Annotated in this window: 50 protein-coding genes and 1 tRNA gene (1 of these 51 cut by a window edge); 22 read left to right on the forward strand and 29 right to left on the reverse strand. The window is 65.1% G+C overall.

The window, feature by feature from the left end:
• Window positions 1-62: 62 nt before the first annotated feature.
• The 6 genes from QMZ05_RS17895 to QMZ05_RS17920 all read right to left on the reverse strand — a co-directional run bounded on the left by QMZ05_RS17895 (window position 63) and on the right by QMZ05_RS17920 (window position 5756).
• A complete protein-coding gene (locus QMZ05_RS17895) occupies window positions 63-521 on the reverse strand; it encodes a hypothetical protein (protein WP_353701948.1) in 459 nt (152 codons plus the stop codon).
• Window positions 518-787: a hypothetical protein gene (locus tag QMZ05_RS17900; protein ID WP_353701949.1), complete on the reverse strand. Its 270-nt coding sequence runs from the start codon at window positions 785-787 to the stop codon at window positions 518-520. Before QMZ05_RS17900 ends, QMZ05_RS17895 begins: the two co-directional genes overlap by 4 nt.
• An 83-nt stretch (window positions 788-870) precedes the next feature.
• Window positions 871-1428: a hypothetical protein gene (locus QMZ05_RS17905; RefSeq protein ID WP_353701950.1), complete on the reverse strand. Its 558-nt coding sequence runs from the start codon at window positions 1426-1428 to the stop codon at window positions 871-873.
• A 444-nt stretch (window positions 1429-1872) separates the two neighbouring features.
• Window positions 1873-1948: transfer RNA gene (locus QMZ05_RS17910), tRNA-Lys, on the reverse strand.
• A 177-nt stretch (window positions 1949-2125) separates the two neighbouring features.
• Window positions 2126-4954, reverse strand: a complete 2829-nt coding sequence (locus QMZ05_RS17915; protein WP_353701951.1) for a glycosyltransferase — start codon at window positions 4952-4954, stop codon at window positions 2126-2128.
• 193 nt (window positions 4955-5147) lie between these two features.
• Complete coding sequence (locus QMZ05_RS17920; protein WP_353701952.1) at window positions 5148-5756, reverse strand: beta-1-3, beta-1-6-glucan biosynthesis protein; 609 nt, start codon at window positions 5754-5756, stop codon at window positions 5148-5150.
• A gap of 245 nt (window positions 5757-6001) precedes the next feature.
• Here QMZ05_RS17920 and QMZ05_RS17925 point away from each other — a divergent pair, with 245 nt between their 5' ends.
• On the forward strand, window positions 6002-7630 hold the full coding sequence (locus QMZ05_RS17925; RefSeq protein ID WP_353701953.1) for a beta-(1-6) glucans synthase: 1629 nt from the start codon (window positions 6002-6004) through the stop codon (window positions 7628-7630).
• On the opposite strand, the gene QMZ05_RS17930 is transcribed toward QMZ05_RS17925, so the two are convergent.
• Window positions 7590-7970, reverse strand: a complete 381-nt coding sequence (locus QMZ05_RS17930) for a hypothetical protein (RefSeq protein WP_353701954.1) — start codon at window positions 7968-7970, stop codon at window positions 7590-7592. The two genes, QMZ05_RS17925 and QMZ05_RS17930, sit on opposite strands and share 41 nt — an antisense overlap.
• Before the next feature lie 97 nt (window positions 7971-8067).
• A complete protein-coding gene (locus tag QMZ05_RS17935) occupies window positions 8068-9438 on the reverse strand; it encodes a hypothetical protein (protein WP_353701955.1) in 1371 nt (456 codons plus the stop codon).
• A gap of 210 nt (window positions 9439-9648) precedes the next feature.
• Between QMZ05_RS17935 and glmU the strand changes: the two genes are divergently transcribed.
• Window positions 9649-11007 carry a bifunctional UDP-N-acetylglucosamine diphosphorylase/glucosamine-1-phosphate N-acetyltransferase GlmU gene (gene glmU / locus QMZ05_RS17940; protein WP_353701956.1) on the forward strand — a complete coding sequence of 453 codons (1359 nt, stop codon included), beginning with the start codon at window positions 9649-9651 and terminating at the stop codon, window positions 11005-11007.
• Window positions 11008-11199: 192 nt separating this feature from the next.
• Here the strand turns inward: glmU and QMZ05_RS17945 are convergent, their stop codons facing one another.
• The 3 genes from QMZ05_RS17945 to QMZ05_RS17955 form a co-directional block, all read right to left on the reverse strand.
• Window positions 11200-12783 carry a cation acetate symporter gene (locus tag QMZ05_RS17945; protein ID WP_353701957.1) on the reverse strand — a complete coding sequence of 528 codons (1584 nt, stop codon included), beginning with the start codon at window positions 12781-12783 and terminating at the stop codon, window positions 11200-11202.
• A 14-nt stretch (window positions 12784-12797) separates the two neighbouring features.
• Entirely contained in the window at window positions 12798-13100 is a 303-nt protein-coding gene (locus QMZ05_RS17950; protein ID WP_353701958.1) for a DUF485 domain-containing protein, read from the reverse strand.
• Window positions 13101-13177: 77 nt separating this feature from the next.
• Entirely contained in the window at window positions 13178-14128 is a 951-nt protein-coding gene (locus tag QMZ05_RS17955) for a LysR family transcriptional regulator (RefSeq protein WP_353701959.1), read from the reverse strand.
• Between the two features lie 160 nt (window positions 14129-14288).
• Between QMZ05_RS17955 and QMZ05_RS17960 the strand changes: the two genes are divergently transcribed.
• Window positions 14289-15338, forward strand: a complete 1050-nt coding sequence (locus QMZ05_RS17960; protein ID WP_353701960.1) for a carbon-nitrogen hydrolase family protein — start codon at window positions 14289-14291, stop codon at window positions 15336-15338.
• An 87-nt stretch (window positions 15339-15425) separates the two neighbouring features.
• The gene (locus QMZ05_RS17965) at window positions 15426-16220 is read left to right on the forward strand and encodes an adenylate/guanylate cyclase domain-containing protein (protein ID WP_353701961.1); all 795 of its coding nucleotides are present in this window, start codon (window positions 15426-15428) and stop codon (window positions 16218-16220) included.
• Here the strand turns inward: QMZ05_RS17965 and QMZ05_RS17970 are convergent.
• On the reverse strand, window positions 16174-16494 hold the full coding sequence (locus QMZ05_RS17970) for a hypothetical protein (protein WP_353701962.1): 321 nt from the start codon (window positions 16492-16494) through the stop codon (window positions 16174-16176). The genes QMZ05_RS17965 and QMZ05_RS17970 overlap by 47 nt on opposite strands.
• A gap of 229 nt (window positions 16495-16723) precedes the next feature.
• On the opposite strand from QMZ05_RS17970, the gene glmS reads away from it, so the two are divergent.
• The 3 genes from glmS to QMZ05_RS17985 all read left to right on the forward strand — a co-directional run bounded on the left by glmS (window position 16724) and on the right by QMZ05_RS17985 (window position 19818).
• Complete coding sequence (glmS, locus tag QMZ05_RS17975) at window positions 16724-18550, forward strand: glutamine--fructose-6-phosphate transaminase (isomerizing) (RefSeq protein WP_353701963.1); 1827 nt, start codon at window positions 16724-16726, stop codon at window positions 18548-18550.
• Window positions 18551-18646: 96 nt separating this feature from the next.
• Window positions 18647-19423, forward strand: a complete 777-nt coding sequence (locus QMZ05_RS17980) for a DUF502 domain-containing protein (RefSeq protein ID WP_353701964.1) — start codon at window positions 18647-18649, stop codon at window positions 19421-19423.
• Window positions 19423-19818 carry a rhodanese-like domain-containing protein gene (locus tag QMZ05_RS17985; protein WP_353701965.1) on the forward strand — a complete coding sequence of 132 codons (396 nt, stop codon included), beginning with the start codon at window positions 19423-19425 and terminating at the stop codon, window positions 19816-19818. The genes QMZ05_RS17980 and QMZ05_RS17985 overlap by 1 nt, the downstream gene beginning before the upstream one ends.
• A gap of 126 nt (window positions 19819-19944) precedes the next feature.
• Here QMZ05_RS17985 and QMZ05_RS17990 read toward each other — a convergent pair whose 3' ends face one another.
• Both QMZ05_RS17990 and recG read right to left on the reverse strand, forming a co-directional pair.
• Window positions 19945-20232 (reverse strand): GIY-YIG nuclease family protein, encoded by a 288-nt coding sequence (locus QMZ05_RS17990; protein ID WP_353701966.1) that lies wholly within the window; start codon window positions 20230-20232, stop codon window positions 19945-19947.
• 151 nt (window positions 20233-20383) lie between these two features.
• Complete coding sequence (gene recG, locus QMZ05_RS17995; protein ID WP_353701967.1) at window positions 20384-22492, reverse strand: ATP-dependent DNA helicase RecG; 2109 nt, start codon at window positions 22490-22492, stop codon at window positions 20384-20386.
• Between the two features lie 143 nt (window positions 22493-22635).
• On the opposite strand from recG, the gene QMZ05_RS18000 reads away from it, so the two are divergent.
• From QMZ05_RS18000 to QMZ05_RS18010, 3 genes are all read left to right on the forward strand, one after another.
• The gene (locus QMZ05_RS18000; protein ID WP_353701968.1) at window positions 22636-22926 is read left to right on the forward strand and encodes a succinate dehydrogenase assembly factor 2; all 291 of its coding nucleotides are present in this window, start codon (window positions 22636-22638) and stop codon (window positions 22924-22926) included.
• Entirely contained in the window at window positions 22923-26441 is a 3519-nt protein-coding gene (mfd, locus tag QMZ05_RS18005) for a transcription-repair coupling factor (RefSeq protein ID WP_353701969.1), read from the forward strand. The genes QMZ05_RS18000 and mfd overlap by 4 nt, the downstream gene beginning before the upstream one ends.
• A gap of 326 nt (window positions 26442-26767) precedes the next feature.
• Window positions 26768-28450: a caspase family protein gene (locus tag QMZ05_RS18010; RefSeq protein ID WP_353701970.1), complete on the forward strand. Its 1683-nt coding sequence runs from the start codon at window positions 26768-26770 to the stop codon at window positions 28448-28450.
• Between the two features lie 911 nt (window positions 28451-29361).
• Here QMZ05_RS18010 and QMZ05_RS18015 read toward each other — a convergent pair.
• From QMZ05_RS18015 to QMZ05_RS18025, 3 genes are all read right to left on the reverse strand, one after another.
• Window positions 29362-30588: a GGDEF domain-containing protein gene (locus QMZ05_RS18015; RefSeq protein WP_353701971.1), complete on the reverse strand. Its 1227-nt coding sequence runs from the start codon at window positions 30586-30588 to the stop codon at window positions 29362-29364.
• A gap of 106 nt (window positions 30589-30694) precedes the next feature.
• The gene (locus tag QMZ05_RS18020) at window positions 30695-32248 is read right to left on the reverse strand and encodes an AMP-binding protein (RefSeq protein WP_353701972.1); all 1554 of its coding nucleotides are present in this window, start codon (window positions 32246-32248) and stop codon (window positions 30695-30697) included.
• Between the two features lie 38 nt (window positions 32249-32286).
• Window positions 32287-34023, reverse strand: a complete 1737-nt coding sequence (locus tag QMZ05_RS18025) for an extracellular solute-binding protein (RefSeq protein ID WP_353701998.1) — start codon at window positions 34021-34023, stop codon at window positions 32287-32289.
• 383 nt (window positions 34024-34406) lie between these two features.
• Between QMZ05_RS18025 and QMZ05_RS18030 the strand changes: the two genes are divergently transcribed.
• Complete coding sequence (locus tag QMZ05_RS18030; protein ID WP_353701973.1) at window positions 34407-35243, forward strand: invasion associated locus B family protein; 837 nt, start codon at window positions 34407-34409, stop codon at window positions 35241-35243.
• Window positions 35244-35577: 334 nt separating this feature from the next.
• Complete coding sequence (locus QMZ05_RS18035) at window positions 35578-36864, forward strand: MFS transporter (protein WP_353701974.1); 1287 nt, start codon at window positions 35578-35580, stop codon at window positions 36862-36864.
• Window positions 36865-36879: 15 nt separating this feature from the next.
• Here the strand turns inward: QMZ05_RS18035 and hspQ are convergent, their stop codons facing one another.
• Window positions 36880-37212 carry a heat shock protein HspQ gene (gene hspQ, locus QMZ05_RS18040; protein WP_050406639.1) on the reverse strand — a complete coding sequence of 111 codons (333 nt, stop codon included), beginning with the start codon at window positions 37210-37212 and terminating at the stop codon, window positions 36880-36882.
• A gap of 121 nt (window positions 37213-37333) precedes the next feature.
• On the opposite strand from hspQ, the gene QMZ05_RS18045 reads away from it, so the two are divergent.
• Window positions 37334-38287 carry an AEC family transporter gene (locus QMZ05_RS18045; RefSeq protein WP_353701975.1) on the forward strand — a complete coding sequence of 318 codons (954 nt, stop codon included), beginning with the start codon at window positions 37334-37336 and terminating at the stop codon, window positions 38285-38287.
• A 12-nt stretch (window positions 38288-38299) separates the two neighbouring features.
• On the opposite strand, the gene QMZ05_RS18050 is transcribed toward QMZ05_RS18045, so the two are convergent.
• Window positions 38300-39484 carry a UbiH/UbiF family hydroxylase gene (locus tag QMZ05_RS18050; RefSeq protein WP_353701976.1) on the reverse strand — a complete coding sequence of 395 codons (1185 nt, stop codon included), beginning with the start codon at window positions 39482-39484 and terminating at the stop codon, window positions 38300-38302.
• A 133-nt stretch (window positions 39485-39617) separates the two neighbouring features.
• Between QMZ05_RS18050 and pcsA the strand changes: the two genes are divergently transcribed.
• The 3 genes from pcsA to QMZ05_RS18065 all read left to right on the forward strand — a co-directional run bounded on the left by pcsA (window position 39618) and on the right by QMZ05_RS18065 (window position 42126).
• Window positions 39618-40346, forward strand: a complete 729-nt coding sequence (pcsA, locus tag QMZ05_RS18055) for a phosphatidylcholine synthase (RefSeq protein ID WP_353701977.1) — start codon at window positions 39618-39620, stop codon at window positions 40344-40346.
• Window positions 40343-41068, forward strand: coding sequence for a TerC family protein (locus tag QMZ05_RS18060; RefSeq protein ID WP_353701978.1), 726 nt, complete (start codon window positions 40343-40345; stop codon window positions 41066-41068). The genes pcsA and QMZ05_RS18060 overlap by 4 nt, the downstream gene beginning before the upstream one ends.
• Window positions 41069-41151: 83 nt before the next feature.
• Window positions 41152-42126: a quinone oxidoreductase gene (locus tag QMZ05_RS18065; protein ID WP_353701979.1), complete on the forward strand. Its 975-nt coding sequence runs from the start codon at window positions 41152-41154 to the stop codon at window positions 42124-42126.
• Window positions 42127-42227: 101 nt separating this feature from the next.
• Here the strand turns inward: QMZ05_RS18065 and QMZ05_RS18070 are convergent, their stop codons facing one another.
• The 3 genes from QMZ05_RS18070 to rimO all read right to left on the reverse strand — a co-directional run bounded on the left by QMZ05_RS18070 (window position 42228) and on the right by rimO (window position 46629).
• Entirely contained in the window at window positions 42228-43424 is a 1197-nt protein-coding gene (locus tag QMZ05_RS18070; protein WP_353701980.1) for an acetylornithine transaminase, read from the reverse strand.
• Between the two features lie 249 nt (window positions 43425-43673).
• Window positions 43674-44948, reverse strand: coding sequence for a tetratricopeptide repeat protein (locus tag QMZ05_RS18075; RefSeq protein WP_353701981.1), 1275 nt, complete (start codon window positions 44946-44948; stop codon window positions 43674-43676).
• Window positions 44949-45303: 355 nt separating this feature from the next.
• Entirely contained in the window at window positions 45304-46629 is a 1326-nt protein-coding gene (gene rimO / locus QMZ05_RS18080) for a 30S ribosomal protein S12 methylthiotransferase RimO (protein ID WP_353701982.1), read from the reverse strand.
• Window positions 46630-46749: 120 nt separating this feature from the next.
• Here rimO and QMZ05_RS18085 point away from each other — a divergent pair, with 120 nt between their 5' ends.
• The 3 genes from QMZ05_RS18085 (at window position 46750) to QMZ05_RS18095 (ending at window position 48891) form a co-directional block, all read left to right on the forward strand.
• Window positions 46750-47340 (forward strand): ANTAR domain-containing protein, encoded by a 591-nt coding sequence (locus QMZ05_RS18085; protein WP_074130515.1) that lies wholly within the window; start codon window positions 46750-46752, stop codon window positions 47338-47340.
• Window positions 47337-48494 (forward strand): CmpA/NrtA family ABC transporter substrate-binding protein, encoded by a 1158-nt coding sequence (locus QMZ05_RS18090; protein WP_353701983.1) that lies wholly within the window; start codon window positions 47337-47339, stop codon window positions 48492-48494. The genes QMZ05_RS18085 and QMZ05_RS18090 overlap by 4 nt, the downstream gene beginning before the upstream one ends.
• A 244-nt stretch (window positions 48495-48738) precedes the next feature.
• On the forward strand, window positions 48739-48891 hold the full coding sequence (locus QMZ05_RS18095; RefSeq protein ID WP_353701984.1) for a hypothetical protein: 153 nt from the start codon (window positions 48739-48741) through the stop codon (window positions 48889-48891).
• 73 nt (window positions 48892-48964) lie between these two features.
• On the opposite strand, the gene QMZ05_RS18100 is transcribed toward QMZ05_RS18095, so the two are convergent.
• From QMZ05_RS18100 to pxpB, 4 genes are all read right to left on the reverse strand, one after another.
• A complete protein-coding gene (locus QMZ05_RS18100; protein ID WP_353701985.1) occupies window positions 48965-49378 on the reverse strand; it encodes a hypothetical protein in 414 nt (137 codons plus the stop codon).
• A 150-nt stretch (window positions 49379-49528) separates the two neighbouring features.
• Window positions 49529-50302 carry a LamB/YcsF family protein gene (locus QMZ05_RS18105; protein WP_279705805.1) on the reverse strand — a complete coding sequence of 258 codons (774 nt, stop codon included), beginning with the start codon at window positions 50300-50302 and terminating at the stop codon, window positions 49529-49531.
• 86 nt (window positions 50303-50388) lie between these two features.
• On the reverse strand, window positions 50389-51423 hold the full coding sequence (locus tag QMZ05_RS18110; RefSeq protein ID WP_353701986.1) for a biotin-dependent carboxyltransferase family protein: 1035 nt from the start codon (window positions 51421-51423) through the stop codon (window positions 50389-50391).
• Window positions 51420-52151, reverse strand: coding sequence for a 5-oxoprolinase subunit PxpB (gene pxpB, locus QMZ05_RS18115; protein ID WP_353701999.1), 732 nt, complete (start codon window positions 52149-52151; stop codon window positions 51420-51422). The genes QMZ05_RS18110 and pxpB overlap by 4 nt, the downstream gene beginning before the upstream one ends.
• A 214-nt stretch (window positions 52152-52365) precedes the next feature.
• On the opposite strand from pxpB, the gene QMZ05_RS18120 reads away from it, so the two are divergent.
• Both QMZ05_RS18120 and QMZ05_RS18125 read left to right on the forward strand, forming a co-directional pair.
• Entirely contained in the window at window positions 52366-53064 is a 699-nt protein-coding gene (locus QMZ05_RS18120; RefSeq protein ID WP_074130519.1) for a ribonuclease activity regulator RraA, read from the forward strand.
• Window positions 53065-53087: 23 nt separating this feature from the next.
• On the forward strand, window positions 53088-53492 hold the full coding sequence (locus tag QMZ05_RS18125) for a cupin domain-containing protein (RefSeq protein WP_353701987.1): 405 nt from the start codon (window positions 53088-53090) through the stop codon (window positions 53490-53492).
• 72 nt (window positions 53493-53564) lie between these two features.
• On the opposite strand, the gene QMZ05_RS18130 is transcribed toward QMZ05_RS18125, so the two are convergent.
• Together QMZ05_RS18130 and QMZ05_RS18135 are read right to left on the reverse strand one after the other, a co-directional pair.
• Window positions 53565-54371: a DUF2147 domain-containing protein gene (locus QMZ05_RS18130; protein WP_353701988.1), complete on the reverse strand. Its 807-nt coding sequence runs from the start codon at window positions 54369-54371 to the stop codon at window positions 53565-53567.
• Between the two features lie 183 nt (window positions 54372-54554).
• Entirely contained in the window at window positions 54555-55328 is a 774-nt protein-coding gene (locus QMZ05_RS18135) for a transporter substrate-binding domain-containing protein (protein WP_353701989.1), read from the reverse strand.
• Between the two features lie 86 nt (window positions 55329-55414).
• On the opposite strand from QMZ05_RS18135, the gene QMZ05_RS18140 reads away from it, so the two are divergent.
• Complete coding sequence (locus QMZ05_RS18140) at window positions 55415-55939, forward strand: DUF1993 domain-containing protein (RefSeq protein WP_353701990.1); 525 nt, start codon at window positions 55415-55417, stop codon at window positions 55937-55939.
• On the opposite strand, the gene QMZ05_RS18145 is transcribed toward QMZ05_RS18140, so the two are convergent.
• Window positions 55936-56260, reverse strand: the end of a protein-coding gene (locus tag QMZ05_RS18145) for a hypothetical protein (RefSeq protein WP_353701991.1). The gene runs 335 nt beyond the window's last position; only the last 325 of its 660 coding nucleotides appear in the window; the start codon falls outside the window, past its right edge; it ends in the stop codon at window positions 55936-55938. The genes QMZ05_RS18140 and QMZ05_RS18145 overlap by 4 nt on opposite strands.

Here is a 56260-nt window from a genome sequence, read left to right on the forward strand (position 1 = left end):
GGGAGATCTGCCTCCTCAACGGCGACAACATCCCATTCATCGCGCGCCGCTCAAAGACTTCTTCAACAGCCTGCTAGATCAACTTCCTTGTTTGGCAGAACAACGATTACGCGCTTGCCGATGTTGACGATTACTTGCGAGTTCACGGTCGCACCAAATTGAGCCCAACCCTTGATTTGGGAATAGTAGGGCTCTTCACGCCATTTGGTCGGAAATGAAGGATCGACAGAGACAGCAATCCGATTGCCTTGTTGCTCTGCCGCGACCACAAACTTTGCTGTTGCCGGATACCATTCAGCTCCGAGTTCTTCCGTGTAGAGCCACATGTATAGAAAGTGTTGGCACTCCTCTGGGCGGCTTTCGTAGATCTTGCAGCCGCCTTTTCCAGGGGCGCAGTCCTTGCACCATACGCCGGGTGGCTTGGCCAGTTTGTCGACGCGCACGACCTTGCAACAAAGGGAGCACTTTCCGCATGCTCGGCCCGCTGCGATCTGGGCTGCTTCGCCGCTCGCGAATGTCATTGGCCATCCAGTTTCGCGATAGCTTCATCGAAAGCCATCTCGATCGCTTCGATAGAGGGCCTGACCAGGCTTGCATGTTTCATCTCAAATTCTGCAGGGATATCTGAATTCTTCATATCTGAGATTGCACGGTCACGAAGCGCCTCAAGCAGTTGGCGAGCATCTTGACCGTGATCGTTTGCGATGGTCTCCAGCGCGATGCCGAGTGCACGCTGAAGGCCACCTATGCCCGAAATGAGATGCTGAATGCGATCTTCTGGTGTCATGAATTATCCAACCGTGACCGAAAGGGAGACGGGCTCAATTGCAGAGAAAGGGGGCCCCGCAGGCTTTGCGAGGCCCGATGCTCTCAAGGCATTAGCGTAAGGAAACAATCTGCATTGTATTGATTCCACGAAAGGAGGCCGAAATCCTTGGTGGTGTCGCCCTTGTCCTGCCAATTCTGATATTGACCATCGGTGAAGTAGCATGCCCAAGCTTGGAAAACGTGCTCGGTCACGTTGTTGTTGTTCGTCCCTTCCGCATCGCCCGCCTCGGCGCGCCACGCGCCGGTGTCCTTGTTGTAGAAAAATAAGAAGTGGCGCGATGCCACGCGCCCCTTGTCGTCCCAATTGTGCATTCCAATACGAACGATGCAGCCGCTCTTGTCACTGCAGTATTGGATGATGTCGGCTTCAGGAATGGCAACAGTGTTGCCGCGGTTGGTGCGATCCACGGTGTACGTTTTGCCTCCCTTGCCAACGGGGTTCGGATAAGCGATCGCTGGTGACGCCGTGCTTGGCTTCATCGTTGCCGGATCGACATTTGGAAGCACGATATCCTTGCCGGCTTTGATAGCTTCCTCTGCATAGGAGGTTGTCGAGAGACAGATGAGCAGCGCGGTTGCGCAAGCAACAATTCTAAGCATTGAAATTCTCCAAAAAAATTAGACGGTTTAAGGAACGATCAAAAGCTATCTCTAGTTGCGCTGCAACCGCAAGTACTTGCGTGACAATCGCTCGCCTCAACCGCTCGGCCGGCGAAAAGGGAAACGCAAATCAGTTGATGCTGTCCGTTGGGCCGTAGAACCCGGACGGAAAACGAATTGGCTTCGGTGAGCATGGCGGCCTCGGTTGAAGAGGCCTCCCATTCGTGGCACGTCCCAAATTTCAGCAACGCACCATCGCTAAGCCGGATCTCCGAAACTGTTGACCTCGGCGATGAGCGCGACCGCAGCGAGGAAAGGCGTGAGCAACACCCGCGCGGCGATCCCGAACAGCACGAAAGCGATCGTCATTGCCGCACCTGTGCAAGACGAAATTTCGAGGTCGGTCTAGCTGCTCTATTTTTGGCTTAAGTACTTGATTTTAATTGGTGAGCGCGGAGGGACTCGAACCCTCGACCCCATGATTAAAAGTCACGTGCTCTACCGCCTGAGCTACGCGCTCACTCACCTGAACATCCGATCCGGGCCGAGCGGTGAAACCGCTCCGGATCATGCTCCAGCCCGCGCTGTGTAGGGGGCAGGGCCCATCGGGTCAATAGCCGAGGGGCGGTCAATTGTGCACCGTTTGGGCGGATTTGCCGTTCCGATGCCTGTGTTTAGGGCCGTTTCTTGAAGTAGCTCAGTTGTCGCGGCCGATTTCCGAGCCGACCGGCTGCGAGGGGGCGGTGACCGAGGGCAGGCTGACCGGGCGCAACCCGATCAGTTCCGCGGTGCGGATCGCGCTGTTGCGCCAGAATGCGAACTCGTTGATCGGCGAATTCTCCAGGATCGCGATCGAGACCGCCGCCAGGAATGGCAGACTCTGCAACACCAGGACGCCGGCGAAGATGTAGATCTCCCGCACCTGCTTGTAGCCATTGGTGACGACCAGCACGATGGCTCCGATCAACAGCAGCACGCCGATCACGGCTTCCCAGAACGCCTGGAATTCGATCGACATCCGCGACAAGCCGCCCTTGGAGGTGCGGGCGAAGGCGAGGTGCTCGGTGATCAAGCCCTGCGCCACCGCGCGCGACACCGTCCACTGCACGCTCATCGCCGCGATCATGGCGCCCAGCATCTGGCCGGCCTTGATGTTCACGCGCAGCCGGTAGAGCGCGACGAAATGCACCAGCGAGACGACGAAGGAGGCGATGATCGGCAGCGTCAGGATCTTGTCCGGGATCGCGATGTCGGCGAAGGCGACGATCGGGACCCAGATCAAATTGAGGATCGCGACCACGACGCCGAGGCTTTCGGCCCCGAGCCAGTTGAGCCAGCCCAGCGAGAATTCGCGGCGCTGGTCGGGCGTCAGCCGGCTCGCGCCCGGCAGGAAGCGCCGCCAGTGCTTCTTGACGATCTGGAAGCCGCCATAGGCCCAGCGGTGGCGCTGCTTCTTGAACGCCTCGTAGGTGTCGGGCAGCAGGCCTTCGCCGTAGCGCACATTGGTGTAGTGCGTCAGCCAGCCCGCCTGCTGGATCGAGAGGCCGAGATCGGTGTCCTCGCAGATCGTGTCGCTGGACCAGCCGCCGGCCTTGTCCATCGCCGCGCGGCGGATCAGGCACATCGTGCCGTGCACGATGATGGCATTGAACTCGTTGCGCTGGACCATGCCGATGTCGAAGAACCCGGCATATTCGCCGTTCATGATGTAGTGCATCAGCGAGCGGTCGCCGTCGCGATGCTCCTGCGGCGCCTGCACCAGGCCGACGCGGGGATCGGCGAAGGCCGGCACGAGATCCTTGAGCCAGTCCGGATGCACGACATAGTCGGCGTCGATGATGCCGATGATCTCGGCGTCCGCCGCGGTCCGCTCCATCGCAATCCGCAGCGCGCCGGCCTTGAAGCCCTGCACCTTCTCGGCGTTGATGAACTTGAAGCGCTCGCCGAGCTGCCGGCAATGATCCTGGATCGGCCGCCAGAAGTCGGGATCGGGCGTGTTGTTGATGATGCAGACGCACTCGAAATTCGGATAGTCGAGCCGCGACACCGCATCGAGCGTCTGCTTCAGCATCTCGACCGGTTCGAAATAGGCCGGGATGTGGATCGAGACCTTGGGGAATTTGACGTCCTCGCCGATCGTGGCGGGCGCCAGCGGCTCGCTCCTTGCGATCAGCCGGCGCGGGCCGCGGCCGAACGCCACCGCCGCGATCTCCTCGATCCGCGCCATCGCGATCAGCACCAGCGGCACCAGCAGCACGAGGCCGAGGCTGAGCGCGAAGGCCGAACCCCAGACGAAGTAGTGCGTCGTCCAATATGAGAATACGGTCGCAACCCAGGCGCCGACGCCGTTCGCCGCGGCCGACAGCAGCAGCGCCTGCATCACGGTCGGCTGGTCCAGCCGCAGGATCGGCAGCGACATGAACAGGCCGACCAGGACCGCGACCAGCGCGATCTTCCAGTAGTTCAGATCGGTGACCGGGCCGGTCCAGGCGAACTTCGCCTCACGATCGGCATTGAGGATGCCCCAGTAGGGACCGACGCCGCCTTCGAAGAACTTCCACGGCTGATCGATGGCTTCGACGATGTTGTAGTCCATGCCGATGGCTTCGGCGCGCGTCACGAAGTTGCGCAGCACCGTGGCCTGCTGGAACGGACCGGGCTCGGCGCTGCGCAGATTGTAGCCCTGGCTCGGCCAGCCGAATTCGGCGATCAGGATGCGCTTGCCTGGGAAGGAGTCGCGCAACAGGTTGTAGCGATCGACCGCCTGATCCACCGCCTGCTTGTCAGTGAAGTTTTCCCAGTACGGCAGCACGTGCGCGGCGATGAAGTCAGCCGAATTGGCGAGCTGCGGGTGGTCGCGCCAGATGTTCCAGATTTCACCTGTCGTGACGGGAACGTTGACCGACTTCTTGACGCGCTGGATCACCTTGATCAGCCGGTGCACGTTGTTTTCGGCAATCGCCCATTTGATCGCCTCGGCGCGCTTGTCCTCGGGCTGCGTTTCCGCGTCGTGCAGGCGCTGCGCTTCCTCGCGAAGGATCCGTTCGGATTCCTCCGGCGGCACGCCGACTTCCGGAACGGAGCCGAGGTTTTCGAGCGGGACCTGCTCGCCGCGGAACACGGTTTCGTTGCCGACCACGATGCCGATGACGTTGCTGTTGCGCTTGGCAAGGTTGATCGCGGCTTCGAGCTCGCGGTTGTTGCGGTTGGCGTCCTTGTCGATCCAGGCGCCGACCGTAACCTTCATGCCGAACTCGGCGGCAACCGGCGGCACCAGCTCGTTGCCTTCGGTCGACGAATAGAGACGGACCGCCTTGGTCAGCGTGGAGAGCTTCCTGAGGTCGGTGCGCACCTTCTCGGTGTCGGCGGCAACATCCGCAACGGTGTGACCCGACTCGAACGGAGCGTAGGACAGGCTCGGCAGCGTGCCACGGAAATCGGGCGCTGCCTGTTTCTCCTGGAAGAGACCCCACAGGGCGGCGTGAGCGGCGGTGACAAGCAACAGGACGGCGACGACGGCGCGCATCGCGGTTAAACCATACGGGGCCTGAGATTGAGGACTAAGCGAACCCGTCCCCTGGGTTCGACCAACGTGGCGGCGGAGCGAAAGATATCTCCGCCATCCGATTTAACAACTGGTGTGCCGCGATGGCGTTTTAAGGGCGCAAGCCGTTCCAGCCGCGAAAAAAAATGCGGCCGGACCCGAGCGGGCGGGGCGCCTATTTCGAGGCCGGCGCGGGCGACGCCGACGGGCTCGGCGCAGGCGAGGGCGACGCGGCCGGCGCGGGCGCGGCATTGCCGGCCGTCGACGGCGCCGGGCTGGGTGCGGCGGCTGCCGCGGCCTGCGGCTGGGCGCCCGGATTGATCCAGCAGGCATGGATACGGCCATCGAGGCTGCCGCGCACCTTGTCGTCGATCTGGGCGCCGAACCGGGTCAGGCAGCGGAAGGCGGCCTGAACGTGGCCGCCGGGGCAGCCGAACCGGTCATAAAGGTCGAGATGGCGGAAGGCGGTGTCGAGGTCGTCGTTCCACATCAGGCGGACCACGCGGCGGCCGAGCCAGACGCATTCCGGATTGCCGGCCGGACCGTTGATGGCCTGCTGGGCCTCGACGAATTCCTCGACCTTGCGCTGGTTGGCCTCCCGCGCGGCATTTGCATTGGCGTCGGCCTGTCCGGGCTGCTGTTTGGCCTGGTCCGGCGGATTCGGCGTGCCGCTCTGGGCGAAAGCGCCGCCGGCGCCGGTCAGGAGCGCAAGACTGGCCACAAGGCCGGTTACAGCAAGGTGGCGCAAAGTGGTGTTCTTCAACTCAAGCAGCCGTCGACGCATGTATTCCCCGATAATGTTCCTGCCCCCGCGGGATCATCCTAACGGCTCGCGTGATGCCGTCCAAATAGGTCTCCAGTGCGGCGGAGACTCTGGCCGAGTCAGATGACTGGAATTTGGTATTTTGTCCAGCAAACTCACAACTTTATCGATCCAGCGCAAAACTGTCGCAGGACAACCATGGTAATGACCTAATCCTACACTTGGCAGACGGGCTGTGACCGGCTAATTCGACGGTCCCCCGGAGGATGGAACCGATTTCGCTTCGTACGCCGCTGGCGCTTCTCCTGATCTCGCTCGCCGTGATTGCATCTGTGTGGTGGTGGCTCGCCACGCCGATTACGCTCGCGCGCGCGCCGATCGATCCTGCCGCAAAGTTGCAATGCGTGTCCTACACGCCGTTCCGCGGCGCCCAGACGCCGCTGGACCCCACCACGCAGATTCCGGTCGAGCAGATCGAGCAGGACCTCGCCGATCTCGCCAAGGTCACCGACTGCGTGCGCACCTATTCGATTGAGAACGGTCTCGACCAGGTCCCCGGCGTTGCGGCCAAGGTCGGGTTGAAGGTGATGCAGGGCATCTGGCTCAGCAGCAACCGTTTCAAGAACCTGCAGCAGATCGCGATCGCGGTGCGGCTCGCCAAGGAATATCCGGGCGTGGTGACCTCGCTGATCGTCGGCAACGAGGTGCTGCTGCGCGGAGAGATGACGGCTACCGATCTTGCCGGCAACATCCGCGCTGTGAAGGCCGCGGCGGGCAACCTCCCGGTGACCTATGCCGACGTCTGGGAATACTGGGTGAAGAACCGCGAGATCTATGACGCGGTCGATTTCATCACCATTCACATCCTGCCGTATTGGGAGGACATCCCGGTCAAGGCCAAATACGCCGCCGCGCATGTCGACGAGATCCGGAAGCGGATGGCGGTGACGTTCCCGGGCAAGGAGATCCTGATCGGCGAGACCGGCTGGCCGAGCCAGGGGCGGATGCGGGAGGGCGCATTGCCGTCGCGCACCAACCAGGCGCGGGTGGTGTCGGAGATCCTCGACCTCGCCAAGCGCGAGGGTTTTCGCGTCAACCTGATCGAGGCCTATGACCAGCCCTGGAAGCGCATGCTCGAGGGCACCGTCGGCGGCAATTGGGGCCTGTTCGATTCGGTCAAGCGGCAGGTCAAGTATCCGCCCGGCGTTGCGATCACCAACTATCCGGAGTGGAAGTTGCAGATGGCGGGCGGCATGGCGCTGTCGGTCGCGACCTTCCTGGTGGCCTGGTTGACGCTGCGCCGCCGGCCCTGGACGCCGCGGCCGTCGGCCTGGATCGCGGTCGGCATTTCGGCGACCACAGCGGGGACGCTGCTCGGGATCGCCGGCGACAAGATTTACTACGAGAGCTACGGCACCAGTGGCTTTCTGCATTGGGGCGTGCTGCTCGCGGCCGCGATCATCGCACCCCTGCTGACCGCGCATGCGCTGATCGCCGGACGCTCGCTGCCGACCTTCCTGGAGCTGATCGGGCCGCGCGACTATCGCGGCAAGGGGGCGATCGGTGCGCTGCTGGCGATCGTGCTGGCGGTCACCACCGTGATCGCCGCCGAGACCGCGCTCGGCTTCGCCTTCGATCCGCGTTACCGCGACTTCCCGTATGCCTCGCTAACCATGGCCGTGGTGCCGTTCGCCCTGCTGACCATGCTCAACCGCCCGAAGGAAGGCATCCGGCCGATCGCGGAATCGGTGTTCGCCGGTCTGCTCGCGATCGCCGCCCTCTACACGATCTACAACGAGGGCACGATCAACTGGCAGTCGGACTGGACCTGCGTGATGTACGTCTTGCTCGCCGCTACGCTGTGGCGGGCGCGGGCCGCGCAAAACCCAGGATGAACAGCCCGATCGCAAGCCCGGACAACACGACGTTGTAGAGCACGATGCCGAGCCCGGCGGCGATCAGCCCGCCGGTGAGCAGCACGATCGAGGGCCGCATCAGGTTCAACACCGCAATCACCAGCGCGGTGATGCCGAACACCGAGTTCTTGAACAGCACGGTCGAGAGCGCGCGCGCCTTGCAGAGCATGGTCTGCGTGCCGGCGTCGCAGGCCAGCGCGACGGGCGAGAACTCGATGGCCAGATAGCGCACATAAAGCGCGTAACCGACGGTGACGAAGCCCACGACCATCAGGAACTGGACCTGATAGGGGGAGAGGCGGAACGGAGGTTTTGTCATCGCGGCACTATGGTCGGGAACGGGGGCTGGGACAAGGCTCGGGGAGAAGCAGCGAAATCGGTTGAGAATTTGGCCGCAATCGCTTCGCTGGGCATGATTATTGGCTGTTCCGCCGGAACATCGAGGAGATTGTCGCAGGCTCCGGCTTCTTCTCCTCGGCGACCGGTTGTGGCGGAGCGATGGTGGTGCGCTTCGGCGCCAGCCGCCGGTACGGCAAAGCCGGCTTGGCTGCGGCGGGCGGCTCGTTCACGGCCAGCCGCTGGCCGTCATAGATCGCCGTCTCGCAGGTCCGCTGCACCCGGCTGAGGCCGGCGCAGATCTTGGCGGCGGTCCCGGCGTCATTCAGCGGTCCGGCGACCAGGCGCAGCTGCATGCCGAGCCCGTTGCTGTTTTCCTTGATGACGATGATCGGCCGCAGCGCGGCCAGCGGCGCGTTGGCCTTCGACTTCAGCAGGCCGCGCCACAGCGCGCGTAGTCCATTGACCGAATTCGCGGTGCCGAGATCGACGCCGAACTCGGTGCGGTGGATCTGCGCCTTCGGCGCATCGTCTTCGACGTCGGAGTCCGGATCCGGCGTGATCACCAGCGGAGGGATCGGCGCGGCGCTGACGTCGTTGGCGGTCGGCGGCTTGACCGCTTCGCTTGCCTTGCTCGCCGCGGGTTCGAACGATGCCAGCAGCGGCTTCTCGGCTGTCGGCTTGTCGGCGACCGGCGCGGCCGGTTTCGCATCCTCGGCACTGGCTGCTGCGGCCGCGGCGCTCATCGGACTGGCAACGGATGGGGTGTTGGGTGAAGCCGGCGGCGGATTGTCGGATGCTGGCGACTTGTCCGCGGCAGCCTGTTGCCTGGTCGCGGCGGGCGCGGGCTTCTTGTCGGCCACCACGGGCTTTTCGGCAACGGCAGCGGTCTTCTCGATCGGTGGCGAGATCTTGCTGTCGGCAGATGCCGGCACCTTCTCGGCCACGACCGGCTTGTCCGATGCGGCCGGCGGCGCGGTTGCGACCGCGGCAACGGCTGGTGCCGAATTGGCGGAGGCCGGCGGCGTGCCGGGCGCGACTGCCGATGTTGCCGGTGCCGGCACGAGTGCCGCCGGTTGCTTGCCGATTGCGCCGGTCACGGAGTCGAGCCCCTGTTCCAGCGTGGTCATACGCGAATAGAGCCGATCGCGGTCGCCGTTCAGCGTATCGATCGCGGATGCGAGCCGGCGCGTCTCGTTATGGCTTTCCTTGGCCAGCGTCTGCAGCTGCTGGGCCTGGCGTGCGATGTCTGATGCCGCGACCAGGTCGCGCCGCATTGTCAGCGCCGACTGGTTGGCCATCACGGCGACGATGACCGCGCCGACCGCGGCCACGCCCCACGAGCCGAGCCGCCACAGCATGCGGCGATCGAAAGCATCCTCCTCGGCCAAAAAGCCGGAGGTGCTCTCGGTGTCGAAATCCGCCGCCAGATTGTCGCGATCTTTGGCCAAAGCCCGCTTGGCCCTCCTCAAGGCCCGCCGAATCACGAGGCAAAGATTAACAGGAAATGGACCGGGAACTTGAATCCGGAGGACCACCAGGGCGAAACGGTTTCTTCTGCCGGGGAAAACAATTAAAGACGGCCTCCAAGAAAGCTTTGAACGTAAGCTTTGAAGGCAAGCTTGGCGCAGTGAACTGCGCGAGACATCGGGGATTTTCGAATGACTGCGCGAACCAGCCTGACAGTGGTGCTTGCGGCCGGTGAGGGCACGCGGATGCGCTCGTCGCTGCCCAAAGTGCTGCACCCCGTCGCCGGGCAGGCGCTGCTGGCGCATGTGCTCAATGCCGCCGCCTCCGGCGAGGGCTCGCAGCTCGCGGTCGTGATTGGCCCCGACCATGAGGCGGTCGCCGCCGAGGCCCGCCGGGTGCGGCCCGACGCGCAGACCTTCGTGCAGCGCGAGCGGCTCGGCACGGCGCATGCGGTGCTGGCCGCGCGCGAGGCGATCGCGAGCAGTGCCGACGACCTGCTGGTCGCGTTCGGCGACACGCCGCTGATCTCGGCCGAGACCTTTGCGCGCCTCCGCGCGCCGCTGAGCGACGGTGCGGCGCTTGCGGTACTCGGCTTCCAGGCCGCCGACCCGACCGGCTACGGCCGGCTGGTGGTCGAGAACGGCAAGCTGATTGCGATCCGCGAACAAGCCGACGCCAGCCCCGAAGAACGCAAGATCACGCTGTGCAATGCCGGCGTGATGGCGTTCGACGGCAGGAAGGCGCTCGCGATCATCGAGAAGATCGGCAATGCCAACACCAAGGGTGAATATTACCTCACCGACGCCGTCGGCATCGTCAGGGACATGGGACTGGAGGCCGTCGTGATCGAAACCAGCGAAGACGAAGTGCGCGGCATCAACACCAAGGCGCAGCTCGCCGAGGCGGAGGCCGTGATGCAGGCGCGGCTGCGCAAGCAGGCGCTCGAGGCCGGCGTGACCCTGATCGCGCCGGACACCGTCCATCTCGCCGCCGACACCAAATTCGGCAAGGACGTCACGATCGAGCCGTTCGTGGTGATCGGACCGGGCGTCTCGATCGACGACGGCGCCGTGATCCATTCGTTCTCGCACATCGTCGAGGCCAGCATCGGCAAGAAGGTGTCGGTCGGTCCCTATGCGCGGCTGCGGCCGGGCACCTCGCTCGGCGACGGCGCGCGGATCGGCAATTTCGTCGAGACCAAGGCCGCCGTGCTCGAGGCCGGCGTCAAGGTCAACCATCTCTCCTATGTCGGCGACGCCCATGTCGGCGCCAATTCCAACCTCGGCGCCGGTACCATCACCTGCAACTATGACGGCTTCCTCAAGCACAAGACGCTGATCGGCGAGGGCGCCTTCGTCGGCACCAATTCGTCGCTGGTGGCGCCTGTCACGATCGGCAAGGGCGCCTATATCGGCTCGGGCTCCGTCATCACCAAGGACGTCCCCGACGATGCCATGGCGCTCGAGCGCAGCGAACAGTCGATCCGCGAAGGCGGCGCGGCGCGCTACCGCGCGGCAAAGCTGAAAGAGAAGGCGGCGAAGGGGACGTGACTCTTCTGCCGAAGTGATCGCGAACCTGTCTCCACGACAAGATGTCGTCCCTGCGAAAGCAGGGACCCATAACCACAGGGTTGTGTTGTTGGAGCAAGCTGCGGCCACAGCGCTGCAAACCAATTGGCGCTCGTGGTTATGGGTCCCAGCTCAAAGCCGGGACGACACCGAATGTGTTGCGCGTTCAGTGAATCAGGCCGCGCTCTTCGCCTGGGCGGGCTCGCTGGTGGTCGGCGGGACCGGTCCGAGCAGGATGCGCCGCTGCATCTCGTCGAAGGCGAGATTTGCGTTCTTCTCGCGCGTGACCAGCGACAGCAGGATCGCGACCGCAAAGGAGAGGGGCATGCTGATGATCGCCGGATTGCGCAGCGACACGAACCACCATTGGTGCTCGATCGCGGCCAGTGGCTTGCCGAGAATGTCGACCTGGATGGTTGGCGACAGATAGATCAGCACCAGCGAGCTCAGCGTGCCGACGAGGATGCTCGCCACCGCTGCGGGCGTCGTGAAGCGGCGCCAGGTGATGGAGAGCACGAGCGAGGGGAAGTTCGCGGCGCAGGCGATCGAGAACGCGAGGCCCGCCATGAAGGCGACGTTCTGGCCTTCGAACGCGATGCCAAGCATGATGGCGAAGATGGAAATCAGAACGGTTGCGACGCGCGCGACCTTGAGCTGCTCGGCCTCGGAAGCTGTGCCGTTGCGGATCACATTGGTCCAGACATCATGACAGAGCGTGGCGACGCCCGACAGCGTCAGCCCCGCGACGACGGCGAGCATGGTTGCGAACGCGACCGCGCAGATGAAGCCGAAGAAAGCATTGCCGCCGACGGTGAGTGCGAGCAGGGGCGCGGCCATGTTGCCGCCACCTCCGGCCTTGGCCACCGCGTCGGCGCCGACCAGCACCATGGCGCCAAAGCCGATGATGAAGACCATGAGATGAAAGACGCCGATCAGGCCGGTGGCATAGAGGATCGACAGCCGCGCGGCCTTGGCATCCTTCACCGTGTAGGCCCGCATCAGCACATGCGGCATCGCGGCGGTCCCGAACATCAGGCCGAGCCCGAGCGAGATCGCGTCCCATTGGCCCGAGACCACCTTCGATCCCGGCTGCAGGACCTTGGTGCCGTATTTCTCGGACGCCGCGGCGAACAGCTTCAGCGGGTTCATGTCGAAATGGGTCAACACCAGGAAGGCGAGCAGGATGCCTCCGCCCATCAGCAGCGCAGCCTTCACCACCTGCACCCAGGTCGTCGCCAGCATGCCGCCGAACAGGACGTAGACCAGCATCACGCTGCCGACCACGACGACCGACCAGGTGTAGGGCAGGCCGAACAGCAGCTTGATCAGCGATCCCGTCGCGACCATCTGCGCGATCAGGTAGAACAGGATGACGGCCAGCGTTCCGACGGCGCCGGCGAGGCGCACCGGGCGCTGGCGCAGGCGATAGGCGACGACGTCGGCGAAGGTGAAGCGGCCGACGTTGCGCAACGGTTCGACGATCAGGAACAGAATGATCGGCCAGCCGACCAGCCACCCGATCGAATAGATCATGCCGTCGAAGCCGTTCGAGGTGACGATCCCTGCAATTCCGAGCAGGGCGGCGGCGCTCAGGAAATCCCCCGCAAGTGCCCAGCCGTTCTGCCACGGCGTGACCTGGCCGCCGGCGGCAAAGAAGTGCTCGGTGGTGCGCGTGCGCCGCGCGGCCCAATAGGTGATCCCCAGCGTCAACGCCATGAAGGCGAAGAAGAACCCGATCGAAAGCGTGCTGCTGCCCATCTTTGCCTGCCCCGTTAGCGAAGGTCGCGGATGCCGGCATCGAGCACCCGGTTCGCCCACAGCACGTAGACCAGGCAGAGCGCGAACGAGGAGATGATGACAAGCGGACCGAGCACAATGCAAAGCGACAGGCCCGGCATCAGGATGGTGCCGAGCAGCGGCTTGTCGAACGCGAACAGCGCCATGAAACCGAAATAGATCACGATCATCGCAACGCTGAGAACGAGCGCGACGGTCAGCCGCGTCTTGGCCAGCTTCCTGGCCAATGCGACGCCGTTCGGCGCCGCACCGGCATTGCCGGGAATAACCCTGTCCATATTGGCCCCTTAAGACTTAAGCGCGCTTTGCCTTGCGCCAATCGGACGAGCTTCAGCCGGGCCCCGACGGAAGGGAATTATGGATTTTTGCAATCTGCTGTGCGCGGCTGCGGCACGGCGTCGGCCAGCGTGACCTGCATGTCGGGGTCCTGCTTCAGGGTATTTTTCAGGAAGGCGCGGACGGCGCGGATGCGCGGGGCAAATTGCAGGTCGCTGTGGACGTTGAGCCAGACCTCGCGAACGGTGCCGGCGAGGGCGGGCAGCACGGGGATCAGGTCGGGCCGCTCCCTGGTGGCAAAACTCGGCAGCATCACTATGCCGAGGCCGCCCGCCGCGGCGTTCATCTGCGCGATCATGCTGTTGGAGTGGAAGGCGATCTTCGGCTCCTCGATGACGTCGGCGAGCCAGCGCACCGAATCGACCTGGAGCAAGTCTTCGATATAGGACACGAACCAATGATCCCCGAGGTCGCGCAGGGTTTTGGGCATGCCGTGAGTGTCGAGATAGTCCTGGCTCGCGAATAGCCCGAGCCGAAACTTGCCGATGCGTTCCGAGATCAGGCCCGGCCCGGGCGGCCGGAAGAAGGACACGAACAGATCGGCTTCACGCTTATGGACATAGACCGTCTGGGCTGACGTGACGAGTTCGACGGAGAGTCGCGGCGCCGTGCGCCGCAGTTTGGCAAACCGTTGCGCCAGATAGAGCGAGGCGATCCCCTCCATGGTCGCGAGCCGCACGGTCCCGGCGAGTTCCTGGGTGTCGCTGGCGCTGGCCTCCTCGCGAATGGCGATCACAGCGCTTTCGACCCGCTCGGCGTGACGCAACAGCCGCTCGCCGACTTCGTTGAGCTTGAGCCCGGTGCGGTGGCGTTCGAACACCGCAATCCCGAGCGAGGCTTCCATCTGCGCGATGCGCCGGCTGACGGTGGAGTGGTCCAGCCGCAGCCGCTTTGCTGTTTGGCTCAAATTCCCGGCACGAGCGGCGCAGAGGAATACCCGCAGATCGTCCCAGTTGATCGTATCGAACATGACCTGCCTCCGGATTGCGGCCGTTGCCGGCAAAGCAATTCCCGTTCCAACGCGCGGCGGCTCCGATCCTTCGCAACCGGCCTTGCGACAATTCCCATGCATGCCTGCGAGGCAAGGATGATACCGCTTCGCTCCCCCAATCCTAGCCGGGATTTTTCATATGCTTCCGCGCTTCAAGGCTGCTGCCGTCCACGCCGCGCCCGTGTTCCTCGACAGTCAGGCGACCACCGAGAAGGCGATCTCCATCATGCGCGAGGCGGCCAGGGCCGGCGCCGAGCTGATCGCGTTTCCGGAAACCTATATTCCGGCCTTTCCGGTCTGGGCGGCGCTGTGGCCTCCGATCGACAATCACGACCTGTTCGTGCGGATGGCCGACCGATCCGTGCTGGCGGACGGGCCGGAAGTGGCGCGGCTTTGCACTGAAGCGCGCGCCCTCGGCGTCACCGTCTCGATCGGCATCAGCGAGCGCTCGGCCGTCAGCGTTGGCGGGCTGTGGAATTCGAACCTGTTGATCGGCGAGACCGGCGAAATCCTGGTCCATCACCGTAAGCTGGTTCCGACATTCTACGAGAAGCTGGTGTGGTCATCCGGGGATGGTGCGGGCCTTGTGGTCGCACAGACACGGCAGGGCCGCATCGGCGGGTTGATCTGCGGCGAGAACACCAATCCCTTGGCCCGCTTTGCGCTGATGGCGCAGGGCGAACAGGTCCACATCTCGAGCTGGCCGCCGATGTGGCCGACCCGACGCCCGGCCGGCGGCGGCAATTTCGACAACGTCGCCGCCAATCGTATCCGGGCCAGCGCCCACTGCTTCGAAGCCAAGGTGTTCGGGATCGTCACCGCCGGCTATATGGATGAGCCGATGCGCGCCTTCCTCATCGAACGCGACAGGACCATCGCCGACGTGATCGACCGGACGCCACGTGCGGCGAGCTTCTTCGTCGATCCGACGGGGGTCGTGTTTGGCGATGAATTGCAGGATCAGGAGGGGATCGCCTACGCCGAGATCGATCTCAGTCGTTGCGTCGAGCCGAAACAGTTTCACGACGTGGTCGGTTACTACAACCGCTTCGACATTTTTGGCGTGACGGTCGACCGCAGCCGGCTGACCCCGGCACGATTTCGCGATGAACAGCAGCCAGGAGCGGAAGCGCAGGCGATCCTGTCCGTCGATGCCGACGCCGGATCGAACGGGCAGAGGATCGGTTAGCCCTCGATCCAGTCCTGTTGCCAACGCGCGCATGTCTGACTACGCTTTACCGGAGGTAGGACCCCAAGCGCTCTCGGCCGGACGCTCATGCCCAAATTCCTTCGCATCGGAGTCCATCAGTCGAACGTCTCCGGATACACGTCCAAGGCATGGTGCATTCGGCGCACCGGCTCGACGGTTTTCCTGAAGTGGGGCGCCGTCGAGGTTCAGGGCGCCGGAATCGGGCGAAAGGTTTACTGGACGTTCGCACCGCAGGAAAAGACCATTCGCTGCCGCACGGTGCAGCGTGCCCAGGACTACACCAAGGCTGCCATCGCGCGGCGGCGCAGCCATCGCTACGAACCGCTGACAGGAAATATCGCGAACCGGCGTCGGACCGCCGATCGAGGCTCGGAGCTCAAGCAGGCGCTCGCCACGATCCTGTTCGTCGATATCGTTCGGTCCACCGAAAAGGCCGCACGCCTCGGCGATTCGCGCTGGGCGACCGTGATGAACCACTATTACGCCGCCGTCCGCAGGGAGCTGAAGGCCCTGCGCGGAAAGGAAGTCGTGACGACAGGGGACGGCGTGCTGGCGACGTTCGGCAAGCCGGCGGCCGGGATCCGTTGCGCGACCGCGATCCGCGAGGCCGTGCGCACGCTCGGGCTTGAGATCAGGATTGGGCTGCACGCGGGCGAGTACAAGGTGAGCGGCGCGGAGGTCATCGGTCTCGCGTTTCACATCGGCGCGCGCGTCGCTGCGAAAGCGCGTGCCGGCGAGGTCCTGGTCTCGAGTGCGGTCAAGGACCTGATGCTGGCGTCCGAAGTCCGTTTCAAGGATCGCGGCGCACATCAGCTCAAGGGCGTGCCGGAGCGCTGGCGGCTGTACCGCGTCGAACATTAGGGGTTCTGCAGAGTGGACGCCGGCGCCAGCGCGCGCCGCGCTGCCACAGCGTGCCGCCGAGCACTTTCCAGCCGAGATAGAAATACGCAACGATCAGCGCGAACAGCAGCAGCGCGGGAGCGCCGGTGAGGTTGAAGCCGTCCTTGGTGGTCTGGCCGGTGGCGGCGCCGATGGCGTAGCCGCCGCCGAAGAACACGGTGATGAAATCGAGCAAGCCGGCAAGGCCGCGGCGCCAGAACGGTTTTGCGAGCGGCCGTGGCTGATCGTTCGACACCGTGGGGTTCCTCACCAACGGCGACAGGTTATCCTACGCCAGGGTGGCCGCTGACGTGCTCTTGCCAAATTGGTTAGCCCCGATTAACCAGCCTTTCGCATCAACCTTGCCGTTTAAGACTGTCGCAATCGGCAATAATTATTGAGTATCTTGCGGCTGGCGATTCCCGTTAAGGGACCGTGTCGCCGCTCTGGCAAATTTTCGGCGATTTTTGGGGACATTGAACCGCATGTGCGGCATCGTCGGCATTCTTGGACGCGCTCCGGTCGCGGAGCAACTGGTGGATTCGCTCAAGCGGCTCGAATATCGCGGCTATGATTCCGCAGGGGTCGCTACGCTCGAGAACGGCGTGGTGGCGCGGCGTCGCGCCGAGGGCAAGCTGAGGAATCTCGAGGCCCGGCTGGAGGCCAAGCCGCTCGGCGGCCATACCGGCATCGGCCACACCCGCTGGGCCACGCACGGCCGGCCGACCGAGAACAACGCGCATCCGCACTCAACGGAACGCGTCGCCGTGGTGCATAACGGCATCATCGAGAATTTCCGCGAGCTGCGCGAGCACCTCGAAGCCAAGGGGGCGGCGTTCTCGACCGAGACCGACACCGAGGTCGTGGTGCATCTGGTCGACAATCTGCTCAAGGGCGGTGTCAAGCCGGTCGAGGCGGTGAGGGCGGTGCTGTCGGAACTGCGCGGCGCGTTCGCACTCGGCTTCATCTTCGCCGGCGAGGACGATCTGATGATCGGCGCTCGCAACGGCCCGCCGCTTGCGGTCGGCCATGGCGACGGTGAGATGTATCTCGGCTCCGATGCGATCGCGCTCGGGCCGTTCACCGACACGATCAGCTATCTCGAGGACGGCGACTGGGTGGTGCTGAACCGCAAGGGCGCCACGATCTTCGATAAGGACAACGCCATCGTCCATCGCGAGGCGATCAAGCACACGACGGCGACCGCGCTGGTCGACAAGGCGAATTATCGCCACTTCATGGCCAAGGAGATCCACGAGCAGCCCGAAGTCGTGGGGCACACGCTCGCCCGCTACGTCGACCTGGCGGCCGAGCGCGTCACCATGCCGGTCAAGCTGCCGTTCGACTTCAACGACATCCAGCGCGTTTCGATCACCGCCTGCGGCACCGCGAGCTATGCCGGATTCGTCGCGAAATACTGGCTGGAGCGGCTGGCACGGCTGCCGGTCGAGCTCGATGTCGCTTCCGAGTTCCGTTATCGCGAGGCCCCGCTGCGCAAGGGCGACCTTGCGATCTTCATCTCGCAGTCCGGCGAGACCGCCGACACGCTGGCGGCGCTGCGCTACGCCAAGGCGCACGGCGCGCACACGCTGTCGGTCGTCAACGTGCCGACCTCGACGATCGCGCGCGAGAGCGAGACCGTGCTGCAGACGCTTGCCGGTCCCGAAATCGGCGTCGCCTCGACCAAGGCGTTCACTTGCCAGCTGATGGTGCTGGCCTCGCTCGCGGTCGCCGCAGGCAAGGCGCGCGGCGAGCTGTCCGATACCGACGAGGCCAAGCTTGTGCACGGTCTGGTCGAAATTCCGCGCCTGATGTCGGAAGCGCTCACGTCAGAGCCGCAGATCGAGAAGCTGGCGCGCGAGATCTCGAAGTCGCGCGACGTGCTCTATCTCGGCCGCGGCACCAGCTATCCGCTGGCGCTGGAAGGTGCGCTGAAGCTGAAGGAAATCTCCTACATCCACGCCGAGGGCTACGCCGCCGGCGAGCTCAAGCACGGGCCGATCGCGCTGATCGACGAGCACATGCCGGTCGTGGTGATCGCGCCGTTCGACAAGGTGTTCGAGAAGACCGTCTCCAACATGCAGGAGGTCGCCGCCCGCGGCGGCAAAATCATCCTGATGACCGACGCCAAGGGCGCCGCGGAGGCGACCATCCAATCGCTGGTGACGATCGTGATGCCGGACATGGGCGCAACCTTCGCGCCGATGGTCTATGCCGTTCCGGTGCAGCTGCTCGCCTATCATACCGCCGTGGTGATGGGCACCGACGTCGATCAGCCCCGGAATCTGGCCAAATCGGTCACGGTCGAATAGTCGCAAGCCGCGCGGTCACGCGGCCCCTTCAAAAGTGCGTCAGAATGGCTTAGCTGGTTGGTGGAGTACGGCCGCTTCGACGACCTTGGAACCACAATGACCTCCGATCAAGTGCCTCCTGACCCGTCTGGCGAATTGCATCCGGACCACCCCCGCGGGCTGATGGCGCGTTTCCGGAACTATTTCCTGACCGGCCTGGTGGTTGCCGGGCCGGTTGCGATCACCCTGTACCTGACCTGGTGGTTCGTGAACTGGGTCGACAATCTGGTCCGCCCGTTCGTGCCCACCGCCTACCGGCCGGAGACCTACCTGCCGTTCGGGCTGCCCGGTTCCGGCCTGATCGTCGCCGTCATCGCGCTCACGCTGCTCGGCTTCCTCACTGCCAATCTGATCGGGCGAACCCTGGTCGATCTCGGCGAGCGGCTGCTCGGGCGGATTCCGGCGGTGCGCGCGATCTATCGCGGCCTGAAGCAGGTGTTCGAGACGCTGTTCTCCGGCAACGGCTCGAGCTTCCGCCGTGTCGGCCTGGTCGAGTTTCCATCGCCCGGGATGTGGTCGATCGTGCTGATCTCGCAGGCGCCGAGCGCCGAGCTCGCCGCCGCCTTCCCCGGAGACGAGGAGCATATTTCGGTGTTCCTGCCGTGCGCGCCGAACCCGACCACCGGCTTCTTCTTCTATGTGCCGAAGAGCAAGATCATCGAGATCGAGATGAGCACCGAGGATGCCGCGACGCTGATCATGTCGGCGGGCGTGGTGCAGCCCGGCACCAGCGATCAGAAACGTGCCGCGGCGCTCGCCGGTATGGCCAACGCCGCGCGGATCGCCAACCAGGCCTCGTTGCAGCCGGCGGCGCCGGCCAAGGTCGAGGGCTGATGGGTTCCGGCGAGACGCGCGAGCCATCGGGCGAGGGCGCGCGGTTGCTGTCGCCCGACGAAGCCAGGCGCGAGCTGGAGCAAGGCGGCGTGACGCTGATCGATGTCGGCGAGCCCTGGCAGTTGCGCGAGCGCGGCACCATCGCGGGCGCACGCAACATCAGCCACGAGGAGATCGCGGATGTCGCGGCGTCCGATCCGGCGCTCTCCGATCGCGCGCAGCCGATCATCCTGACCTGCGGCGGTGGCGGCAAGGCCAAGCGCGCTGCAGAGGCGCTGCGCGAGATCGGCTTTGCCGACGTCTCCGTGATCCAGGGCGGCTGCCGCGGCTGGCAGGCGGCGGGACATGAGCTGGTGCCTGTTGCGGGGGATAGCGACGAGACTGCTGGCAGCTAGCTGCAACTCCAACCCCGTCATTGCGAGGAGCTAAGCGACGAAGCAATCCATGGTTCCGCGTATGCGGAGCGATGGATTGCTTCGCTGCGCTCGCAATGACGGTGGGGAGGGCAAGTGCCCTCCGCGTCAGACCAGCGTGTCGTAAAGGTCGTTCCAAGCCGGATTCTGCGCCTCGATGAGAGCGATCTTCTTTGCCCGGCTGCCGGACTTGATCTGCTTTTCCCGTGTGATCGCGTCGTACATCGTTTCGTGCAATTCGTACCACACCAGCAACTTGCAGCCGTACTTCGCCGAGAAGCCCTTCACCAAGCCCTCGCGATGTTCAAACGAACGCTTCGGCGGATTGGCGGTAACGCCAGTGTAAATGGTGCCGTGACGCTTGCTGGCAACGATGTAAACGCACGGTTGCTTCACAGCGTTCTCCCGTGAGGTACCCTACACCGTCATTGCGAGGAGCGATAGCGACGAAGCAATCCATCTGTCACCGGGCGGACCATGGATTGCTTCGCTTCGCTCGCAATGACGGTGGGGAAGCAGCTCGCCGCTGCAACGAAGACGAAGCCAGCTACCCCGCGCCGATCAGCGGCACGGCTTCGTCGCGTTCGTAGAGATAGAGCAGGACGCGCAGGGCCTCGCCGCGCTCGCCGTTCAGCCTCGGATTGTCCTTCATGATCCGCAGCGCCTCGTCGCGGGCCTGGGTGATGAGCTGGCCGTGCACCTCGGAGCGGGCGATGCGGTAGCCGGGCAGGCCGCTCTGGCGGATGCCGAGCACATCGCCTTCGCCGCGCAGCTTCAGATCTTCCTCGGCGATCCGGAATCCGTCCGTGGTCTCGCGGATCACTTTCAGCCGCGCCTTCGACATCTCGCCGAGCGGCTCCCTGTAGAGCAACAGGCAGGTCGAGGCCTCCGAGCCGCGGCCGATGCGGCCGCGCAATTGATGCAGTTGGGCGAGGCCAAAGCGCTCCGCGTTCTCGATCACCATGATGGTCGCCGCCGGTACGTCAACGCCGACCTCGACGACGGTCGTTGCGACCAGGAGCCCGATCTCGTGCGCGGCGAATTGCGCCATCACGCGATCCTTCTCGGTACCCTTCATCTGGCCGTGCACCATTCCGACACGATCGCCGAACCGCTGCTGCAAGCTCTCGAAGCGCTCGGTGGCGTTGGTGAGATGCTCGGTGCCCTCGGCCTCTGACTCATCCACAAGTGGGCAGATCCAGTACACCAGCTTGCCGGCGCTGAGCGCGCGGCCGACGCCGTCCATCACGTCCTCGATCCGGCTCATCGGCACCGCGCGGGTGTCGATCGGCTGGCGGCCGGCGGGCTTCTCACGCAGCTCCGAAACGTCCATGTCGCCGAAATAGGTCAGCACCAGCGTGCGCGGGATCGGCGTTGCGCTCAGCACCAGCACGTCGACGGCCTCGCCCTTCGAGGTCAGCGCGAGGCGCTCGCGCACGCCGAAGCGATGCTGCTCGTCGACCACGGCAAGCGCCAGTGCCTTGTAGATCACGTCGTCCTGGATCAGCGCATGCGTGCCGACCAGAAGGTCGATCTCGCCGGCCTCGAGCTGCGCCAGGAGTTCGCGGCGCTCCTTGCCCTTCTCGCGGCCGGTCAGGATCGCAACCCGCATGCCGGCGCGCTCAGCGAGCGGCGCGATGGTCTTGATGTGCTGGCGCGCCAGGATCTCGGTCGGCGCCATCAGCGCGGCCTGCTTGCCGGCTTCGGCGACGGCGGCGGCCGCCAGCAGCGCCACCACGGTCTTGCCGGAGCCGACATCGCCTTGCACGAGGCGCAGCATCCGCACCGGCTGCCGCAAATCCTCCGTGATCGCGGCGACGGCCTCGCGCTGCGACTTGGTCAGCGCATAGGGCAGGGCATCGATGATCCTGTTGCGCAGATGGCCGTCGCCGGCATTGCGCACGCCGGCGGGGCGGCGCAACGTGGCGCGGATCAGGGCGAGCGCGAGCTGGCCCGCGAGCAGTTCGTCGAACGCAAGCCGCGACCAGAACGGTCCATCGGGCAAAATGTCGGTCAGCTCGACCGGAACATGGACGCGGGTCAGCGCCTCCCGGATCGGCGGGAAGTTGCAGCGGCGCAGCACCTCGGGGCTGATCCATTCCGGCAGATCCGGCAGCTTGGTCAGCGCCTGCGCGATGGCGCGGCGGAGCGAGCCGATCGGCAGCCCCTCGGTCAGCGGATAGACCGGGTCGATGCCGGAGAGCTTTGCAAAGCCGGCCTCGTCGACGACGCGATCGGGATGCACGATCTGCGGGATGCCGTCATACATCGCCAGCGTGCCGGAGACGTAGCGCTTCTCGCCGACCGGCAGCAGCTTCTCGACATAGCCGGGCTGGGCGCGGAAGAAGGTCAGCACCACGTCGCCGGTGTCGTCGCTGGCATAGACCAGGTAGGGCGCGCGCGAATTGCGCGGCGGCGGCGGGCGATGACGGTCGACGGTGACCTCCAGCGTCACCATGGTTCCGACCGCGGCGTCGCGAATCTTCGGCCGCGCGCGGCGGTCGATCACGCTTGCCGGCAGATGCAGCAGCAGGTCGACCAGCCGCGGCGTCTCGCTGCGGTCGAGCAGATAGCGCAGCAGCTTGTCCTGCTTCGGGCCGACCCCCGAAAGCGTCGTGACCTGGGCAAACAGCGGATTGAGCAGGGCTGGGCGCATCGGCATCCTTTACACACGACTCACGTCATGCGCGCAAGGAAACCGCAAAAGGCGGCGAATGAGGGCTGACATCGGCCTCCGCCATCGCTATATCAAGCCCGCCCGGCACGTCCGGGCTTTTGGCGTTTGATGGATTTTGGGACATGACGGGATCGACACGATCGAGCAGCGGGCTCGATGACCGCCGCAAGCGGCTTTTGTTTCGCTGCTGGCACCGCGGCACCCGGGAGATGGACTTGATCCTCGGCCGCTTTGCCGATGCCGAGATCGCTGACTTGTCCGATCAGGAGCTCGGCGAGCTCGAGCATTTGATCGAGGTGCCGGATCCGGATCTCTACGCCGCGCTGACCGGCGACAAGGTTTTGGCTGCCGAGCATCAGACCGCGCTGTTTGCCCGCATCAAGGCGTTCCGGGTCGCGGATCCCAGCGCATGAAGCAGCCGATGAAATCACCGGCCGCGATGCTCGCGCCCGGCCGGGTGCTGACCATCGCCAATGTCGCCGAGGGCGCCGAAGGGCTCGTCATCTCCGACCTGGCGCGCGCCATCGCCGCGCAGCCGAAGCGGCCCGCGGTCAGTCTCGCCGTCGTCTGCCGCGACGGCGCGCGGATGCAGCAGCTCGCTCGCGCGCTGGAGTTCTTCGCGCCCGATATCGCCGTGATGCAGGTTCCGGCCTGGGACTGCCAGCCTTATGACCGCGTCTCGCCGCATTCCGGCATCCTGGCGCAGCGCCTGACTGCGCTGGCAAAACTGTCGCGGCTGGTCGGTAGCGACAAGCCGCTGATCGTGCTCACGACCGTGAACGCCGCCGTGCAGCGGGTGCCGGCGCGCGATCAGGTCGCAGCCCAGGCGCTGTCGGTCGCGCCCGGCAACGTCGTGCCGATGGACTCGGTCGTGGCCTGGCTCGAGCACAATGGCTACACCCGCTCGTCCACGGTGCGCGAACCCGGCGAATACGCGGTGCGCGGCGGCATCCTCGATCTGTTTCCGGCCGGCCTCGACCAGCCGGTGCGCTTCGACTTCTTCGGCGACAGCCTCGAGTCGATTCGCACCTTCGATGCCGAGACGCAGCGCACGCATCTGGACATGCGCGGGCTCGACCTGGTGCCGGTCTCCGAATTCCAGCTCACCACCGAAACCATCCGCCGCTTCCGCATGGGCTATGTCGCGGCGTTCGGCGCGCCGGGACGCGACGACCAGCTCTATGAAGCCGTCTCGGAAGGACGCCGCCATCCCGGCATGGAGCACTGGCTGCCGCTGTTCCAGGATCGGATGGACACGCTGTTCGACTATCTCGACGGCGCGACGATCGCGATCGAGCCGCAGGGCGAGGACGCCGCCCGCGAACGCTTCTCGCAGATTTCGGACTACTACGACGCGCGGCGCGAGGCGCTGGAACATCCCGGCAGCGGCGCGATCTACAAGCCGCTGCCGCCGGACAAGCTGTATCTGACCGAAGCCGAATGGACCAAACTGCTTGGCGATGCGCCGCTGGCGCGGCTGACGCCGTTCGCGGTGCCCGAAGGCACCGCAGATGTGTTCGACGCCGGCGCGCGGCAGGGCCGCAATTTCGCGCCGGAGCGTGCCGACAGCAACGTCAACGTGTTCGAGGCCGTGGTCGGCCATATCGGCGCGCTGCAGTCGCAGCGCAAGAAGGTCATCGTCGCGCTGTGGAGCGAAGGCTCGCGCGACCGCATGGGCGCGATGCTGCGCGACCACAAGCTGCTCAACACCACCAGCGTCAACACCTGGCGGATCGTTCAGGCGACGCCGCGCAACGAGACCATGCTGGCCGTGCTCGGCATGGAGTCCGGATTCGAGACCAGCGAATTCGCCGTCATCAGCGAGCAGGATATCCTCGGCGACCGCCTGGTGCGGCCGCGCAAGGCGAGCCGCAAGCTCGACAATTTCATCTCCGAGGTGACGAGCCTTGCGACCGGCGATCTCGTCGTTCACGTCGAACACGGCATCGGCCGCTTCGTCGGGCTGCAAACGCTGGAAGTGTCCGGCGCGCCGCATGACTGTCTCGAACTGCACTACGCGGCGGAGACAAAACTGTTCCTGCCGGTCGAGAACATCGAGCTGCTGTCGCGCTATGGCTCCGACAGCGCCAATGTCGAACTCGACCGTCTCGGCGGCGGCGGCTGGCAGGCCCGCAAGGCCAAGCTCAAGAACCGCATCCGCGAGATCGCGGGCGAATTGATCAAGATCGCGGCCGAGCGGCAGCTGCACGAGGCGCCGAAATTCCCGCTGCAGCCGCACGTCTATGACGAGTTCTGCGCGCGCTTCCCCTATGACGAGACCGAGGACCAGCTGGGCGCGATCAATTCGACCTTGAAGGACCTCGAGATCGGCCGCCCGATGGACCGGCTGATCTGCGGCGACGTCGGCTTCGGCAAGACCGAGGTGGCATTGCGCGCCGCGTTCGCCGTGGCGCTCGAGGGCCGGCAGGTCGCCGTCGTGGTGCCGACCACACTGCTGGCGCGTCAGCATTCGCGCACCTTCACCGAGCGCTTCAAGGGCTTTCCGGTCAATGTCGCGCAGGCTTCGCGGCTGGTATCGACCAAGGAGTTGAGCCAGACCAAGAAGGGGCTCGCCGACGGCAACGTCGACATCGTGGTGGGCACCCATGCGCTGCTCGGCAAGGCGATCAAGTTCAAGGACCTCGGCCTGCTGATCGTCGACGAGGAGCAGCATTTCGGCGTCAGCCACAAGGAGCGGCTGAAGCAGCTGCGCGCCCAGGTCCACGTGCTGACGTTGTCGGCGACCCCGATCCCTCGCACGCTGCAACTGGCGCTGACCGGCGTCCGCGAGCTCTCGATCATTGCCTCGCCGCCGGTCGATCGCCTCGCGGTGCGCACCTTCGTCGCGCCGCATGATCCCCTGATGATCCGCGAGGCCCTGCTGCGCGAGCGCTATCGCGGCGGCCAGGCGTTCTATGTGGTGCCGCGGATCGAGGACCTCGCCGGCGTCAAGGATTTCCTCGACAAGAACGTGCCGGAGATGAAGGTCGCGGTCGCCCACGGCCAGATGCCGCCGACCGTGATCGAGGACATCATGTCCGCGTTCTACGACGGCAAATACGACATCCTGCTGTCGACCACGATCGTCGAGTCCGGTCTCGACATCCCGAACGCCAACACGCTGATCGTGCATCGCGCCGACATGTTCGGCCTCGCCCAGCTCTACCAACTGCGCGGCCGCGTCGGCCGCTCGAAGCTGCGCGCCTATGCGCTGTTCACGCTGCCGGCGCAGCAGAAGATCACGGCACAGGCGGAGCGGCGGCTCAAGGTGCTGCAGTCGCTGGAGACATTAGGGGCCGGCTTCCAGCTCGCCTCCCACGACCTCGACATCCGCGGCGCCGGCAATCTGCTTGGCGAGGAGCAGTCGGGCCACATCAAGGAAGTCGGCTTCGAGCTGTACCAGTCGATGCTGGAGGAGGCGATCGTCAACCTCAAGGCCGGCGTCGCCGAGCCTGCCGCCGACCGCTGGTCGCCGCAGATCACGATCGGCATGCCGGTGTTGATCCCCGAGGACTACGTCAACGATCTCAGCGTGCGGTTGTCGCTTTATCGCCGGCTCGCCGATCTCGACACCGACGAGGACATCGACGCCTTCGCCGCCGAGATGCGCGACCGCTTCGGCGTGCTGCCGGACGAGGTGCGCTATCTGTTCAAGGTCGCGGCGATCAAGGCCTATTGCCGCCGGGCCAATGTCGGCAAGGTCGATGCCGGTCCGAAGGGCGCCGTGATCGCATTCCGCGACAACAGCTTTGCACATCCGGAGCGGCTGGTGACGTTCATCCGCCAGCACGGCCAGGCCGCCAAGGTGCGGCCGGACATGAAGGTGGTGTTCTTCCAGGACTGGGACACGCCGGAAGAGCGGCTCGCCGGCACGACAGAGATTTTGCGACAGCTCGCCAATCTCGCGGAGAGCAAGAAGGCGGCGTGAGGTTCGGCTGAAGCATCAGCGTCATTGCGAGCGAAGCGAAGCAATCCATAATCCATATCACAGCGCGTGCGGACGCATGGATTGCTTCGCTTCGCTCGCAATGACGTTGTGGAGAGGTCGCGAGGCTCACGACGTCGCGCGCAGCGTTGGGCAGGTCGGTGCACACAGTGATGCGGCTGTGCGAACATCACAGATGAGGATTTTGACGGGCATAGGCTTTGCCGGTAAGCTTTACCGCTGAAATCGGGTTCAGCCGCGCAGGCTGTAAGCAAGGCACCATGCATCACCTCCATTGCCGGTTGCTTTTCATCGGGCTTTGCCTTGCGTTGACCGTTCTGCCGATCGAGGCCTTCGCTGGCACGCGCCTGGCGCTGGTGCTTGGCAACAGCAAGTATCGGACCGTTCCCGCCCTCGGCAATCCCGCCAATGACGCAGCCGATCTCGCCACCGCATTGCGCGGCATGGGCTTCAACGTGATCGAAGCGCGCGACGGCACCCGCGAGGCCATGGCCAACGCGGTGCGCGATTTTTCCTCGCGGCTGAGCGGTGCCGACGTCGCGTTGTTCTTCTACGCAGGTCACGGCCTGCAGATGAACGGTGAAAACTATCTGGTCCCGGTCGACGCGAAGATCGAAACGCCGGGGGATGTGCGCTTCAACACCGTGAACCTGACCGACATCCAGCAGGAGATGGAGGGAACGGGGCGAGCCAACATCATCATCCTCGATGCCTGCCGCAACAATCCCTTTCTCGAGAAGCTCGCGCGCGGCAGCCGCGCGGCGCCCAGTCGCGGGCTCGGCCGCGTCGACGCCAGCGGGCAGGGGTCGCTGATCGTCTATTCGACGCAGCCGAACAATGTTGCGCTCGACGGTGCCGGGCGAAATTCGCCGTTCACCGCCGCACTCCTGAAGCATATCGCGACACCCGGCATCGAAGTGCGCCAGATGCTGTCCAGGGTTCGCGGCGACGTGCTCGCGGCAACCGATCAGAAGCAGACGCCCTGGGACAGTTCCTCGCTGGTCGGCGACGTCTATCTGGCGGCTCCGCCGGTCCAGGTCGGCGGCGGCTCACCGACCTCGACGTCGACGCAACCGGCTGCTGCGTCCCAAACGGCAGCTGGCGGCGTCGAACAGGTGGCCGCAGCTGCGCCGCAGGCGACGCCACCAGCTGCGGCGGATCGCGTCACATCCCCAACGCCGCAGAGTGGCGCCGGCGGCCCCGACAGCGAATGCGAGCGCGCGGCCGCGCCTGCGCCGCCGTTCGCCAGTCCTGAACAGCTGAAGATCGACAACACGCACGATTTTGCGGCCGCGGTCCCGATCTGTGAGGCGGCGGTGCGCGCCAATCCCGATCAGCCACGCCTCGACTTCCTGCTCGGCCTCGCCTATGGCGGAACGAAAAATTACCTGGCGGCGCAACGCTATCTGACCAAAGCTGCCGATGCCGGTTACGCACCGGCGCAAGGCAAGCTCGGGGTCTATTTTGCGACGGGGCGCGGGGTCGTCAAAGACATGCCGCGGGCATTCGAGCTGTTCAGCAAGGCGGCCGCAGCGGGAGAGCCGGGCGCGATCAGCAATCTCGGCGCGATGTATTCCAATGGCAATTACGTCAAGAAAGACGAGGCGAGAGCACTCGAGCTTTATCAGAAGGCAATCGAGGCGGGTAATCCTTTCGCCCTCGCCCAGACCGGCTTGATGTACTTCTACGGCAAGGGAACGCCGCGCGACTACGCTACGGCCGCGCAATATTTTCAGCAGGCGGCCGATCTCAACGACGGATTTTCTCTCAAATACCTTGCCGTCATCCAGGAGCGGGGATTACTCGGCGCGCCGGATGCTGCCAAAGCCGCCGAGCTGCGGCGCAGGGCTGTCCAGGTCGATCCGGGCAGCCAGGACCCAAACGTGCCAAAGCAGCTGAATGCGAGCGGGCCGCGACGCTCGTCCGGCGGCCATCACGTGCGCAGAATCTACTACTACCGCTTCGTCGGCTGCAGATGGGCCTGGTGCTGAGAAGTGGGTACTCGGGGCGCAACGCGCAGTGACCGGGATTGCAACCGTGGCCATTTCCCGACGGCCGGCACCACCGAGAGCCTGCACCAACTCGCCGGTCTCGCGGAGAGCAAGCAGGCCGTGTGAGGCCATAGGCCTCTCCGCGTCATTGCGAGGAGCGCAGCGACGAAGCAATCTATCCTTCCGCGAGCGCGCAGAGATGGATTGCTTCGCTTCGCTCGCAATGACGGTGTGGCGCGATCTCGACGTTACGACGCCGCGCGCTCCGGCGTCCCGAACAAACGTGCCAGCAGCGACTGAGCGGAGTCACCAGGCATGAGCATTGCGACGCTAACGGCGGGCTCCGCGCGCATGTCGCGGCGGCGGTTCCGGGTGCTGCGCATCACGCTCGCCAATCGCCGCGTGCCGGCCAGTGAGCCGCAGGCGGCGGTGCGTCTATTCCGTGTGGCCGGACGGGGTCAGGGTCTGCGAGTGGGAGGCGCACCGGCGGGCTCGACGAGCGACTATACGGCTGCGCGGGCCTGAACTATTCTCAAATTGCTTTTCTGCTGATCGGGTCCGAAGAGCTTGGAGGCGAGCATGAGAACTCTGTTCGTCGCAGCGTTGCTTGCACTATCGGCGAGCAAGACTGCGGTTGCATACTATTGCGAGGGCGGTCAACAGGCTGTTCCGCCAGCTGTCGCGGCCCGCATGGCGCTGCCGCTGTGCGGTGCGGCGGCCACGCAGCCCTGGGGGCCAAACGGTTGCCAGCTCTGTGACCCGCGGAACGTCTATCCAAGTCCGTTTGCTTCCGATGCTGGGCTACGACCAGTGTTCACCCGGGCACCCGCAAAGCCGCCGTCACTGATTCCCCGGTGATTTTCTGACGATACTCGAAAGATTTGCGACCTTATAAGGCGGCACATTGCTTGTTACGACGCCGCGCGCTCCGTTGCCGCGAACAGCCGTCCCAGCAGGGACATCGCGGAATCACTGGGGAGCAGCGTTGCGACGCTGACTGTCGGCTCGGCCCTGACGTCGCGGCGGCCGTTCTGGGTGTGGCGCATCACGCTCGACAATCGCCGCGTGATCGCCTGCGCGTTGCGCAGGTCGGTGCCGGCGAACGCCACGACCAGCGAGCGGTCGTCATAAACGGCGCCGAAATCGGCCTGGCGCATCAGCCGGCTGATGATCCGCGCGCCGTCGAATTGCGCACGCGGTTGCGCGTTGTCGAAGGTGAAGCGCGCCACCGAGAGCGCGCCGCCGCGCTCGGCGGTGTGGTAGACGGCGGTCGCGAAGTCGCGTTCGAACGCGGCCTTGGTGAGCAGGCCGGTGCGGGGATCGATCAAGCCCTTGGCGTCGATCGCCTTGAGCATGCGCCCGAGCCGCGCCTCGAAGGCATGCTGCCGGATCATCGGCAATGCCATGTCGGCAACACGGGTCGGCCCGGCGGTGACGATCTCGAGGTTGGGCAGCTCGTAGCGCGGCGCCAAATCGCCGGATGCGACGATCACGGGCAACGGACGGAAGCGAACATCCTCGGTCAGCACCGTCAGGAACGCATCCATCACGCGCGGCGTGAATCCCTCGGCCAGCACGATGCCGTCGATGTCACGGTTGGAGAGATGCTTGGCGGCCGCCTCGATGCTGAGCGCGCCGACCACGCCGGCGCGCTCGCCGAGCGCGACCGACAGCGCCGGGTAGGCGCCGCCACGGCCGATCAGCAGTGCCGTGGCCTCTCCGACCGGATCGATATCGGACATTGCGATCGGCGCCGGAGGCACCAGGCGGCGCATCACGGTCGCATGCAGCGCGCGAACGCGTAAGGACGCGTTGAGCCGGCCGATCAGGCGATCCGGCATGCCCTTGTGCTGGAAGAACGCGATCACGGTGTCGGGCAGGGTGGTCGCAGGATCGACCGCGATCAGCGGCAGATAGGGCGCGCGGGCCGCGGCGCGCTTGGCCAGGCCCGACAGGGTGACGAAGTCGACGCCCTCGGCGGCCGCAATGATCGCCGCCGGCTTGACCTGCTCGATGGCGCGCCCGACCTCGTTCCAGTCGGTGACGACGACCGGAAACAGGTTGGTCTCATCGAGGACCGCGGCAAACGGCGGCTTTGCCGACGCCGAGACGATGAGGACCGGACCTTGTTGAGACATTCGAACGCTCGAAACCAATGCTTAAGAACAGCAACGGCTGCGATGCTAGTTGGCATGGCTTAATGCGGCGTCAACACAATGCTAAGACTAACACAATGATAAGATTTTACGGCGTTCCGGTGCCGTTACGGTCGCGAAAAGCCTCGACCATCAACGGGTTAAGCCCAAGTTCTGTCAGGGCGTCGCGGGCCCGCGCATTGTCCTGCGCCCGTCCGGCGAGCCGATGGCCGCTGAGGCGGTCCGGCAATGCCGTCAACAGCGCGCCCTGGCCGAGCCGGCGCGACCATTCCTGCAACTCCTGGGCAAGGAAGCGGTAGCCGCCGACCGTCATGACCCCCGACGGCGGTGCGGTGATGTTGACGGCGCCGGTCACGCGGTCGAGCCGGGCGGCGTATTCGGTGTCGACGTAGTCGCGCGGCGGCGGCGCGATCAGGCTGTCGCCCGGAGGTGGCGGCGGCGCGTAGGCCGCGACCGGCACCATCGGCCCGCGCAGGCCGAGCGTGCCCTTCGGGGTCAGCAGGATCTCGCCGGCGATCGATGCGCCGGGAGCTTCGCGCGGCGCGCTGTGCGGGCCGGGCTTGATCGGGGCCGGCGATCCGTCCTCGGCAGTGCGGCGGGCGCCGAACAGCCCGGCCTCGCCGAACAGATAGACGTCCGTCATGGTCACCCGCCGCGAGGTCCAGTGCGCACTGGAGGCAACCTGCTCCGGCGTCCGCCAGAGGCCGATCACGTCGCGCAGGGTGGGCAGCCGCTCCGAGAGGCCTTGCTCGTCGAGCCGCAGTGCGAGCTGCGCCGGCGCGATCAACGTATCGCAGGCGTGATCGTTGAACTGGGCTGCGAAGGTCTCCTCGTCGAACGGGTGATGCATGACGAGCGTTCCGCCCGACAGCAACCAGGTCACCAGCGACGCGCAGATGCCGGCAAACGACATCGGTGCGAACGCCGACATGATGGTCGCGCCTTGCGGCAGGTCGCTCTCCAGCGACATCGCGAGCCCGCCGGCGATCAGGCCGAAATGCGCGCGCGGCACCGGACGGAAGCCGTCGCTGGTGACGTCGAAGGAGATCAGCGCCGGCTTGCGGCCGTCCTCGATCATGCGGCGCGTGGTCCGGGAGTCCTGCAGGATCGCCTCGTCGAGCGACGACATGCCTTCGGGCAGATCGGCGCCGAAGCCGCAGACATGGCGGATCGAGAAGGCTTCCGCCGCGGCGTTCATGGCGATGTCGGCGTAGGAGACGCCGTCGATCTTGCTGCAAGTGACGATCGCCCGCGCCGCGGTGCGGTTGAGGACGGACGTCAGCTCGGCCTGCCGCCACAGCAGCGGCAGCGGCACGACGACGAGGCCGACCCGATGCGCGGCGAGCACCGTCAGCGCGAACTCGATCGTTGAGGGCAGCTGAACCGCGATCACCGTATTGGCCGGCAATCCGATCTCGACGAAATGGGCCGCGATTGCCGAGATCGCGCGGTCGGCCTGCGCATAGGTCAGGCGCTTGCGGGTCTGACCGGTGATGCGCTGCTTGTTGAGCGGGTCGACCAGCGCCAGCGCCTCGGGTTGCCGCGCCAGGGTGCGCTTGAACAGCGTATCGAGCGTGGGCGAGGTGATCGACTGGTTCACAGGTTCAACGTCGGTTGCATCGCTTCGATCGGACCCGGTCATGCGCGCCGGTCCGCATCACTGGCAGTTCACTTGGCAGATCACTTTGATTGCGCGCCGGGCTTCTGCCACCAAGTCTCCGGCAGGTAGCCCGTCAACGCCGTGGTCGAAGGCCGTTCTATCCGATTCCACCGCGCGATCCATTGCTCTCCCAAGTTAAATAGGGGGATAGCGTAGAAGCCCGAGGTCAGGGCCCGGTCCAGCGCCCGCACCGCCGAGACAAAGGCCGGCCGCTGGCGCGCCGCCAGCAGCGCGGCAATCGTGGCGTCGATGGCCGGATCCTTGGCGCCCATGTAGTTGCGGGTGCCCGGCACGTCGGCCGCCTGGCTGCCCCAGTAGAACCACTGCTCGTTGCCCGGCGACAGCGACTGGTCCCAGCGAATGGGGATCATGTCATAGTCATAGGCGACCCGGCGCTGCTCGAACTGCACCGCATCGACCACCCGCACCGCGGCGTCGATGCCGGCGCGCTTCAGGTCGCGCTGGTAGGCGAGGGCGATCCGCTCATGCTCGCGTGCCGTCACCAGGATCTCGATCCGGAGCGGCGTCCCGGTCGAGCGCTGCTTCAGCACAGTGCCGTCGAGCGCGTAGCCCGCCTCCGACAGCAGCGCGAGCGCGTCGCGAAGGATGGTGCGGTCGCGGCCTGACCCGTCGGTGACGGGGAGGCGATAGCGACCCTCGAGGATGTCGGGCGGGATATGCGGCAGGTAGGGCTTCAGCAGTTCGCGCTCGCGATCGTCGGCCGGGCGGCCATAGGCGGACAAGTCCGATCCGGCGAAATAGCCGCCCGCGCGCGAATAGAGCCCGAAATAGTAATTGCGGTTGATCCATTCGAAATCGAACAGCATCAGCAGGGCCTGCCGCACCCTGACGTCGGCAAATTTCGGCCGCCTGGTGTTGAACACCAGGAATTCAGAGGGCTGCGGCGTGCCGATCTTGATGGCCTCGCGGATTGCCTCGCCGCTTCTTGCTGCGGGGAAATCGTAGCCATCGTGCCAGCGCAGCGGTTCGGGTTCGGTCCTGAAGTCATAGAGGCCGCGCTTGAACGCCTCGAACTGGCCGTTGGCGTCGCGGTAGTAGTCGAGCCTGATCTCGTCAAAATTCCAGAAGCCGCGGTTCACCGGCAGGTCACGTCCCCAGTAATCGGGATTGCGGGTGAAGGTCACGCTGGTGCCGGGCTTGACCGCCGTGACGCGATACGGGCCGGAGCCAATCGGCGGCGCCAATGTGGTCTCCTCGAATCTGGCGACGTCGGTGGCGTGGCGCGGCAGGATCGGCATCAGGCCGAGGATCATCGGCAACTCGCGATCCGCGACGCCGCCAAAATCGAACCGCACCGTCAGCGGGTCGAGCACCTCGGTCGTTGCGACTTTCGAATAATACTGGTGATGCAGCGGACGGCCGTGATCGCGCAGCAATTCGAGCGAGAACACTACGTCGTCGGCCGTGACCTCGTGCCCGTCGGAGAAGCGCGCCCGGGGGTCGATATGGAATGTCACATAACTTCTGGCGTCGTCGGTCTCGACGCTGCGGGCGAGCAGGCCATAGAGCGTGAAGGGCTCGTCATTGTTCCGCACCAACAGACTTTCGTACACGTAGCCGCGCTCATAGGCGTAGCCCCTCAGCTGCTGCACGGCGAGGCCGCGGACAATCAAGGGGTTGAGGCTGTCGAAGGTACCTTCCCGTGGGCTCAGCACCAGGCGGCCGCCCTTGGGGGCGTCCGGATTGACATAGCGCAAATGGGTGAAATCGGCCGGCAGCGCGGGCGCGCCATGCATCGCGATCGCGTGGCTCTCAGCGGCAACCGCCGGGGCAGGTCCGCCCGCCAGCAGTGCCGGGACGAATACCAAGGCGAGCCAGATGCCGGCCAATGCGGCGCGCCAACCGTGCCCGGGAACAGGTACGTGAGGCGCCGGATTTGATTCGCGAAACGTCACGGCGGAGGTTTATCACAGGCCGCCGAAACTCGTCGTCACATAGGCGCAAATGCGCTTGTCGGCATTGATCTTTCCGCGCGCCGCTGTATTGAAGGCGTGCAATTCGAAGGCGGGAACGCCTGTCACGTATCCGCCTCAATTGACTAGGAGACAGCCGCCCAAACGGCTATGTGTCGGCGCCTGCAGCGGTTTCGGGCGCTGCCGTTCAGAAAGGGTTTTCCGCAATGAATTTCCGTATCTTGGCCGCCCCGGTCCGGCCGCATGGGCGAATTGTTGCCCTGATGGCGGCGACGGCATTCTCTGCAGCGCTCCTGGTTCCTGCCGCTCAGGCCCAGCAGCCGGCAGCGCCGGCGCCTGCGGCACCGAAGGCTGCGCCCAAGGCGGCACCCAAGGCAGCTCCGAAGGCAGCGCCGGCTCCGGCCCAGGCGCCAGCTGCCCAAGCACCGGCCGCCGGTGCGCCGCCCGCTGCGGCCGCCCAGCAGCCGCCCCAGGATCAGCAGATCCAGCTCATCTACGCCCCCTGGACCAAGTTCTGCCTGAAGGGCCAGGAAGCCAACGCCAAGCAGGTTTGCTTCACCGGCAAGGACGGCCGCATCGAGTCCGGCCAGCCCGTCATCGCCGCCGTGATCATCGAGCCGGAAGGCGAGCCGAAGAAGATCCTGCGCGTCACGCTGCCGCTCGGCATGCAGCTCGTGCACGGCACCCGCATCATCGTCGACGGCAACCCGCCGCAGCAGGCGCCGTACGTGATCTGCTTCCAGAACGGCTGCATGTCCGACTATGAAGCAACCCCCGAGCTGATCGCCAACATGAAGAAGGGCCAGAACCTCGTTGTTCAGGCGATCAATTCGAACGGCGCGCCGCTGACGCTGCCGCTGCCGCTCAACACCGAATTCGCCAAGGCCTTCGACGGCCCGCCGACCGATCCGAAGGTGTTCGAGGAAAACTCGAAGAAGCTGCAGGAAGAGTTGCAGAAGCGCGCCGAAGAGCAGCGCAAGAAGCTGGAAGGCGCGGGCGCTGCTGGCGCGACGCCGGCTCCGGCCAACCCGGCAGCCAAGTAAACTTTCGATCAAGCTTTCACGACATCGCGAGATCATCGCAAATCAAAGGGGCGCCCGAAAGGGCGCCTTTTTCGTCATGCGATACGGACTGGCTGGTGGCAGCCAGCCGCGCTGGTGATCGCGCACATCGTGTGCGATGGTTTGTCAGGGCACATCGATCGCACCAAGCCGCATCGTCGCTTCCTTGTCCGGATAAAGTCCGGCGCCGAAGCACAATCATAAATCCGAACCGGGAGGCCAGACGAAAGCGCGAAGTGCGCGCCTTCGATGCGCAAATGCGCGCGTGGTTCTCCCGCGAACCCTGGCCGCCGTTCGCTGTCATGGAAGTCGCCGAATGTCGCAGCAAGTCAACACGCAGCGGCGGGAACCGCTCCCCCGGACCAACAACGAGGATTTGCAGCAGCCGACCGGCCGCCCCGCGGTCGACGCCGATGGTCGCCTCAACCAGGACAACGTCCCCGGCGCCTTTCATCCGGGCATCGTCCATCTCGCGCTGGCAATGGGCGGCTTTGCGATCGGCATCGCCGAATTCGCGACCATGAGCCTGCTGCCGTTCTTCGCCCACGACCTGCATGTCAGCGAGCCACAGGCGGGCCACGCGATCAGCGCCTACGCGCTCGGCGTCGTGGTCGGTGCGCCTGTCATCGCCGTACTGTCGGCGCGCATGACGCGGCGGAATCTGCTGATCGCGCTGATGGGCTTCTTCGCGCTGATGAACGGCCTCTCGGGGCTCGCACCCGACTACCACACCATGCTGGTGCTGCGCTTCCTCGCCGGACTGCCGCACGGCGCCTATTTCGGCATCGCCATGCTGGTCGCGGCCTCGCTGGTGCCGATGGATAAACGCACGGCGGCGGTCGGCCGCGTGATTCTCGGCCTCACCATCGCGACGACGATCGGCGTGCCGCTCGCCAACGGGGTGGGGCAGGCGATCGGCTGGCGCTGGGCTTTTGCGATCGTTGCCGGCCTTGCGCTGCTCACCGCCATCCTGGTTCTGGTCTTCGCGCCGCGCGACGTCGCCAACAGCAATGCGAGCCCGCTGCGTGAACTGTCGGCGCTCGGGCGCAAGCATGTCTGGCTGACGCTGGCGATCGGTGCGATCGGCTTCGGCGGGCTGTTCTCGGTCTACACCTATCTCGCATCGACGATGCTGGCGGTGACGCACACCTCGCCGGCGCTGGTGCCGGTCACGCTATGCGTGTTCGGGGCCGGCCTCACCGCCGGTAACATCATCGTGCCGCGCTTTGCCGACCGCGCGCTGATGGCGACCGCGGGCGGGCTATTGCTATGGTCGGCGGCGACGCTGGCGCTGTATCCGCTGGCGGCGACGAATTTCTGGACGCTGAGCGCCGACGTGTTCCTGATCGGGCTCGGTGGGGCGCTCGCCACCGTGCTGCAGACCCGCCTGATGGACGTCGCGGGCGAGGCGCAGAGCCTGGCTGCAGCGCTCAACCATTCCGCCTTCAACGTCGCCAATGCGCTGGGGCCGTGGCTCGGCGGCATGGCGGTTGCGGCCGGCTATGGCTGGACGTCGACCGGCCTCGTCGGCGCCGGACTGGCGCTCGCGGGCTTTGCGGTCTGGGCGATTGCGGTGGTGTTGGCCAGGCGCGAGGGCGTGTGAGCGGCCCGCGAAATGTCAGTTCAGCGACGGATTGCGCGGACGGTAGCCGCCCGACTTGTCCTTGATGAAGATCTCCGCGACCTGCGAATGCCGGATCGGTTCGCCGGAATCGTCGGGCAACAGGTTCTGCTCTGAGACATAGGCGACGTACTCGGTCTCCGAGTTTTCCGCGAGCAGGTGATAGAACGGCTGGTCCTTGTGCGGCCGCATGTCCTCGGGGATCGACAGCCACCATTCCTCGGTGTTGTTGAACTCCGGGTCGATATCAAAAATCACGCCCCGGAACGAGAACACCCGGTGACGGACGATCTGCCCGATCTGAAACTTGGCGGTGCGCGCTTTGATCATGGTTCGTCGATAGACCAACATTGTGGCCGATGCTAGGGGCTAAGCTTCGAATTAACCCCCGGTTTACCGATTCCAGACCTGCAAAAACGCCCCGAAATCCGGCCGAGAAACTACATTCAGAATGATCGATATCCTCAATCTGGCGTTGCCGTATTTCGGCTTGATCTTCATCGGTTATGCGTGCGGAAAAGCCAAGGGTTTGCCCGAGAGCGGGCTCGCCTGGATGAATTTCTTCCTGCTTTACGTTTCGTTGCCGGCGCTGCTGTTCGGGATCATGTCCAAGACGCCGTTTGCGGAGCTGAACAACCCGCCATTCCTGATCGCGACCACGCTCGGAACCGTGATCGCGTTCTTTCTGGCGATGGTCGCGGGCAAGCTGATGGGCCGCCTCTCGCTGCGCGAGGCGACGCTCGCGGGCCTGTCGGGTGCCTACGGCAACATCGGCTATATGGGCCCCGGCCTTGCGCTCGCCGTGCTCGGCGCCAAAGCTGCGGCGCCGACCGCGCTGATCTTCTGCTGCGACAGCATTTTCCTGTTCTCGATCGTGCCGCTCCTGATCGAGCTCACCGATCGCGACCATCCCTCGCTGCTGCACGCGCTCGGCGTGGTGCTGCGGCAGATCGTGCAGAACCCGCTGATCATGTCGGCGGTGTTCGGCGCGCTGGTCGCCGCGTTTCACATCCCGATTCCGGTCGCGCTCGACCGCACCATCCAGTTCCTGCAAAACGCCGCAGCACCCATGGCGCTGTTCGCGCTCGGCGTCACCGTGGCGCTGCGTCCGTTCGAGCCGGTGCCGTGGGAGGTGCCCTGTGTGGTTGCGATCAAGCTCCTGATCCATCCGCTGCTGGCATTCGGACTGATGCTGCTGTTCGGCCCGTTCGCGCAGCCCTGGGCGGCGACCGCAGTGCTGATGGCCTCGTTGCCGCCGGCGCTCAACGTGTTCGTGATCGCGCGGCAGAACGAGACCTGGATCGAGCCGGCGTCGGTCGCCGTGCTGATCGGCACCTTCGCCTCGGTGGTCACTCTGACCAGCGTGATGTGGTTCATCCAGAGCGGACGGCTGGTGTTTCCGTAACGTACGCCGTTCTCACCGCCGCCATGACGGCGCGAGGCCTTCGCGCATCGCAAGCCGCCGCAGCGGGCCGAAGGCGCCGAGCAAATGCAGGCCGGCGGCGCGCGCGGTCTGCACGCCGAGGAAATCGCTCAGCAGCGAGCGGTTGGCGATGTCGATCGCCCAGGTCCGGCTGGCGACATCGGGGCGCCGCGCCGCCTGGTAGCGCGCCAGCACGTTTGGCGCGCCGGGATCCTCGCCGCGGCCGATCGCCTGGCCCGTGATCTCGGCGATATCGGCGGCATCGCGCAGCCCCATGTTGAGGCCCTGCGCGCCGATCGGCGGCAGCACATGGGCGGATTCCCCGACCAGCGCGATCCGGTCCCTGGCGAATTGCCGGGGCCGCTCGATCGCGAGCGGAAATACGTGACGGCCGCCCTGGACCTCGACGCGGCCGAGAATCGAATGCGACTGGCGCTCCGCCGCGTCAGATAGTTCAGCGTCGCCGAGCGCCATCAGCCGCTCGGCCTCCTTGGGCGCCGAGACCCAGACCACGCTGCTGCGGTTGCCGGCGAGCGGCACGAACACGCAGGGGCCATGCTCGGTATGAAACTCGGTCGAGATGTTCTGGTGCGGCCTGGTATGGGTGATGTTGAAGGTGAGGGCGGATTGCCCGAGCGCGCGGCTCGTCACCTCGATGCCGGCGGCCGCGCGCGACAATGAATTGCGTCCGTCGGCGCCGACCACGAGCCGTGCCCGGAGCGACTGGCCCTGCCGCGTCGCCACGGTGACCCCGGCATCATCCGGCTGCACCGAGGCGGCCTCGTCGTCGAACCGGGTCAGCGCGGCCATCTCGGCGGCACGGTCCTCGAGCGCTGCGACCAGGGAGCGATTGTCGATGTTGAAGCCGAACTGCTCGCGGCCGATCTCGTCGGAGGAGAACCGCACCTCCGGCGCGCGGATCAGGCGACCGGTGTCGTCGACCAGGCGCATGGTCTTGAGCGCCGCCGCTTTGTCGCTACAGCGCCGCCAGACGTCGAGCCGCTCCAGGATCTCGGTCGAGGCGCCGAGCAGCGCCGTGGTCCGGTTGTCGGCATACGGCTGGCAGCGCGCCAGCAGCGCGGTCCGCGCGCCGGCGTCGGCCAGCGCAATCGCAGCCGTCAATCCGGCCGGGCCGCCGCCTATTACGATAACGTCATAATCCTGCGAGCTGTCGGTCATATCAGGACATTTGACATGCTTGGCCCAATTTTCAAGTCGTCGGTAACCACCAAGAGTTTCCAACGCTTTGCGCGGCGGAACGCCGCAAGACCGCATATGCAAAGCGGCCCGATTCCTGATAGCACTTCGGCCGATGGAGCACTCGAGCCAGCCCGATGCGTTACGAGAGCGGATGCGGACCGCCGCATTCTCCGTTCACATTTTCACGGCACTGGGCGCCGGGGTCGCGCTGCTGGCGATGCTGGAGGCGGTGCGCGAGCACTGGGCCAACATGTTCGCCTGGCTCGGGGTGGCGCTGATCATCGACGGGATCGACGGCCCGCTGGCGCGTCGGCTCGACGTGGTGCGGCTGCAGCCGAACTGGTCGGGCGAGGTGCTCGACCTGGTGGTTGATTTCGTCACCTATGTGTTCGTGCCGGCCTATGCCATCACCGCGAGCGGCATGCTGCTGCCGCTGGCCGCGCCGATCCTCGGCATCGGTATCGTGGTCTCCAGCGCGCTGTATTTCGCCGACCGCCGCATGAAGGCCGACGACAACCATTTCCGCGGTTTCCCGGCGCTGTGGAATGCGGCGGCGTTCTATCTGTTCCTGCTGCATCTGCCGCCGGTGCTGTCGACCATCGTGGTCGCGCTCCTGATCGTGCTGACCTTCGCGCCGTTCCACGTGCTGCATCCGTTCCGGGTGGTGCGGCTGCGTTGGCTGACGCTGTGGCTGCTCGCCGCTTGGGCGCTGCTCGGCGCCTACACCCTCGCCAACGATTTCGTGGTCGGCCCCTCGATCACCTTCGGTCTCTGCGCCATCGCCGTCTACATCGTCGGCAGCGACACCGTGATCCGCCGGATGAAAGCCTTCAGAGCATGATGCAATTGATCACCAGCCCGGAAGCCTGGGCTGCGCTGTTGACCCTGACTGCGCTCGAGATCGTGCTCGGCATCGACAACGTGATCTTCCTCTCGGTGATCGTGTCGCGGATTCCACCGGCGCAGGCCAAACGCGCGCGGCAGATCGGCCTGCTGCTGGCGCTGGTGTTCCGCATCATCCTGCTCAGCGTCCTGGTCTGGCTGATCGGGCTGACGCAGCCGGTGGTATCAGTGCAGGACATCTCACTGTCCTGGCGCGACATCATCCTGATCGGCGGCGGCCTGTTCCTGATTGCCAAGGCAACCCACGAGATTCACGGCGAGGTCGAGGCGCGCGAGGCGGAGGCCGACGATAAGCCGAGCGCCAGTGCGTTCTTCTGGGTGATCGTGCAGATCATCGTCATCGACCTGGTGTTCTCGCTGGATTCGATCATCACCGCGATCGGCATGGCGCAGGACATCGAGATCATGATCGCGGCGGTCGTGATCGCCTGTGCGATCATGTACCTCTCGTCCGGACCGGTGGCGCGGTTCGTCGCGGAGCATCCGACCACCAAGATGCTGGCGCTGGCCTTCCTGGTGCTGATCGGCGTGGCGCTGGTGGCCGACGGCTTCAAATTCCACATCCCGCGCGGCTACATCTATTTCGCGATCGCGTTCTCGGCGGCGGTCGAGGCGTTCAACGTCATGGCCAAGCGCAACCGCAAGAAGGTCGCAAGCTAGGCCGGTTCCGGCCTGCTTGGTTGACAAGGCGGGCCCGATGGCATTCGCTCGCTTGACGTGAGTTTTCTGAGGGGAGCGACGACATGACCAAGGCTGTGCGCGTGCACAAGGTTGGGGGCCCGGAAGTCCTGACCTATGAGGACGTCGAGGTCGGCCCGCCGGGGAACGGCGAGGTCCGGATCCGCCAGCATGCGGTCGGCCTGAACTTCATCGACGTCTATTTCCGCACCGGTCTCTACAAGGCGCCCGGCCTGCCGTTCATCGCCGGCAACGAGGCCGCAGGCGAGGTCCTGGCCGTGGGGCCCGGGGTAACCAATTTCCATCCCGGCGATCGCGTCGCCTATTACTACAACCTCGGCGGCTACGCCTCCGAGCGCGTCATCCCGGCCGACAAGCTGGTCAAGCTGCCCGACCACATCACCTACGAGCAGGGCGCCGTGCTGATGCTCAAGGGGCTCACGGTCTGGTACCTCCTGCACAAGACCTTCAAGGTCGAGCAGGGCCATCGCGTGCTGATCCACGCCGCGGCCGGCGGCATCGGGCTGCTCGCCTGCCAGTGGGCGCGGGCGCTCGGCGCGCATGTCATCGGCACCGTCGGCTCGAAGGCGAAGGCCGATCTCGCACTCGCCAATGGCTGCGACCACGTCATCCTCTACAACGAGGAGAACTTCGTCGAACGCGTCAAGCAGATCAGCCGCGGCGAGCTCTGCGACGTGGTCTATGACGGCGTCGGCAAGACCACATTCCCTGGATCGCTGTCCTGCCTGCGGCCACGCGGCCTGTTCGTCTCGTTCGGCAACGCGTCGGGTCCGGTACCGCCGTTCCCGCTCGCCGAGCTCAACAACCACGGTTCGCTGTTTGCGACGCGGCCCAAGCTCAACGACTATGTCGGCACCCGCAAGGAGCTGCTCGAAGGCGCCGACACGCTGTTCGCCGCCGTGATCAACGGCAAGCTGCACGTGCCGATCAACCACGCCTATGCGCTGAAGGATGCGGCGAAGGCGCATATCGACCTGGAGAGCCGGGCGACCACGGGCGCGGCGATTCTCAGGCCGTAAAAGTTTGTCGTCGTTCCGGGGCATCGCGTTAGCGATGAACCCGGAACCTCGAGATTCCGGGTTCGATGCTGCGCATCGCCCCGGAATGACCGAGTGGATAGTTACGCCACCCGCCTTGCTGCACCGACTTTCGTCAGCACCGTATCCAGACAATCAATCATCAAGGAGATCTCCTCCCGCGTGACGTTGAGCGCCGGCATGAAGCGCAGCGTGTCCGGCTGCGGCGAGTTGACCAGCACGCCGGCCGCGAACGCCTCGGCGACGACGGCCGCACCGATCGGCATCTTGAGATCGAGCGCGAGCAGGAGGCCGCGGCCCCTGATCTCGCCGAGCCCGTGCCGCGCCGACAGCCGCTGCAATTCACGTTCGAGCAGCAGCCCGGCATCGACAACCGATTTCAGGAAATCGGGCTTGCCGATCTGATCGAGCACGACAAGGCCGGCGGCGCACATCAGCGGATTGCCGTTGAAGGTGCCGCCCTGATCGCCGTGATCGAAGCACGAGGCATGCTCGGTCGCGAGCAGCGCTGCGAGCGGCACGCCGCCGCCGATGCCCTTGCCGAGCGTCATGATGTCGGGCTCGATCCCGGCATGCTCATAGCCGAACAATTTTCCGGTCCGGCCCATGCCGGTCTGGATCTCGTCGACAATCAGCAGCAGGCCGCGCTGCTGGGTCAGCGCCCGCAACTCCCTGAGGAATGCGTCGGTCGCAGGCCAGACGCCGGCCTCACCCTGGATCGGCTCCAGCATGACCGCGACCGTCGACGAATTGATCAGCTGCCGCACCGACTCGATGTCGTTCAGCCTGGCCTTGCGGAAACCCGACACCTTCGGCTCGAACAGCGGCTCGAATGCCTTCTTGCCCGAGGCCGACATGGTCGCGAGCGTGCGGCCGTGGAAGCCGCCCTCGAAGGTGATGATCTCGTGCGCGCCATTCTTGTACTTGGCGCCGAATTTCCGCGCCAGCTTGATCGCGCCTTCATTGGCCTCCGCGCCGGAATTGGCGAAGAACACCTGATCGAAGCAGCTGTTGTCGACCAGCGCTTTGGCCAGCTTCAGGCTCTGCTCGTTGTAGAACGCCGGGCTCGGCGTCAGCAGCCGCCGGGCCTGCGCCGCCAGCGCGTCGGCCACGATGACCGGCGAATGACCGAGCGGATTGACCGCCCAGCCCTGTACGAAATCGAGATAGCGGTTGCGGTTGGCGTCCCACAGATAGGAGCCGGCGCCGCGCACAAACACGACCTCGGGGCGGGCGGTGATGTCCATCAGCGCGTCGAACGGATGGGCGGCGTTGGTCATATCGATCTCCTCTGGGGTCGGTGTGGGAATGGGGGATAGGCCGAAAAACAAGAAGGCCGCGCTTTGCGGGCGCGGCCTTCTCGAAAACCTTGGCTGATGTCAGCTAATCAGCGATGGCGTCGGACACGGCGCAGCCCAGCATCGTCGCGGGTGCGACGACGGCAGATGGCGCGGCGGTGGGTCCGGTTCAGCTTCATGGCGCAGGGCCATACAGCCGAAAGGGCCGCGGTGTCAAGCGCCGGTCGCGCGTCATTCGACGCCATAGCGCGCGAATTCCGTCGTGATGTCGGACTGAATTGCCTGGGCGGCAGTGGTGTCGGCTTGCGCCGCGTCGCCGTCACCCTTCTTCCGCCGCGCGACGCCGCGGCCATAGAGCGAACTTGCAAGCTTCGGATTGATCTTCAACGCAGCGTCAAAATCCGCAATCGCAGCATCAAGTTCGCCGAGCTTCAGGCGACAGATTGCACGGCTGTCGAGCGTGTAGGGATCGTCCGGATTCCATTGCAGCGACTGCTCGCAATCGGCGAGCGCCTGCTGCGCCTGGCCCAGGATCACCTGCGTCAAGCAACGCGCATTGAACGCGGCCGCGTATTTCGCGTTGAACTTGATCGCATTGCTGAAATCATCGTATGCCCGCGGGTAATCCTGCCGTTCAAGATAGAGATTACCTCGTGCGTAATAGTCGCGGTAGCCGGCTGGATCGAGCCGCAGCGATTGATCGAAATCGGCCAGCGCCCGATCGACATCGCCGCGATCGCGAAACACCCGGGCGCGGTTGCCATAGGCCGCTGCATAGCGGGGATCCAGCCGCAGCGACGTATCGTAATCGGCCAGCGCGTGATCGAGATCGTTGCGGCCACGATAGGCATTGCCGCGATTGTAATAGGCAAGCGCGAACTTCGGATCGAGGCGGATGGCGCGATCATAATCGGCCATCGGGCGATCAGGCTCCTTGGCGTCGATGTAGGAATTGCCGCGATTGTTGTAGTACCAGGCATCGTCAGGGCTGAGGCGGATGGCTTCGTTGTAATCGGCGATGGCGAGAGCGGGTTCGCCACGGTCGCTGTGCGCGATACCGCGGTTGTAGCGCGCTATCTCATCCTGGGGATCGAGCGCGATGGCCTGATCGAGATCGGCGATGGCCGCATCGACATCGCCCTTGCGGCGATAGGCCTCACCACGGTTGGCCAGTCCCTTGCCACGCATCGGCGCGTACTTGATCACCTCCGTGAAGTCGGCGATCGCGCGATCGAGATCGTTGCTTTCGAGATAAGCGCCGCCACGGTTGAGGAAGGCGCCGGCGCGGTGCTTCTCCTTCAACTTGCGCAGGGCAAGCAGAAAGCTGCAGCCGCCAATGCGCTGCGCGGCGCCCTTCTTGCTGAAGCACCAGGCCTGCGCCGTGGCTTCGGAAGACGGCTGAGGCGCGGCGAGGGCCGCCGTCGTGGCGAGCGCCGGCACGAGTTGGATGAGGACGGCCGCAGCCAACCGGCCGCGCGCCAACAGTCGCTTCCATGATTGCCGCAAGACCAGGCTCCGCGCGGCCGGATGGCCGCCACTGCTTTGTGAGCCCAGGCCGCGGTGAGGTTCACGAGAACGGACGCCGTTTGGCATCCGCGGGGCCTTGGAGGATCGGACTGGAGCTAAAGCCTGATGAGATTAGGTTGAGCTGGAACGGCGTCGAAGGTTCACCTCTCCCTTGGGAGAGGTCGATTTGCGCAGCAAATCGGGTGAGGGGTTATGGTCTATCGAGAGAGCGAGAGCCCTCACCCGGATTGCTCCGGACGATGCTTCGCATCGCCGACCGCAATCCGACCTCTCCCCAACGGGGAGAGGTGAACCGAGACCGCGCCAAGCCGATTCAACCAAAACTCATCCCGCTTTAGAACCCCGCGACGCTGCCGTGCAGGTCGTATTCGTCGGCGCGCTCGATCTTGGCGGTGACGATCTCGCCGACCTTGAGCGGGCGGCGGCTGGTCAGATAGACGGCGCCGTCGATCTCCGGCGCGTCGGCCTTTGACCGGCCCTTGGCGACCGTCGGGCCGACCTCGTCGATGATCACCTGCTGGCGGGTGCCGACCTTGCGCTTCAGGCGGCGCGCGGAAATCTTCTGCTGCCGCGCCATCAGCGCGTTCCAGCGCTCCTGCTTGACCTCGTCGGGCACGGCATTGGGAATCGCATTCGACGTGGCGCCGGCGACCGGCTCGTATTTGAAGCAGCCGAGGCGATCGATCCCGGCTTCATCGAGCCAGTCGAGCAGATAGGCGAAATCGGCATCGGTCTCGCCGGGGAAGCCGACGATGAAGGTCGAGCGCAGCGTCAGCTCGGGGCATTGCTCGCGCCACTTCTGGATCCGCGCCAGCGTCTTCTCCTGCGCCGCCGGGCGCTTCATCGCGCGCAGCACGTCCGGGCTCGCATGCTGGAACGGGATGTCGAGATAGGGCAGCACCTTGCCCTCGGTCATCAGGCCGATGACCTCGTCGACATGCGGGTAGGGGTAGACATATTGCAGCCGCACCCAGGCGCCGAGCTCACCGAGCTCGTTGGCGAGGTCAAAGAACTTCGCGCGCACGCTGCGATCCTGCCACGGGCTCTCGGCATATTTCAGGTCGACGCCATAGGCCGAAGTGTCCTGCGAGATGACCAGCAATTCCTTGACGCCGGCTTTCACCAGTCTCTCGGCTTCACGCAGCACGTCATTGGCCGGCCGCGACACCAGGTCGCCGCGCAGCTTCGGAATGATGCAGAAGCTGCAGCGGTTGTTGCAGCCTTCGGATATCTTCAGGTAAGCGTAGTGCCGCGGCGTCAGCTTGACGCCCTGCGGCGGCACCAGGTCGATATGTGGATTGTGCGCCGGCGGCAGCGCGCGGTGCACGGCATCCAGCACGCTCTCATATTGCTGCGGGCCCGTGATCGAGAGCACGCCGGGATAGGCGCTCTCGATCTGCTCCGGTTCGGCGCCCATGCAGCCGGTGACGATGACCTTGCCGTTCTCGGCCATGGCTTCGCCGATCGCGGCCAGCGATTCCTGCTTGGCACTGTCGAGGAAGCCGCAGGTGTTGACGATGACGATGTCGGCGCCGTCATGCTTGCGCGCGAGCTCATAGCCCTCCGCGCGCAGCCGGGTGATGATGCGCTCGGAATCGACCAGCGCCTTGGGGCACCCCAAGGACACAAAGCTCACTTTCGGCGCGGCGGCCTCTTGCATATCTTCCCAAATCTGCCTGATTGATGGGCAGGAGCTAGTCCCAATTGCCGAGAATTACAACCCTTTCCGGGCGCTCCCGGCGTGATATGGATGGTCTTTGCCGGGCCTGAAGAGTTGTCGATGAGCGCTGAATCGTCTCCCAAGATCGTCATTGTCGACGAAAGCCCGATCCGCGCGGCCATCCTTGAGGAGGGGCTTCGGGAAGCCGGCTACACGGACGTGGTCCATATCAGCGAGATGCAGAGCCTGCTCTCGCGGATCTATGCGCTCGATCCCGACATCATCGTCATCGACCTCGAGAACCCCAGCCGCGACGTGCTGGAACAGATGTTCCAGGTCAGCCGTGCCGTCCGCCGGCCGATCGCGATGTTCGTCGACCAGAGCGATGCCGCCTCGATCCAGGCCTCGGTCGAGGCGGGCGTCTCCGCCTACATCGTCGACGGCCTCAAGAAGGAGCGCATGAAGCCGATCCTCGATCTCTGCGTGTCGCGCTTCAATGCCTTCGCCAAGCTGCAGGATGAGCTCGACCGCACCAAGCATGCGCTGGAGGAGCGCAAGGTGATCGACCGCGCCAAGGGTATCCTGATGAAGGTGAAGGGACTGACCGAGGAGGAGGCCTATGTGCTGATGCGCTCGACCGCGATGCGCGAGAAGAAGAAGATCGGGGAGATCGCGCAATCGATCCTGACGGCATCGGAGCTGTTGAAATGACCACACCCCTGCACGTCGGGTTCATTCCGCTGGTGGACGCTGCCGCATTGATCGTCGCCGTCGACAAGGGATTTGCCGCGGCCGAGGGCCTCGACGTCACCCTGGTGCGGGAAGTGTCGTGGTCGAACGTCCGCGACAAGCTCAATATCGGCCTGTTCGACGCGGCCCATCTGCTGGCGCCGGTCGCGATCGCCTCGAGTCTGGGGCTTGGCCACGTCAAGGTGCCGATCGCAGCGCCCTTCAATCTCGGGCTCAACGGCAACGCCATCACGGTATCGCCGGCGCTGCATGCCGCGCTGATGGAAGAGATCGACGGCGATCGTTTCGATCCGATGGCGACCGCACAGGCGCTTGCGCGGGTGGTCGCAAAGCGGCGCAGGAGCGAGGCCGAGCCGCTGACCTTCGGCATGACCTTCCCGTTCTCGACCCACAATTATCAATTGCGGTTCTGGATGGCAGCCGGCGGCGTCGATCCCGATGAGGACGTCCAGCTCGTGGTGCTGCCGCCGCCCTACATGGTCGACAGCCTCGCCAACGGCCACGTCGATGCGTTCTGCGTCGGCGCGCCCTGGAATTCGATCGCGGTCGATCTCGGCATCGGCCACATCCTGCATTTCGTCTCCGATATCCTGCTCAGCGCGGTGGAAAAGGTGCTGGCGGTGCGCCAGAGCTGGGCGGACAAGCATCCCGATGTCGTCGCCTCGTTGGTGCGCGCGCATCTGCGCGCTGCGGAGTTCATCGAGCAACCGGAGAACCGGCTCGAGGTCGCGCGGATGCTGGCGCAGCCCGAGCGGCTCGGCGTTGATGCCAGCGTCATCCAGCGCACGCTCGATGGTCGGCTGAAGGTCTCGCCGGACGGCACCATGCGTGAGAGCAACCGCTATCTGCTGGTCGGGCGCGAGGCAGCCGCGCGGCCGGACCCCGGGCAGGCGGCCTGGCTGTACGCCCAGATGGTGCGCTGGGGCCAGACGCCATATCGGCCGGAGGCGCTGAAGGCGGCCATGGCCGTGTTCAGGCCGGACCTTTACGATGCTGCGTCCGGGCGCCCGGCAGGCGCCTCCAACGCCATCGGCGCGTTCGCCGGTCCGCCGTTCGATCCCGCCGACGTCCCGAGCCATCTGGCTGCATTCAAGATCGGGCGCTGGAAGCCCTGAATGCGGCGCGCGGCGGCTCCTTTGCATGGGGTTGTTTTCGATATTTTCGGTTAGTGCGGGACTGGCGCGGGTTCCCGACGCCTCGAATTGCAACGAATAAGATTCTCGAGCCTGCGCTCGAGGAGGAATATTCCTCTCGGAACCGTGTTCCCGAAGGCGGCAGCGTCGCTATTTTTGCCACCCGCTTGAATTGCGGCGCGAACGATATTCCATATGCCCGAGAATGGGGCGTTGGAGATCGACCATGCGCGAGCTATCGGCGGAAGCCCGCCTGCACCTTTACGCGCGACAAGTTTCAAGGAAGTCCGGGACCGGAATTCAGACTGCGGCGCTGTACAGCGCCTTTGCCGTGATCGCGGCGATCGTGTTCGGCACGCTGTCCGTCCACCCGTTCTGAGACCTTCGGAAAATTCAAAAGCCGCCGTCTGAGCGATCAGGCGGCGGCTTTGTGTCGGCTGGATACGGGTCGCTCAGTAGCGGCCGTAACCGTATCCGTAGCCGTAACCGCTGCCGCAGGTGTTGCAGGTCTGCTGAACCGGCGCGTAGTAGGAATAGCCCGGCGAGACCATTTCGGTGCGCTCCTGCGTGGCGTATTGCGGCGCGATCCGCTCATAGGCGACGCCTTCGGGCGCGACCATCACGGTCCTCGGCACCATCACGGTACGATACTGCGCCGGCGTGCGATGCGCGACGACGCGGCCCGGGGCCACCATCACGGTTTCCTGCACCGTGCGATATTGCGGCGGCACGGTCTGCACCTGATAGCAGGTCGTGCAGGGCTGGGGCGGCGGCGTATAGCAGCTGTAGCAGCCGGCCGAGGCCGCGCTGGTGAAGGCGGCGGTGGCAACCGCGGCAATGGCGAGGGAGAGGCTGGTGCGGAACATGCTTTGGTACCCAATTTCCTGAGAGGACAATCAAAGGCTCGGAAGCTGCACCTAGCAATCAAACGGCAAGTTTGGGTTTAAGAAGACTCTTAACGGAATCTAAAGGGCCGGCGCGATGGCCGGCCCCTTCCGAATCGATACGCGCGCGGCTCAGTGCGCGGTCTTGAACGGCGCAACCGTGATGCCGGCCTGCTTCAGCGCTGCGCGCAGATCGCGCGCGATCTCGACCGCGCCATGCGTGTCGCCGTGGATGCAGACCGTGTCGGTCTGCATCTTGATCACCTTGCCGGTGACCGAGACGACGGCGCCATCCTGTACCATCCGCACCACGCGTTCGGCGATCGCCTTGGGATCGTGCAGCACCGCGCCGGGCTTCTTGCGCGACACCAGATTGCCGTCGTCCTCATAGGCGCGGTCGGCAAACACCTCATGTGCCATCCGTAAGTTCGCGGCCTCGCCGGCGCGCACCAGCTTCGAGTTTGCGAGCACCACGAACACGAGGCTCGGATCGACGGCCTTGATCGCATTGGCGATCGCCCGCGCGGTCATGTCGTCCTCGCAGGCGACGTTGGAGATCGCGCCATGCGCCTTCACATGGGTGACCTTGTGGCCGGCCGCGGTCGCGATCGCCTGCAAGGCGCCGATCTGGTAGGCGATCAGGTTCTCGATCTCCGAGGATGTCAGCCCCGGCATCGGACGGCGGCCAAAGCCATGCAGGTCGCGATAGCCGGGATGGGCGCCGACGCTGACACCGCGCGCCTTCGCGAGCTCGACCGTCTTGCGCATGATGTCGGCATCGCCGGCATGAAAGCCGCAGGCAACGTTGACCGAGGTCGCAAGCTCGATCATCGCCGCATCATTGCCCATTTCCCAGGGGCCAAAGCTTTCGCCGAGATCGCAATTGAGGTCGACAGTTTTGGTCATGACGATCGATCCGTTTGTTGTTGGTGGCTCTCGTGTTTGAGCATCGTCTTGTCGGAAAACCGCTTCGCACTTTTCCGGACGATGCTCTAGGGTACCGCAACTTGCCAGGTCGACACATCGACGGCGCTGATCGCCTGACCCGCGACATTCGCATCCCGCAGCGCTTCGATGTTGAGGCCAAGATCCTCAATGCCGCGAAGGCGGTCGGGCAGCGAATGCAGCAACGCGTGGAACTTGATCGCTTCGGCCTGCGCTTCCGCCATCGTCACCGCCTTGAAGCGGAACGGCCGGCCGGCCGAGATCTGCGCGAAGCGGCCGAAATCGGCTGTGATCACGGTCGCGATCTTCGGATAGCCGCCGCTGGTGCCGCGGTCCGGCATCAGCACGATCGGCTGGCCGTTGCCGGGCACCTGGATGCTGCCGTTCACAGTGCCGTCGGAAACGATGTTGTGGCCGTCGAGGTGCCTGATGACGGGGCCTTCGAGCCGGTAGCCCATGCGGTCGCTGGTGGCCGAGATCTTCCACTCGCTGTCGATGAACTGCTTCTTGTTGTCCTCGGCGAACTCGTCGTCCTGCGGGCCGAATACGATGCGGATCGGCGCATCCGTCGCGGCCGGCAATTCGATCCGGCGCTCGGGCGAGCCACTCGCGACCTGCGTCTTCAATTCGTCGCCGCTTTGCAGCGGCCGCGTGTAGGGGCTGCCGAGCCCGGCGCGGGCATTGACCGCAAGGCTGCCGAACATCGGCTCGCCTTCGATGCCGTGCTCGATCGCGAGATAGCTGAATGAGCCACCGCGCGCGAAGCCGAGATTGAGCGTCTCGCCTTCGGCGAGCGTCGCCGAACTGTCGAACGCGACCGGCCGGCCGGCGATGTCAGCGTTACGCGATGCGCCAGCGAGTCCGACGCGCACCGCGCCGCCGCGCGCAGTGAAGCTGGCGCCGAACGGACCGATCTCGACCGCGGCGGCGAGCAACTCGTTGCCGACCAGCGTATTGGCGGCCGCCAGCGAAAGCCGGTCCATCGCACCACTCGGCACCAGGCCATAGCGCTGCGAGCCCGGACGGCCGCCGTCCTGCACCGAGCTTGCCGGTCCGATCGAGGTGACGACGAGCTTGCTCATGGCGTCACCAGTTCTGCGACGAACGCGCCGGCATCGGCGGCGCGGTCCTGCTCGGCAAAGGTCTTGGCGTCGATCGCCGTGAAGGTGATGGCGTCGCCCGGCTCAAGCAGGAAGGTCGGATCACGATGCAATTGGTAGGTTCGCACCGGGGTGCGGCCGAGCAGGTGCCAGCCGCTCGGGCCGGCCAGGCACTGCACGCCGGTCTGGATGCCGCCGATCGAGATGGTTCCGGCCGGGGTCAGGAGCCGCGGGTCCTTGCGCCGGGGCATGTGCAGAAATTTCTGGAGCCCGCTGAGATAGGACCAGCCCGGCGTGAAGCCGATCATGGCGACGCGATAGTCGCCGGCGACGTGACGTGCCACGATCTCGTCGGGCGTCGTCCCGAGCGCCTTTGCGACGTCCTCGAGATCGATGCCGTGCTCGCCGCCGTAGGTGACCGGGATGCGCCAGCGCCGTGTTCCGGACTCGGACGGTGGCGCCTTGGCGGCGCGCAGCAGCAGTTGCGCGCCGAGTCGGTCGAAGCTGATCTGCACGGGATCGTAATGCACCAGCAGCGACCGGTAGGTCGGCACGGTCTCGGTGATCCCGGCGATCGGCTCGGCTGCGATCAGGCGGTCGAGCGCGAGCACGCGCCGGTTGGCGGCGTCGTCGATGGTGCGGCTGAATTCCACCGTGATGGCGGCATCGCCACTCGGCAAAAGGCGGGGAGGACTTAAGGGTTCGGCCATCTGGATCAAGCGGACTTCGTTGGCCATCAAGCTAGCGTGTTTCGAGTCAAAACGGAATTCGCTTCGTGCAAAATGATGCAGCAACTTCAATAAATTAATCGGCATGCCGGCGATAAATTTGGCTGATCGCAGCATTTTCAAGCAGCCCTTGACGCACGGCCTTTGCCCGGCAACATGCGCCGGTCTTTCCCTCCCATCGGAGCAAGCTTTCGAGATGTCACTGTCCGCCGAAGCGATCGCGACGCTGTCGCACGTGTCCACCGCCACCATCACCACGGTCCTGCTCAAGAAGGGCCTGCGCAACATCTGGATGCGCGGCACCAAGCCCTTGAAGCCCGGACAGAAGCGGCTGGTCGGACCGGCCTTCACGCTGCGCTTCGTGCCGGCCCGCGAGGATCTGGCGACGCCGGAATCCTGGTCGTCGCCGATCTCGACCCGCACCGCGATCGAGGCGATGCCGACGGGCTGCATCGCCGTGGTCGATGCCATGGGCATCACCGATGCCGGCATTTTCGGCGACATCCTCTGCGCGCGCATGGTCAAGCGCGGCGTGACGGCGTTGATCACCGACGGCGTGGTGCGCGACGTCGAAGGCGTGCTCGGCACCGGCCTGCCGGTGTGGTGTGACGGCTATGCCGCGCCGCCGTCGGTCGCAGGGCTGACCTTCGTCGGCTGGGGCGAACCGATCGGCTGCGGCGGCGTTGCCGTGTTTCCGAACGATGTGGTGGTGGCCGACCAGGACGGCGCGGTGCTGATCCCGCAGGCATTCCTGGATCACGTGCTGGCCGAAGGCCCTGAGCAGGAACGGATGGAAGCCTGGATCGTCAACGAGGTGAACAACGGCGCCCAGCTGCCCGGCCTGTATCCGATGAATGCCGAGACCAAGGCGCGCTACGCCGCAACCAAGAAATAACGTCAAGAGAGGGAGGTAACCCCATGGATATCCACGTTTCCGGCTCGCGGCCGACCCGCCGCGCGCCGAAGGAGCATTTCACCGGCAGCGTGCTGCAGGACCCGATCAACATGGCGCCGGCGCCGGCCCGGCTGAACGCCTCGCGGGTGTCGTTCGAGCCCGGCGCACGCACCGCCTGGCACACCCATCCGCTCGGGCAGACGCTCTACGTGATCTCGGGCATTGGCCGTGTGCAGGCCAAGGGCGGGCCGATCCGGGAGATCCGCCCCGGCGACGTGGTCTGGATTCCGCCGAACGAGAAGCACTGGCACGGCGCTTCGGCTGACAACAGCATGACCCACATCGCCATGCAGGAGGCGCTCGACGGCGTGTTCTCGACCTGGATGGAGCACGTCACCGACGAGGAATACAACGGCAAGGTCGGCTGAGCCGTCGCTGCTGGTCACAAGAGGAAGGCCCCGCTCGATCGAGCGGGGCCTTTGCTTTTCTGATGCGGTCGATCAATTCACCCGCGTCCAGGTCTGGCCGCCGCAGAACATGCCGCCGAACGCGCAGCCCTGCACGCGCAAGGTGTCGGGGCTCTTCAATGCGATGGTGGAATCGTAGGTGCTGCCGCTGTTCGGATCGAAGATGCGGCCGCTCCACTTGTCCTTGCCCGGCTTCATGTTGATCAAAACCTGCTCGCCGTTGGCGTTCGACTTCTTGTCGACTGAATAACCGCAGAGATTGGCGCCGCACTGCTCGATGCGGACCTTGCCTTCCTTTTCTTCAGTCAACCAGACGCCGACCGGCGAGTTGGCTGCCTGCACGGGATTCGCTGCAGGCTTGGGTGCAGGCGATGCGGCGCCGACCGTTGGCGAAGGGATGGGACTCGCCGCCGGCGCTGCGCTTTGCTGGACAACAGGTGGCGTCGGTGGTGGTGGTGAGGTCGCCGCCGAAGCCGGAGGTGGCGCGACGCTCGTGTTCGCGGGCTCTGTCGTTGCACCTGTCGGCGCCGGCGCCACCGGGGCCGCGGCCTGATCAACCGGAGCCGAAGAGGGCGATGCAGTGGCCGCGGGGGGCGTGACGGGCGGAGACGGAGAATCCGTCCTGGCGTCCTTCGGAGCCGTCTCGCGCTTCTGCTCGGCGTCCTTGTGCTTGGCGCGCTTGGAACTGCGGCCGGTATTGTCGTAGACGCCGGGGATCGAGACCGTTCCACGATCCGGATCGATGCGGATGGTGCGGCCGCCGTAATCGAACGTGTATTGTGCCTGCGCTGTCACCGTGCTCGCCAGCACAAGCGTGGCGATCGCCAGAAGCTTCTTCATCTCGATCTCCAGTGCAGGGAATCCCGTTCGCAAGGCTATTTGGTGGCCGCCTCGTTGAACGTGCCCCAGATCACGGTCAAAACATGAGTCGAGTCCTGAGAGCTTAGGTTCAAAGCATTGGATCGCGGTTCGGTTTCAGGCCGTGCGCATCAATTTTTGGGCACGCGGGTCTAACGCCGCAGGCTATTCGAACCACGCAGTGTAGATCTTCGCGTAGCTGCCGTCTTCGTGCGTGATGTGAAGCCACTGATCGACGAACGCCTTCAAGGCGACGTCGCGTTGCATCCAGTAGGCCTTTTCCGCGAAGTCGAACGGCTTGTCGGGATGCACGGCGCAGAGCACGCCGGGATGCAGCTTCTGCTGATAGCGCGTCTCGGACGCGTCGGTCATCATCAGGTCGGCATCGCCCTTGGCGATCTCGTCGAAGATTTTGGTGTTGTCGTTGAAGACGCGGATATCGGCGGTCTTCACATTGGCGCGCGCAAAGCGCTCGTTGGTGCCGCCGGGATTGACGATGACGCGGGTGCCCGGCTTGTCGATCTCGGCGAGCGTCTCAAACTTGCCTTTGTCCGCGCAGCGCGCGATCGGCGTCTTGCCCTCGCGCATGATCGGCGTCGAGAACAGGCCCTTCTTCTGCCGGTCGAAGGTGATGGAGACGCCGCCCATCGCGATGTCGAAATTGTCGGCCTCGAAATCCCTGGTCATTTGCGGCCACGATGTCGGCACGAATTCGACCTTGACGCCGAGCGCCTTGCCGAGCGATTGCGCCATGTCGACGTCGAAGCCGCGAAATGCCTTGGTCTCCTTGTCGAGCGCCGTGAAGGGCAAATAGTCGCCGGTCATCCCGACGCGCAACGTGCCGCGCTTGACGATCTCATCGAGCCGGGATGGCGCCTGCTGCGCATGCGCGGCGGAAAGAAGCAAAGCGAGAGCGAGGCCGGCCAGCGCGCGAAACATCAGAGGTCTCCGTCAATTTCGATGACATGTCGTTGCGGAGCATTTAGACCAGATGGAACGATCGAGCCAGCATCGCGGGGGCAAAAGTGACCATCTCGCTCCATGAAGCATCCGTCGGCGTTTATGTGCCGTATCTGCGCAATCTTTCCGCGCTGCTCGATCATGCCGAGGCGCACTGCAGGGCGCGCAAGTTCGATCCCGACGTGTTGCTCGGCATGCGGCTCGCGCCGAACATGTACAGTCTTCGCCAGCAGATCGGGGAGGCGAACCGGCACGTTGTGCTGAGCTGCGCGTTGCTGGCGGGCTGCGTGCCGCTCGCCTTCGCGGAGGCGGAGCCGGACATTGCGGAGTTGAGAGCGCGGATTGCCGCCACGATTGATTTTGCGCAGGGCCTGCCACGGGAGGTGATCGACGCCGCCGCCGATAGGGATGTCGTCTTCACGTTCCGCAGCGGCGCGACCAGGCCATTCACCGGCAAGTCCCTGATCCTGACCTTCAGCGTTCCGCAGTTCTTCTTCCATGTCGCAACCGCCTACGACATCCTGCGCCATGCCGGCGTCGATCTCGCGAAGAAGGACTTTCTCGGACCGCCGAGGCCGCCGCAGGGTTAGGCCTCGTTGCCGTCCCGGCTCATCCGCAGGGCGGCAGCGGTGCGGCTGGCGATCTCGTGCTTGAAATGCTCGAAGCGCCGCCGCGCTTCGGTCTCGCGATCGTCGACGAATTTGATCGCGGCGTCCCGGTCCATGGGACCGTTGACCAGAGGGACCGATCCTGCGCCGACGGTCTCGTCGACATAGTACTGGGCGCCGTCCTGGCGCACCGTCCAGCGGAAGCGCAGCGCGGCCATTGGGCCTGGTCCGGACTTGGAATAGCCATTGGCCTCGATCGGTTGAGGCGGCTGGATCGGCTCCGGCTCTGGCGCGCTCGGCCCG

This window comes from Bradyrhizobium sp. INPA03-11B (assembly GCF_040446015.1).
Taxonomy (GTDB): domain Bacteria; phylum Pseudomonadota; class Alphaproteobacteria; order Rhizobiales; family Xanthobacteraceae; genus Bradyrhizobium; species Bradyrhizobium macuxiense_A.

Coding starts and splice junctions, on each gene's coding strand:
- QMZ05_RS17895 (WP_353701948.1), bottom strand. CDS start 521: ATGACATTCGCGAGCGGCGAAGCAGCCCAGATCGCAGCGGGCCGAGCA.
- QMZ05_RS17900 (WP_353701949.1), bottom strand. CDS start 787: ATGACACCAGAAGATCGCATTCAGCATCTCATTTCGGGCATAGGTGGC.
- QMZ05_RS17905 (WP_353701950.1), bottom strand. CDS start 1,428: ATGCTTAGAATTGTTGCTTGCGCAACCGCGCTGCTCATCTGTCTCTCG.
- QMZ05_RS17915 (WP_353701951.1), bottom strand. CDS start 4,954: ATGCGCGCCGTCGTCGCCGTCCTGTTGCTTGTCACCGCCGCTCACGCC.
- QMZ05_RS17920 (WP_353701952.1), bottom strand. CDS start 5,756: ATGCGTCGACGGCTGCTTGAGTTGAAGAACACCACTTTGCGCCACCTT.
- QMZ05_RS17925 (WP_353701953.1), top strand. CDS start 6,002: ATGGAACCGATTTCGCTTCGTACGCCGCTGGCGCTTCTCCTGATCTCG.
- QMZ05_RS17930 (WP_353701954.1), bottom strand. CDS start 7,970: ATGACAAAACCTCCGTTCCGCCTCTCCCCCTATCAGGTCCAGTTCCTG.
- glmU (WP_353701956.1), top strand. CDS start 9,649: ATGACTGCGCGAACCAGCCTGACAGTGGTGCTTGCGGCCGGTGAGGGC.
- QMZ05_RS17945 (WP_353701957.1), bottom strand. CDS start 12,783: ATGGGCAGCAGCACGCTTTCGATCGGGTTCTTCTTCGCCTTCATGGCG.
- QMZ05_RS17950 (WP_353701958.1), bottom strand. CDS start 13,100: ATGGACAGGGTTATTCCCGGCAATGCCGGTGCGGCGCCGAACGGCGTC.
- QMZ05_RS17955 (WP_353701959.1), bottom strand. CDS start 14,128: ATGTTCGATACGATCAACTGGGACGATCTGCGGGTATTCCTCTGCGCC.
- QMZ05_RS17960 (WP_353701960.1), top strand. CDS start 14,289: ATGCTTCCGCGCTTCAAGGCTGCTGCCGTCCACGCCGCGCCCGTGTTC.
- QMZ05_RS17965 (WP_353701961.1), top strand. CDS start 15,426: ATGCCCAAATTCCTTCGCATCGGAGTCCATCAGTCGAACGTCTCCGGA.
- glmS (WP_353701963.1), top strand. CDS start 16,724: ATGTGCGGCATCGTCGGCATTCTTGGACGCGCTCCGGTCGCGGAGCAA.
- QMZ05_RS17980 (WP_353701964.1), top strand. CDS start 18,647: ATGACCTCCGATCAAGTGCCTCCTGACCCGTCTGGCGAATTGCATCCG.
- QMZ05_RS17985 (WP_353701965.1), top strand. CDS start 19,423: ATGGGTTCCGGCGAGACGCGCGAGCCATCGGGCGAGGGCGCGCGGTTG.
- recG (WP_353701967.1), bottom strand. CDS start 22,492: ATGCGCCCAGCCCTGCTCAATCCGCTGTTTGCCCAGGTCACGACGCTT.
- QMZ05_RS18000 (WP_353701968.1), top strand. CDS start 22,636: ATGACGGGATCGACACGATCGAGCAGCGGGCTCGATGACCGCCGCAAG.
- mfd (WP_353701969.1), top strand. CDS start 22,923: ATGAAGCAGCCGATGAAATCACCGGCCGCGATGCTCGCGCCCGGCCGG.
- QMZ05_RS18015 (WP_353701971.1), bottom strand. CDS start 30,588: ATGTCTCAACAAGGTCCGGTCCTCATCGTCTCGGCGTCGGCAAAGCCG.
- QMZ05_RS18020 (WP_353701972.1), bottom strand. CDS start 32,248: ATGACCGGGTCCGATCGAAGCGATGCAACCGACGTTGAACCTGTGAAC.
- QMZ05_RS18025 (WP_353701998.1), bottom strand. CDS start 34,023: ATGCATGGCGCGCCCGCGCTGCCGGCCGATTTCACCCATTTGCGCTAT.
- QMZ05_RS18030 (WP_353701973.1), top strand. CDS start 34,407: ATGAATTTCCGTATCTTGGCCGCCCCGGTCCGGCCGCATGGGCGAATT.
- QMZ05_RS18035 (WP_353701974.1), top strand. CDS start 35,578: ATGTCGCAGCAAGTCAACACGCAGCGGCGGGAACCGCTCCCCCGGACC.
- hspQ (WP_050406639.1), bottom strand. CDS start 37,212: ATGATCAAAGCGCGCACCGCCAAGTTTCAGATCGGGCAGATCGTCCGT.
- QMZ05_RS18045 (WP_353701975.1), top strand. CDS start 37,334: ATGATCGATATCCTCAATCTGGCGTTGCCGTATTTCGGCTTGATCTTC.
- QMZ05_RS18050 (WP_353701976.1), bottom strand. CDS start 39,484: ATGACCGACAGCTCGCAGGATTATGACGTTATCGTAATAGGCGGCGGC.
- pcsA (WP_353701977.1), top strand. CDS start 39,618: ATGGAGCACTCGAGCCAGCCCGATGCGTTACGAGAGCGGATGCGGACC.
- QMZ05_RS18060 (WP_353701978.1), top strand. CDS start 40,343: ATGATGCAATTGATCACCAGCCCGGAAGCCTGGGCTGCGCTGTTGACC.
- QMZ05_RS18065 (WP_353701979.1), top strand. CDS start 41,152: ATGACCAAGGCTGTGCGCGTGCACAAGGTTGGGGGCCCGGAAGTCCTG.
- QMZ05_RS18070 (WP_353701980.1), bottom strand. CDS start 43,424: ATGACCAACGCCGCCCATCCGTTCGACGCGCTGATGGACATCACCGCC.
- rimO (WP_353701982.1), bottom strand. CDS start 46,629: ATGCAAGAGGCCGCCGCGCCGAAAGTGAGCTTTGTGTCCTTGGGGTGC.
- QMZ05_RS18085 (WP_074130515.1), top strand. CDS start 46,750: ATGAGCGCTGAATCGTCTCCCAAGATCGTCATTGTCGACGAAAGCCCG.
- QMZ05_RS18090 (WP_353701983.1), top strand. CDS start 47,337: ATGACCACACCCCTGCACGTCGGGTTCATTCCGCTGGTGGACGCTGCC.
- QMZ05_RS18095 (WP_353701984.1), top strand. CDS start 48,739: ATGCGCGAGCTATCGGCGGAAGCCCGCCTGCACCTTTACGCGCGACAA.
- QMZ05_RS18100 (WP_353701985.1), bottom strand. CDS start 49,378: ATGTTCCGCACCAGCCTCTCCCTCGCCATTGCCGCGGTTGCCACCGCC.
- QMZ05_RS18105 (WP_279705805.1), bottom strand. CDS start 50,302: ATGACCAAAACTGTCGACCTCAATTGCGATCTCGGCGAAAGCTTTGGC.
- QMZ05_RS18110 (WP_353701986.1), bottom strand. CDS start 51,423: ATGAGCAAGCTCGTCGTCACCTCGATCGGACCGGCAAGCTCGGTGCAG.
- pxpB (WP_353701999.1), bottom strand. CDS start 52,151: ATGGCCGAACCCTTAAGTCCTCCCCGCCTTTTGCCGAGTGGCGATGCC.
- QMZ05_RS18120 (WP_074130519.1), top strand. CDS start 52,366: ATGTCACTGTCCGCCGAAGCGATCGCGACGCTGTCGCACGTGTCCACC.
- QMZ05_RS18125 (WP_353701987.1), top strand. CDS start 53,088: ATGGATATCCACGTTTCCGGCTCGCGGCCGACCCGCCGCGCGCCGAAG.
- QMZ05_RS18130 (WP_353701988.1), bottom strand. CDS start 54,371: ATGAAGAAGCTTCTGGCGATCGCCACGCTTGTGCTGGCGAGCACGGTG.
- QMZ05_RS18135 (WP_353701989.1), bottom strand. CDS start 55,328: ATGTTTCGCGCGCTGGCCGGCCTCGCTCTCGCTTTGCTTCTTTCCGCC.